Genomic DNA, 57,671 nt, shown 5'->3' on the forward strand with positions numbered 1-57,671 from the left:
TGACTTAGAAGTCGCTACAGACTCAGAGAAAGAAGCTCTGCTTGAGTGGAGAAAATACAGAGTATTGCTGACTCGTGTAGATGTGAACCAGGCTCCTGATGTTGAATGGCCGGAAGTGCCGAAGTGAGGGCTATGTGATTTTTGACAGCGGCAGGAAAAAGTTACGGGTTGAAAATTATTAGACTATCTCATCGATAGCGGTAAATAATGTGGTTTTTTTGATGTGTAAAAACAGGAAAACCACTTCTAATTGTGGCTCGTACATCAAAAAATATTCTACCTGTATATTCTTTTTATATTCTTTCTGTATCTTTTTTCAACACGTCACTTTACGTAACACATTGATAAATCTGGCTGGGGTACCAGGATTTGAACCTGGGAATGCCGGAATCAGAATCCGGTGCCTTACCGCTTGGCGATACCCCAATGGAATGGTGGCTACGACGGGAATCGAACCTGTGACCCCAGCATTATGAGTGCTGTGCTCTAACCAGCTGAGCTACGTAGCCTTTTAGTGAACGGCATTCAGCTAATGGCTGGGGTACCAGGATTCGAACCTGGGTATGCCAGGATCAAAACCTGGTGCCTTACCGCTTGGCGATACCCCAACTGAAATTAGTTACTACACAACATGTCATCAGAACTATGGCTGGGGTACCAGGATTCGAACCTGGGTATGCCAGGATCAAAACCTGGTGCCTTACCGCTTGGCGATACCCCATCTGAATAATGACAACTTGATGAATGGAATGGTGCGGGAGGCGAGACTTGAACTCGCACACCTTGCGGCGCCAGAACCTAAATCTGGTGCGTCTACCAATTTCGCCACTCCCGCAAAAGATGGTGGCTACGACGGGAATCGAACCTGTGACCCCAGCATTATGAGTGCTGTGCTCTAACCAGCTGAGCTACGTAGCCATCTTTTTTTGCATTACCTTCATCGGTGTTGCGGGGCGCATTATGCGTATATCAGCTAAATGCGTCAACTGCTTTTTTCTTGAAATCTGCTTAAGGTCGCTTGTTTGTTTGGCATATAAGCATTTTGCTGACAAAATCAACAAAAAATGACTATGATCCTTCGAGTAAGTGTTGTAATAGAACACCATTAAGCATAGCACGCTTAGTCAGAGCAAAGGCACCAATAGCAGAACAGTGAACTAATTCAGAAACAACAATCGGCAAATTTTCACGAAATTCTTTTAAAACTTGGGTGTTAATACAACTTTGAATTGCAGGTATGAGTATTTTCTGAGCTTCAGTAATTTCCCCTGCCAGTACAACCTTCTGAGGGTTAAATAAATTAATCGCGATAGAGATGGCTTTGCCAAGATAGTGACCGACATTTTTTATCACTTCAGAGGCTAACGGGTCATTTTGATTAGCGGCCTGACAGATGGCTCTGATATTGCAGTTATTTAATGTTAGCTGGCTTGGGAAACCTTGTTTTAGTTGATGCTGAACCCGTGCTTCAATTGCTGAGTTAGATGCAATAGTTTCCAGGCAACCAAAATTGTCACAATGACAACGCTCACCGAGAGGATCAATTTGAATATGACCAATTTCCCCTAAATTCCCTCTATTATTAAGTAATATCTGACTGTTTATAATGACCCCAGCACCAGTACCTCGATGGATACGTACCAGTAAAGAGTCTTCACAATCACGAGTAGCGCCGAAATAGTGTTCAGCCAGTGCTAAACTGCGGATGTCATGACCAACAAAGCAGGTGATATTGAAATGTTTTTTCAGATTATCGACCAGAGTCCAGTTAGTCACTTTAATATGAGGCATATAACGAACGGTACCTCTATTTGGGTCAACTAGTCCTGGCAGGATAACTGAAATAGCGATTAATTCGCGGACTTTGCGTTGGTTTTGTTGAATAAAATTTTCTATTGCGCTGATAAGCAGATTTTCGACTTTCTGCTGAGTGGTTTCAGGTAGTGGATAATGTTCTTCAACCAGCGCTTTGCCGCTCATATCATAAAGGGCAAGAGTGGCATCATGACGGCCAAGGCGTACACCGATAGTATGGAAATTGCGATTTTCTGTAACGATTGAAATTGCGCGGCGGCCTCCGGTAGAAGCTTGCTGCTCGACTTCTTTAATCAGGCCACGCTCAAGTAACTGACGGGTAATTTTAGTCACACTAGCTGGGGCAAGTTGACTTTGTTCTGCGATCTGAATACGGGATATTGGCCCTTGCTGATCAATCAACCGGTATACCACAGCGCCGTTGAGTTGCTTTACAAGGTCAATATTCCCAATTTGCTTTTGTGTGCTGCTATGACTCATCGGTTATTTTGTCCATTAAAGATTAGTTTCTTTTCCGTTAACAATGGTTTTGCAGATTTTAAAGTCATGACTGAAAACCGTGAGGTTAGCAATCTTACCGGTTTCAATGGTACCAATATATTTATCAACACCAATTGCGCGGGCAGGGTAGAGTGTTGCCATCCTCAGAGCTTCATCCAGATCAATACCAACGTGTTCAACACTATTTTTAACGGCGTCTATCATAGTAATAGATGAACCGCTTAAAGTGCCGTTTGCATCGACACATAATCCGTCCCGATAATATATGGTTTTGCCGGCAAAGGTGAAGTGCCTCATTTTATTGGTGGAAATATCCAGCCCGGCAGGAAGTATGGCATCTGTGACCAGAATTAATTTATCTTTTTTCAGGTGCTTAGCATTACGGATGTTTGGCCATAAGACATGCAAACCATCGGGAATAATACTTGCGTAAATTTCTGGTGTATCAAAGATAGCACCAATCAGGCCAGGTTGACGGCCAGAAATATATGGCATTGCATTATAGAGATGGGTTGAGATGGTAATTCCATTCTGGAATCCTTGCCGGGCTTCTTCATAACTGGCATTTGAATGACCAGCAGAAATCACAATACCTGCTTCTACCAATTGTCGAATATATTTTTGCTCAACCATTTCCGGAGCAAGGGTCAGTTTGGTGATGACATCAGCGTTATCGCACAAGAAATTTATCATTTCAGGTGTAGGCTTACGGATGAGTTCTGGATTGTGAGTCCCTTTTTTTATCGGATTAAGGTAAGGACCTTCTAGATGTAGACCCAATGCTTGATACTTATTTTTAGCCAGATAAGAGTGCATGGCTTCGACAGCGGCGATCATCAGTTCATCGGTGCTTGTAATTAGTGTTGGCAAATAGCTGGTACAGCCTGAGCGTTCATTGGCTTTTTGCATGATATCCAATGTCTTTTCTGAAATATCTTCTAGCCGGTCATTGAACTGAACACCCCCGCAACCATTAACTTGTAGGTCAATAAAACCGGGGGAAAGGATTGCGCCATGCAGATCGCATTTTTCAATATTTTCGGGTAACTCTTCTGTTGGGCAAACTTGTTTAATTAAGTCGCCTGCAATTATAACTGCATGATTATCTAGTCTATTATGACCAGTATATATAATGCAGTTGGTTAAAGCATACATCTTAGCCTCCTATGGCATCGGGAGATGATTAACGATTGAGAATGTAAATTGAGATTGCTATGTCATCAGCCTAAATGGGTTTTAGGCTGATGGGGATTTTTATTTTTTGCTGGCAAATTTGCCGATAATGTCTGCTTCCAATTGATGGAAATATTTGACTGTTTTTACTTTCAATTCCATGGTCGCTGGTTCGTCACAGACAATGATGGATTTAGGATGCATTTGTAGGCAGCTTACCGTCCACATATGGTTAATATTGCCTTCAATTGCAGCCTGAATTGCCTGTGCTTTATTCAGACCCGTTGCCAGGATCATAATTTCTTCTGCATCCATTAGCGTGCCTACCCCTACCGTCAGGGCATATTTAGGTACCTGATTAATATCATTACCAAAGAAACGGGAGTTGGCAGTGCGGGTTTCTACTGTGAGTGTTTTGATGCGAGTACGTGAAGTCAAGGATGATGCGGGCTCATTGAAAGCAATATGACCGTCATTACCGACGCCTCCCATAAACAGATGAATTTGGCCGTAAGACTTAATTTTGTCTTCATAACGTTGGCATTCTGCATCAACATCAGGTGCATTGCCGTTGAGTAAATTTATATTTTCTTTTTGTATATCAATGTGATCAAAGAAATTTTGATGCATAAAACTGTGATAGCTTTGTGGGTGAGCTTCAGAGAGACCTACATATTCATCCATATTGAATGTGACGACATATTTAAAACTGACTTGTCCTGCTTTGTGCAGGGCAACCAATTCCTTGTAAGTTGCCAGGGGAGTGCTGCCAGTTGGCAGTCCCAAGATAAAAGGGTGCTCTGCGGTTGGGTTAAATGCATTGATTTTGCTAACGATATAGTGTGCAGCCCATTTACCAACATCACTTGCATTCGTTAGGGGGACTAGTCTCATAAATACCTCTTAGAAATTATCGTGATTAAATATTTAGCGTTATACATTATTCAGTTAGTTAATCTTCTATGTACAAGATATTAAACCATTTTTAGTAACAGAGACACTACGCGGAGTAAGATATTTTTTATGATAAAATAAGATTTGTGTATTAGCGAGCATTTTGACCATATTTATGGATAATATAGTGACTATCATCACATGTTGTTATTAATTAATTTGCGACGAAAAATAAATCTCCTACACTGAAAATTGTAGAATAAATATTCTTATTGATTAATTTTATAAGCGGTAAAAAAACTCCAATAATTGAAGATAATAAGGGGGAGTAATGTGAATATTCTGAATTATTTGCAAAGGGTGGGGCGGGCATTAATGGTGCCGGTTGCTACATTACCTGCTGCTGCAATACTAATGGGGATAGGTTATTGGATCGACCCGCTAGGCTGGGGCGCTGATAATGCATTGGCGGCTTTGTTGATTAAATCGGGTGAAGCCATTATTAAGAATATGCCATCGTTGTTTGCTATTGGTGTAGCTTATGGTATGTCCAAAGACAAGGATGGTGCGGCAGCCCTGACAGGTTTTGTCGGTTTTTTAGTGTTAACGACACTTTGTTCTCCGGCAGCGGTATCTCTGATCTTGGGTATTCCGATTGACGATGTACCAAAAGCCTTTAGTAAAATTGATAACCAATTTGTTGGTATTTTGGTTGGTGTTATATCTGCTGAGTTGTATAACCGCTTTAGTAGTGTTGAACTGCCGAAAGCGTTGTCATTCTTCAGTGGTCGCCGTTTGGTCCCTATCCTTACCTCTTTCCTAATGATTTTGGTTGCTTTTATCCTGATGTATGTATGGCCGGTGGTTTATAATGCATTGGTAACTTTTGGCGAAAGCATTAAAGATCTCGGTGCTACAGGTGCTGGTATCTATGCCTTCTTCAACCGTTTGCTTATTCCTGTTGGCCTGCATCATGCACTGAACTCTGTATTCTGGTTTGACGTTGCTGGTATTAACGATATTCCTAACTTCCTTGGTGGTCAGAAATCCATTATAGATGGCACTGCAATTGTTGGTATCACAGGTCGTTATCAGGCTGGTTTCTTCCCCGTTATGATGTTTGGTTTGCCTGGTGCTGCATTAGCGATGTATCACTGTGCACGTCCTGAAAATAGAGTCAAAGTTGCTGGTATTATGATAGCGGGTTCATTTGCTGCGTTTTTCACGGGTATTACTGAACCTTTGGAATTTGCTTTCATGTTTGTTGCCCCAGTGCTTTATGTATTGCATGCGATCTTGACAGGTATTTCTGTATTTATCGCAGCGACAATGCAGTGGATTGCTGGTTTTGGTTTCAGTGCTGGCTTGGTAGATATGGTGCTCTCTTCCCGTAACCCACTAGCGACACATTGGTACATGTTGATCCCGCAAGGTTTGGTCTTCTTCTGTCTGTACTATGCTGTATTTAGATTTACTATTAAGAAATTCAACCTGATGACTCCAGGTCGTGAACTGGCCGCCGACGGTGAAACAGATGGCTATGATGTTGATGTGAACGAAAATGGTAAAACAACTGGCGATATCCATAGTGAAGCTCATCAATATGTTGCAGCAATTGGTGGTTCAGATAATCTGGCGGGTATTGATGCTTGTATTACTCGTTTGCGTTTATCTGTAAAAAATGCTGATCAAGTTAATGATAGTTTGGTCAAACACCTTGGTGCTTCCGGTATTATTCGTCTGAATAAACAAAGTGTACAAATTATTGTTGGTACTCGAGCAGAATTGATTGCCAGTGCCATGCGTGATGTTTTAGCAAAGGGTCCGATAGCGGCTGTGACTGAAAGTCATCAATCTGAGACAATCTCAAAAAAGAAAAAGGTTGAAAATAAAGGTGAAGTTCTTCTGACTCTGATTGCGCCAATTAGTGGGCAGTTAATTGATTTAAAAGAAGTTCCTGATGAGGCTTTCTCCAATAAAATTGTCGGCGATGGGATCGCTATCAAACCAACATCGAATATTGTGCTTGCACCAGCGTCCGGTACGATTGTGAAAATTTTCGATACCAATCATGCTTTCTGTATTGAAACTGAGGAAGGTGTGGAATTAATTGTGCATTTGGGTATTGATACGGTTTCTCTTAATGGTAAAGGATTTAAACGATTAATGAATGAAGGTACAGCAGTGAAAGTTGGAGAGCCTGTACTGAGTTTGGATCTTGATTATCTGAATGCTAATGCCAAATCTATGATTAGCCCTGTTATTGTCAGTAATATTGATGATTATATCGGTGTTAATATTCTGGCAAGAGGTCCGGTAGAAGCTGGACAGACAAAGTTGTTTGATATACTGAGATAAACAACAAATAGATTTTTAAGCGTTATTAAAAAATTTTTGATAAAGTGAATAATGGGAAGGGGAGTACCTTCCCATTAAAATTGTTATAAATCCCGTGACAAGAATAAAAATAAGTTGAAAAAAACTTTCTCTGCGGATGAATAGCAGAATTCTGTCAGATAGATCACAAAAAATTAATCTTGGTATTTTTCCGGTGAAATAAAATAGACCTGAAATGTAATTGTTGATATGTGCCACGAAATGGATAGTTTGGCATAGTAAATAAATGGCAGAGTGTGATGATAAACCTTTTATCCCTGTTTTTTCTCAGGACTATATGGGGATTGATCTCATTAATTCCCGTATAGAAACGATTAATAATGTTATTACTGTTGGTAAACGTCATCTATTTAGCTCAAGTTTTACGCTGATTCTTCCTCGCTCAGTGGATGTGGATATCAAAATTAGTTTCGATAAATCCGTACAAATACAATCAGATGAAAAACGAAAGGAGTTGATGAAAGCGGAAAAGAAGAAGTCTGGATATAAACCAGATCATAGTGGATGGACGAAAAAAACAGGGAAATATGTCTCTAATAAAGGGATTAAAGTTGAAGGTAGTATTACCGCTACGTTAGGCAAAGATGAAACTAAATGGTCACGCGAGTTGGAACAAAAATTCAAGGAGTAGACTAATAAAATCAAAGTATTGAGTGATATTGATCGTGGTATAGGTAAGATTAATTATGTCTTACAAAATGGTGGTAGCAACGAATATCCTCTCCTTGGATGCAAATTAACTTATCCTGTTATTTTGATTAAAGGTAAAGGTTGCATCAAACGAATGCTTTCTCAGAAGGTTATTCCTCAATATGAGTTTGAGGTAAAAGGTTCACCATTATTTGGCTTCAAAATTACCCTGGATTTACTTCAGGCATTTGCTGCTGTTTATAAAGTCGATACCGATTAGCTAAAGTGAGAAAAGAGGCAGCAGCTCAAGAAGTTAGTGTAAAACAGGATGGAAGCGGCGCCTATGCAAAAGCGGAACTTAATATCATTTTTGACTTTACTATTCAATTTTGCCCTGAATCACGATTTTGCATGAATAAACGGTTGTTTCTCATCACTGCTTGTTGGATTATAGGCGGTTATGTGACGAGTTTTTGGCATTATTGAGGTAAAAACAAATGAGTGAGGCAGATGCCCGCCCGACGAACTTTATTCGTCAGATTATTGACGAAGATTTGGCAATTGGTAAGCATACATCCGTACATACCCGTTTCCCGCCTGAGCCAAATGGTTATCTGCATATTGGTCATGCGAAATCTATCTGTCTGAACTTTGGCATTGCAAAGGATTATCAGGGCCAGTGTAATCTGCGTTTTGACGATACTAACCCGGTTAAAGAAGATGTTGAGTACGTCGATTCTATTAAAAATGACGTTCAGTGGTTAGGTTTTGAGTGGAGTGGTGATATTCGTTACTCTTCCAATTATTTTGATACGTTGTATCAGTATGCGATTGAATTGATCAATAAAGGTTTGGCTTATGTTGATGAATTGAGTCCGGAAGAGATCCGTGAATATCGTGGCACGTTGAAAGAGCCAGGTAAAAACAGTCTGTATCGTGACCGCAGTATTGAAGAAAACTTGGCTCTGTTTGAAAAAATGCGCGCCGGTGAATTTGGCGAAGGCAAAGCCTGTTTACGTGCCAAAATTGACATGGCATCCCCCTTTATTGTGATGCGTGATCCGGTTCTGTATCGTATTAAATTTGCAGAGCATCATCAGTCTGGTAACAAATGGTGCATCTATCCGATGTATGATTTTACTCACTGTATTTCTGATGCGCTGGAAGGTGTTACACATTCGCTGTGTACGCTGGAATTTCAGGATAACCGTCGCTTGTACGATTGGGTTCTGGATAACATCACGATTGATTGTCATCCGCGTCAGTATGAATTCTCGCGTCTGAATCTTGAATACACCGTTATGTCCAAGCGTAAGTTGAATCTGCTGGTGGCTGACAAGATTGTTGAAGGTTGGGATGACCCACGTATGCCGACTATCTCAGGCTTGCGTCGTCGTGGTTATACGGCTTCTTCCATCCGTGAATTCTGCCGTCGTATTGGTGTTACCAAGCAGGATAATAATGTGGAAATGGCTGCATTGGAATCCTGTATCCGTGATGATCTGAACGAAAATGCACCTCGCGCCATGGCTGTTCTCGATCCAGTTAAATTGGTGATCGAAAATAGGTCAGAAGGGGTGCAGATGTTGAGTATGCCTAACCATCCGAATAAACCAGAGATGGGCAGCCGTGAAGTGCCATTTAGCCGTGAGATCTACATTGATCGGGCAGATTTCCGTGAAGAGGCGAATCGTCAATATAAGCGTCTGGTATTAGGTAAAGAAGTTCGTTTGCGTAACGCCTATATCATCAAAGCGGAACGTGTTGAAAAAGATACCGACGGTAATATCACGACAATTTATTGCAGTTACGATGAGCAGACTTTGAATAAAGATCCAGCCGATGGTCGCAAAGTGAAAGGTGTAATTCATTGGGTTAGTGCTACTCATGCTGTTCCTGCTGAATTCCGTCTTTATGATCGTCTGTTCAGTGTACCAAACCCTGGTGCAGAGGATGATTTTCTGGCAACTATTAACCCTGAATCGCTGGTAATTCGTCAGGGATTTGTTGAGCTAAGTGTGGCTAATGCTAAGCCAGAAGAGACTTATCAGTTTGAGCGTGAAGGTTATTTCTGTGCTGATAGCTGTCATTCTAGTGCAGAACATCCGGTATTTAACCGTACTGTTGGCTTACGTGATACTTGGGCAAAAATTTCTCAGGATTAATTAAATTCTGGTGTATTTAAAAGGCGTGACAATTTAATTGTTGCGCTTTTTTATTTTATAAATTTTATCTTATTCTTGATTTTATAGTTTTTTATTCATCATTATAATAGGTTAAATAAGTTGATGTTAATGAATTTTTGCTAAATATTAGCATTGATAAATAATTATATATTTATTTTTTCTGGAAAATATTTATATTGAAAAAGCTATTTTTTAATATAGTTATTATATTATTAAGTTTTTGGTGTTGTATTGTTTTCTTTATTTTAATATCAATTTTATATATAATTTTAACTGTATTTTATTAATGTGTTCTTTGTCATGTTATGCAAAAAAACATTTTTCATCATTGATAATTCGTAATGCGAAAAATAATCTGTATATATGTTGATTAGATGATTCTAAATTTCTTTTTTAATCGGGTTTTTTATTTCACGGATTTTTTTTCGTGATTGGTTTTAGTCAAAAAGGAATTAATTCTATGGTCAAGCATGGTGTCTAAATTGGATTACGCTATGTATGATAATCACATGGATATTTCCAGATTGTGATAGTGGTTTCAACAATATTTTCCGGATGAAAGAGAGATTCAATTCAACATCATCATGCCATTTACTATCTTCTAATATGGTCCCTTGTCGCTGCTTTAGCGTTTCTGGGCGGTGGCTTACCTTACACAACTTTTGCGTTTGAAAGAGGTAACAATGAAGAAATTTAAATTGCGTACACTAGCAGCATTAACTGCAACTGTTGGACTTATGGGTTCTGCATATGCCACGGATGCAGCGCAGCAGTTGGTTGATTCACTGAGTCAATTAAAAGTTAATTATAAGGTTATTGATAATCAGGCAGGAAGTCATGGTATTAATTGTGCTGTACTGGGGGCAGATTGGGCCGCTTGTAACCGAGTAGATATTACTTTAACAAATGGTAATCAGGCGATTAACTCTTCTGACTGGGCGATTTATTTCCATAGTATTCGCCAGGTTCTGAACGTAGATAATGAGCAGTTCAAAATCACGCGCATCACTGGTGACTTACATAAACTGGAACCCACTGAGAAATTCACCGGTATTAAAGCTAATCAGCAGATAAAACTGCCTATTACTGGAGAATACTGGCAAATTTATAGCACTGATTTTCTGCCCCGTTGGTATGCAACGTCAGGTGATGCGAAACCTAAAGTACTTGTTAATACGGATACGGAAGATCTGAGTGAATTTTTATCTGCTTTCACTGATGATCAGTGGAAACGTACAAAAACAGATAACAATATTCTGATGACACCTGAGAATCGTTATGCCAAGAATTTACAGGTCCAAAAAATTGGATCAGAAAATCTGCGTGGGCAAATTATTCCGACACCAAGAGAGATTCAAATTTATGCGCAGGATGCCGATTTATCGAGTGGTGTCAGGCTGGAACTAGGTGGTTTGAATGATGAGGCGGTTATTCTTGTTAGAAAACGTTTTACTGATCAGGGAATTAAACTAGAGAATGGTGGCTATCTGGTTGCGACGCAGATTGTCTCTTCAGATTTTACTGACGATTGGAAGGTTAAAGGTGCTTACCGACTGAATGTTACCCAGAATGGCGCTCAGATTGTTGCTTTTGACCAATCTGGTGTGTTTTACGGTCTTCAGTCTCTGTTGTCATTGATTCCTACAGATGATAGCAGGAGGATTGCGACTCTGGCGGTAAAAGATGCTCCACGTTTTGAGTATCGTGGTGCTCTCCTAGATGTGGGACGTAATTTCCACAGTAAGCAGGCTGTTTTGCGTTTACTTGACCAAATGGCAAGTTACAAGCTGAATAAATTCCATTTCCATCTGTCTGATGATGAAGGCTGGCGTCTTGAAATCCCAGGATTGCCAGAGTTGACAGAAGTGGGTAGTCAGCGTTGTCATGATTTGAGTGAAACCAAATGCTTGTTGCCACAACTGGGTTCTGGCCCTGATAACAACAACATGGGGAGCGGATTCTTCAGTCGTCAGGACTACATTGATATTCTGAAATATGCCAAAGCCCGTTATATTGAAGTTATTCCTGAAATTGATATGCCGGCTCATGCCCGTGCCGCAGTAGTTTCTATGGAAGCTCGCTATAACAAGTTGATGGCTCAGGGGAATGTGAAAGGGGCGAATGAATATCGCTTGCTGGACCCAACTGATACGACCAGAGCAACATCCGTTCAACTCTATGATCGTCGTAGTTATTTAAACCCATGTATGGATTCTTCAAAACGATTTGTTGAGAAAGTTATTAGTGAAGTTGCTGCTATGCATGGAGCAGCTGGCTTACCATTGGAAACTTGGCATTTCGGCGGTGATGAAGCGAAGAATATCCGTTTGGGAGAGGGTTTTCAGGATAAAAATGGTCCTATAGAACCGGGTAAGGGGATCATCGATAAGAGCATAGAAGATAAGCCATGGGCTAAATCTCAAGTTTGCCAGAAGATGGTAGAACAAGGCATTGTGAAAGATGTTGAGCATCTTGCTAGTTATTTCGCAATTGAAGTAAGTAAGATTGTGAATGCCAATGGTATCGACAGGATGCAGGCGTGGCAGGATGGATTAAAGCATGCTACTAGCGTTAAAGATTTTGCAACCAAACGCGTTGGTGTAAATTTCTGGGATGCTCTCTACTGGGGTGGTTTTGATTCAGTCAATGATTGGGCGAATAAAGGATATGAAGTTATCGTATCCAACCCAGATTATGTCTATTTGGATATGCCATATGAAGTGCATCCGCAGGAGCGGGGATATTATTGGGCCACCCGTTTTAATGATGAAGCCAAGATTTTTAGTTTTGCGCCAAATAATATGCCGCAAAATGCTGAAACTTCCGTTGACCGTGATGGTAATGTCTTTAGTGCGAAAAGTGATAAACCATGGCCGGGCGCTTATGGGCTTTCAGGTCAGGGATGGAGTGAAACAGTCCGAACTGATGAGCAGATGGAATATATGCTTTTTCCGCGTTTGTTACCGCTGGCAGAGCGGGCGTGGCACCGCGCTGGTTGGGAACAAGATTATGTTCCAGGCAAGGAATATAAGAAAGGTGAAACATATAGAGTCGATATTGATGCACTTAACCGTGACTGGACACGGTTCGCTAACCTGATAGGGCAACGTGAACTTGTCAAACTGGATAGAGCAGGTATTGCTTACCGCTTACCGGTTCCAGGGGCCAAAGTAAAATACGGTGTTCTGAGGGCCAATATTGCTCTACCGGGGCTGGTAATCCAGTATTCAACTGATGGCGGTAATAGTTGGAAAATTTATGACAATCATAAACGCCCGAAGGTGAAAGGTGATGTGTTGATCCGTTCTGTTAGCCCAGATGGTAAACGTTACAGCCGGATTGATAATGTAAAGGCATGATTATGTGATATCAAGTAAGAAGGGAACCCTGATGGGTTCCTTTCTATGATAAAAGTTAGCGGATCAGGAGTGAATTACTTCTCGTCATGTGCACTACTATCTTCGCGGCAATTACCAGCAGAACAGTGACCATATAGGTAAAGGCTGTGGTTTGAGAGTTTAATCCCATAACGTTCAGCAATATTCTTCTGGCGTTTTTCGATATATTTGTCACTGAATTCAATGACTCTACCACAATCCAAGCAGATTAAATGGTCGTGATGTTGTTGTTGAGTGAGTTCAAAAACCGATTTGCCACCTTCGAAATTATGACGGGTGACAATTCCGGCGTCGTCAAACTGATTCAACACGCGATAGACAGTAGCAAGGCCAATCTCTTCACTGTTATCAATCAGTTTCTTGTAGAGATCTTCCGCACTGACGTGGTGGTATTCAGGATCTTGTAATACTTCCAGTATTTTCAGACGAGGAAGTGTTACTTTAAGTCCAGCATCTTTTAATGCCTTATTGTTGTCGGTCATGCGGATTCAGTCCTGTTACTCAGTAAAGTGAAAGTAGCGATACTTCAAAAAGTACCAGTTAGTTATCAGATTATGATTATAGGCATGGCTAATGAAAATGAAAACCACGTTAACCATAGCTATCATTACACATTTTGCCAGAATAATCATTTGTAAAACGCTGGAATAGCTTTACCGTCTATTCTATTCGGTTATTTTATTTGCCATTCTTCATCATAAAAAGCGAATCTGGGCAGTGTTGTGTTCTGGCAAAAGCGATAGCTTTTGATAGAACTGCACGCGGCTCGCAGGGTGAGAAAAGCAATGTGCCCCAATACGCGTGTACACTCCAAATTTTGCACGCTGTCCGTGTTCACCATTGATAAGAATGGCTAGCACCAATAAACGCCTACTGGGGTAGGCGATTATTCTCCAAGAATTTCTGACAAACTCATCTCTTCGCGGATCTGTTTGGTCCAGGAATTGACTCGTTCATCTGTTAACTCTGGTTGGCGGTCTTCATCGATAGCAAGTCCGATGAAGTGGTTATCATCAGCCAGACCTTTTGATTCTTCGAAGTGATAACCTTCGGTTGGCCAGTGACCGACGATGATGGCTCCGCGAGGTTCAATAATGTCACGGATAGTTCCCATGGCATCACAGAAATACTCTGCGTAATCCTCTTGATCACCACAACCAAAAAGGGCGACCAATTTCCCATCAAAATTGATCTCTTCCAGAGTCGGGAAGAAATCATCCCAGTCACACTGTGCTTCACCGTAGTACCAGGTAGGGATGCCTAGCAGCAGAATATCGAACTGTTCGATATCTTCTTTGCTGCTTTTGGCAATATCATGGACTTCAGCAACGTCAGAACCCAGAATTTTCTGGATCTTTTTGGCAATATTTTCTGTATTGCCAGTATCGCTGCCAAAGAATATACCTATAATTGCCATAAAATGATATAACCTCTTGTTTTATTTGTGTATTTCTGTTTGAGATATACGTATATAAAATGTCGAAATCAGCAGAAAGTTTCTGATTGCATTAATAAAAAAATAAAGCCCTATTTTGACCAAACAGCAAGGACAATTCTGTCAAATTTGTGTGGTGCTGTGCTTTCAATGCTATGATGCAGTGATGTCACTTTCTGCTAACTGGGCTAGCAGAATTTGCTCAATGAGTTCACTGCGGCTGATATTGCGTTGTTGTGCAAGAAAGTTCAGTGCATCTACTGCGTCAGCATTTATTTTCAGCTCCACACGACGCAAGCCCCGTACCTTATCACGGCGAAGCTGATTACGTTTATTGACTCTAAGCTGTTCATCCCTGGAAAGTGGGTTGGTTTTTGGGCGCCCCGGTCTGCGTTCATTTGCGAACAAATCCAGAGTGGTGCGGTCCATTTGTTCTTTTGCCATAAATTCAATTAATAAAGGGCGTATACCATAAAATATAGCACGCCATGATACCCCAGCTTCCAATGTATCGCTACTGCCTGACAAAGATAAAAAGTAGCGTAATTGTTTATCCGCAAAAGATTGTCAGTGAGTACCTGCTTTAGCGGTATTGGTATTTTCTACGGTACTCTATCGGTGTTAACCCATTAAGTTTCTTAAATAACTCTCTAAAATAGCGAGTATCTTCATAGCCAACTTCATGACTAATCTCTTCTATGGTTTTATTTGATTTTTCTAACCGGCATTTCGCCAGAGATAACCGGATTTGCTGGATATATTGAATAGGTGTCTGGCCGGTCGCTGTTTTAAAACGTCGCTTCATTTGCCTTTCGCACAGGTGAATTTTGTTTGCTAAATCACCAACAGATAATATGTCTGATGGGGCGGAATGCATCCAATCCTGTAGCTTGTGGATTAGCGTGTCTGAATGCTGGCGGTAGGGTACAAAACTTGCCAGAATATGTGGAGGGGCACCTTCTATATCACCAAATATAAGTTGGCTACAGGTTTCTCTGGTATTTTGACCATATATCTGTTCGACAATGTGCATCATTACATCATTGTATTCATAGGTGCCAGAAGTACAGAAGATATTGTTATCGCTGGTGACTTTTATTTCCGAGTGTAACTGCACTTGCGGAAACATATCCTTAAATAAGTTGGTAAGCAACCAGTGTGTAGTGGCTTTGCGATTATTGAGCAAATTAGCTTTAGCCAGTACAAAGGAGCCAGAGCAGATAGAAACAATAGGAATATTTTTTTCTTCCATCATTTGAAGCCAATCTAAGGTTTCTTGGGTACAAGAATCCAAATCGTTGTGGGGGATTCCAATTGACCCAACGAGCACAATATCTGTTTGTTTAATTTCTCCGATAAGTTTATTGGGTTTTAATCGTACCCCTCCCGGCCCAACAGCATCTTGATTATCCGGTGTGACGATATTTATTTCTGGCTCTGGTGCTCCTGCTAAATGAGCGGCAGTGGTTAGGATTTCTATTGGGCCAGTAATAGAAGTCAGAGATCCTCCTGAAAATGCTAAAGCGCTTAAAGAAACTGGATTCCTGTCCATAAGAATTCTCCGACTTAAAAATTAAGATGTATAAAGATATTTGATTTACCTAATATATCAATAACTGACTATTACAATTACAATTTAAATAATTTAGTTACATTCTGTTATTTTTTTGAACAAATAATATAGAAATAGATACAATTTGGGCCAAAATTCATTCATTTCCTGTTGAAAATTGAACTGGATTGCTACAATTTAACTTTTGCCGACTTGTTGATTCCACAAATGAGCGTATAAACCGCCTTGCTGAAGCAGTTGGTCATGTGAATCAAATTCGACGATTTGTCCCTGATCTAACACACAGATTTTATCGGCATGGCGAATCGTATTGAGTCTGTGAGCTATGCTAATGACCGTTCTATTGCGGCATATTTCATCCATATTTACCATAATTGCCGCTTCGGATTCATAGTCTAGTGCGGAGGTCGCTTCATCAAGGATAAGAATAGTTGGGTTGACGAGAAGCGCTCTTGCCAATGCGATTCTCTGTCTTTGGCCGCCAGAGAGATTTGAACCCTTTTCCCCGACCGGATGTGCAAAACCGTGAGGAAGAGATTGAATAAATTCAATAGCACCGGATAACTCAGCTGCTCGATAGACTTCTTCATCGGTCGCGTTGGGTTTACATAGCCGGATGTTATCGGTGATGCTACCGGAAAACAAAATACTTTCCTGGAGTACAACACTCATATTGCGGCGTAAAGAGACGGGATCAGCAATGGCTAAATCCATACCATCAACCAGAACTTGCCCATGTTGAGGTACATACAGTCTTTGTAACAAACGGGTAAGCGTACTTTTACCTGAACCAGATGGCCCTGTTATGCCAATAAATTCGCCGGATTTTATGGATAACGAGAGGTTTGCCAGCACTTCTGGCGTGTCGTCATGATAGCGGAAGCGAATGTTTCTGAATTCAATCTGGCCTTCCAGCTCAGGTACAGAAGCCAGCCCCTGTTTACTGTTTTCCATTGGCTCATCAAGAATATCACCCACACGTTTCAGGGCGATTAATGTATGTTGAAAATCCTGCCAAACTTGTGCGAGCCGGAGGATAGGTTGGGTGACATGTCCGGCAAGCATATTAAAAGCAATGAGCTGTCCAGGAGTCAGTTCACCACGTAAGACTTCTGTCACTCCCCACCATAAGAGGATGGCTGCGGTAAATTTTTGGACAAAATCGATTCCCTGTCCGGCGATTAGACCACTTTTCTGTGCTGCGAAGCTTTTCGTTAACTGTTGGCTGAGAATGCGTTGCCACTGATGTAAAAAACGGTTTTCAGTGGCGGTTGTTTTAATGGTTTCAATCCCTGTGACGGCTTCAGTCAGAAAACTTGTTGCATTGGCATCACTTTCATATTCTGCTTCTACCTTGCGACGAATAACCGGTCCGGCAATTATCCAGAGTACGAAATAAACGAAGAGTGAACCAATGACAATCCAGGTCAGTATCCAGGCATAATAAAACATGATGCCAATAAACATGATGACAAAGATGAGATCCAGTAACAGCATCAAAGTAGAACCGGTCAAGAACTGGCGGATTTGTGACATTTCTCTGACTCTGGCAATGATCTGCCCTGTTTGTCGTTGTTTAAAATATTGCAACGGTAAACCTGTCAGATGACGATATAATCGCCCGGATAGTTCAGAATTTATCTGGCTTGCCATATGCCCAAATACAGTATTGCGCATAAAGCTATAAAAAGGTTCTGCAAGGGCAATGGCGAGCATAGCCATACCTAATACATGAAGGCTGGATAAACTTCGTCCTACCAACACCTTATCAATGATGTTCTCAAACAGAATTGGGCTGATCAGCGCAAAGAGTTGAAGAACAATAGCAAATAAAAACAGATCTCTTATTTGATTTTTCTGCCGGAAAATTGAGGGATAAAACCAACTCAAGCTGAATTTGATATGCTTTTTAATTAATTCCTGATCTGCGATCAAAAGAATTTTATATAAATTTTCTTTGGTATCATCGGGTAAAGAGAGTAACCGTATTTGCTCAGTAGCAGGATCGAGAACTGTCATATTGGCGTTATTGATTTCAATAAGCACCCACCACTGTTGTTCCAGTTCGATCAATGCGGGTAAGGGCAAAGTTGGTCCGGTATTGGCCGTTAAGCGTTCAATTTTACTGTGCAGTCCGATGGTGTCGGCGGCTTCACGTAGTTGTAAATCACTCAGATAGAGAGAATCAAAACCAAGGCTGTGTTGAAGTTGATCGACTGTGGCTGATTTATGAAATTGTTTCCCCACATAGACGATGCAATCCAGCGCCTGATTATTATGGGCGTAATCGTTGGAACTGGTAGTAGAAGATAGCAATACGTTCACGATTATTTCTCCCTCAATGCTTCAGACTGATACTCTCTGATAGGACTCAGGAGATAATCGATAACGCGGCGTTGATCAGTTTTAATTTCGGCGACAATTGACATACCTGGGGTAATTTCAACACTGGTATTGTCTATGGCAATATGACTACTTTTAAGGCTTACCTGCGCCGGAAAGACCAGCCCTAATTGTTCATCAGTGGTTGAATCTCTGGATATGTTCAATAGTTCGCCGTCAATAGTGCCATAACGTGTGTAGGGGAAGGCATCTACCTTAACGGTGACTTGTTGTCCTGGATAAACAAACCCAGCATCTTTGTTTAAAATTTGCACTTCCGCCAGTTGTACATTGTCATCAGGTACAATTACCATTAAGTTTTGTGCCGGTTGCAGTACCGCACCCAAGGTATGCACACTGAGTTGTTGCACGGTTCCTGTGACGGGGGAGCGAATGACTTCGAGTTGTTCCCGTACCTGAGCTTTTGAAAGTTCTTGTTCTAAAACGACCAATTGAACTTCGGCCTGTTTTCTTTTATCAAACCATTCGCGTTCTTTTTGTGTTTTCAGGCTGTTTAGCCGTTTTTCAAGGTTAATATATTGTGATTGCAGAACATTAAGTTCAGCACTTTGCTGGGCAATCAGGCGTTCTGTTTCCAGGAACTCTTTTTCCTGTTCAAGATATTCAACTTTACTGATCACTTGTTTTTCACTCAAGGTTTGGCGTGCCTTTAAACGCTGGCTGATATTCTGCCTAAGCTTAGTGAGTGCATTAATGTCACTTTTTCGTGCTTGTTGAGAAGCGAGATTTACGTTCATCTCTGCTTTTAGATTTGTTATGCCAGCTTCATATTCTCTTTTCTCACGGGAATAGTTTTCAACAACTTGTGCTTGCTGAGATATCGGCAATGTTTGAAACAGTCCCTGTTCTGCTGGTTCTTGTTCCTCAGTCAAAGCTTGATAACGAATCTTTTCATGGACTTGATATTCAATCTGCTTGAGTAATCTGGCGATATCTTGGTTAACGCCAAGTGTATCTAATGTCAGGAGCGGTGTATCTTTAATCACCCGCTGTCCGTTCTGAACATGGATAGCTGTCACTCGGCTTTGTTCATACGCTTGAATTATCTGAGATCGACCGGAGACAATCAGGCGGCCAGTTGCTGTTGCCTGAACATCCAATTTACCCAGATATGCCCAGAGTAGCGCGATGATGACGCCTACACTAAGCATGATTGCGGTGTAGCGGGCAAAAGGTGAAGGTGGACGCTGAGATAGTGCTAAATGTGTTGGCAAGAAATCATAGTGCTGTGGGCGAAAGCCCAACCGCGTTTTAATTTTATCCTTAAAAGCCTTAATCATGACAAGATACCTCCTGTTTCAATTCCTGTTGCAGTTGCCAGAGTTTGCGGTACTGCTTGCCGTGCTTAAGTAGTTGCTCATGCGAGCCTTGTTCAATAATTTCCCCCTGATTAAGAACAATGATGCGATCACAATTACGCACCGTTGAAAGCCGGTGTGCGATAGTGATGACAGTTCTGCCTTGTGCAATTTCTGCCATATTTGATTGAATGAGTGATTGTGACTCATCATCAAGCGCACTGGTTGCTTCATCAAGAATGAGAATTTTGGGGCCTGCAAGTATGGTTCGGGCAATGGCAAGTCTCTGACGCTGACCGCCGGATAAGGATTGCCCACCTTCTGCTATGATCGTGTCATATCCCATCGGCAGTCTGAGGATGAATTCATGAGCGCCCGCTAGTTTGGCAACTTTAATCACTGATTCCAGGCTGGAATCGGGTTTTGACTGAGCAATATTTTCATATACTGTTTTGTTAAATAAGAAATTTTCTTGCAGAACCACTCCAACTTGTTGCCTGAGTGTTTCGATACCTATATTTTGCAATGGAATGCCATCTAAGGTGATCGCGCCTGTTTCCGGTGAGTAAAGGCGGAGTAATAAACGTGCCAGCGTACTTTTGCCTGAACCGGAAGTGCCTACGATACCAATGGTTTCTCCGGCTCTTATATCAAGATTGAATCCTTTAATGGTGGGAGGAATGTCGGGTTGATAACGAAAGACAACATTGTTAAATGAGACAGCCCCTTGCAGAGTGATGTGCTGTTGGCCGGATTGCTGCTCGGTTGGTAGGTTTAACATATCGCCTAATTTATCTACGGCTACCCGTGTTCTGATAAATTGCCCCCAAAGCTCTACCAGCCGGGCTAATGGTTGGGAAGTATGGTTTACCATCATATTAAAAGCGATTAACTGACCAATGGTCATTTGTAGTGATAAAACTTCTGATGCACCTAACCAGAGAATCGCGGCATTAGTGACTTTTTGCAGTAGCATAACAATATGGTTTGAACGATTACCAAGTTGCTGAACTGCGTAACTGGTATTAATCATCTTCTCAGTTTGGCTATCCCAGCGGCGAACAAACCTCGGCTCTACTGCCAGGCTTTTAAGGGTTTCGGAACCGGAAACCGTTTCTGTCAGGAAAGAAGTATTGATTGCCGCATGAGTGAATTGTTCTTCAACGGCTTTTTCCATACGAGGTGTCAACCACCATGCCAGAATGGCATAAAAAGGAATTGTGGCGATAAAAACCCAAGTCAGCGTGCTGGATAACAGGCTCATCACGTAGATGAAAACAAACATAAACAGCACATCGACGGATAAGGTGAACATTGAACCGGTCAGAAATTCCCTGACAGTATCCAGTTCGCGCACCCGTGTGACAATTGCTCCTACCTGACGGGATTTAAAAAAGAGCAAAGGTAGCCCGAACAGATGCCGGACCAGCTTTAATCCTAGTTTGATATCGATACGGTTTGCGGTATGAGCGTATTGGTATTCGCGCAATCCCCTTAACATCACCTCTATGATTCCGGCGATAATTAAGCCAAAGATTAATACATCAAGGGTCGATAACGCCCGATGGATTAATACCTTATCCATAACCACTTGAATGACTAAGGGAGAAATGAGTGCAAGAACTTGTAGTACAAAAGAAAATAGCAATATTTCACCCAGGTTTTTCTTTTGTGCCAGAAACTCTGGAATAAACCAACTAATATCAAATTTTGATTGTTTTTGTTTTATCTTAATCCATTTTCCATTCCATTCTTCCGTCAGTTTTTTAGCAGGCCATATTTCTGGGGTTTCTTTATTCACCTTCTGAATGAGTGAGCTTTCTTTATCCGATTTGGCTAAAACAAAAGGTAGGCCATTATTATCAAACAAGATTGCTGGTAATGGTATGTCATCGTGTTTTTTTCTTACAGACGTCTTATTTGCAAGAGATAAGTTAAATTTTTTCTCTATATCTCTTATATAAGATTGGTAACAACTCGCGTCTTTTAGATTATCAATATCAATGGTATTGTTTTTTCCATTACATATCATCAATATTAACTTTAATGATGATATGGTTAATTTTTCAATCTCATTCATGAAAAAACATCTTTAGAATTTGCATAGAGTATTAATAAAAACAGAGCATTATGTTGCCTGTTTGTTATGTTTTCATTTAATTGTCACTTTATTATCTTATATTTGTTGCTGGTAACGGTGTGTGGGTAAATAGGACTATATATGGGGGGTAAAAAGACTTTCTGATATATAAATATTGTCTTTGAATTTTTGCTCTATATTATTTTATTTGATTCACTCATATAAAAGCATTTATAGCTAGATAAATTCATAATATCTTTGTATTTAATGCTTTCACTGTTGTACGTATTGTACAATCTTATTAATAAGTTGTTTGTTTTTTGGTAAATAAATATGTCTGAAAAATTTGTACAAACTGTCTCTAGCGTCAATTATAACAAGGGCATTTTCTCTCTTTATTTTGTTGGTCAGGAATCCAATCGTATGGCGAATGGAGTAATGGCGGAAAATGACAATGAACTTGAATTAAAACAAGTTATTCATATGCCAGCATCGGGATTTATGTATATGGTTTCGATGGTTAAAAATATGTTGGAAGATCCACGCATGGAGGCTGAATTTGATAAATTGATAGCGGCGGGGTTTTTACCGGCGCCGCAATTGCCGGAAGAACAGATTACATCAGAAGCTGAAGTTATGGTGGAAGAACCTGCTAATGCGAAGAAACGCGCAGCTAAAAACGAAAAATAACATCTGATGGTTGAATAACGCATGGCGATTATACATCAGCCAGTGAAATTGAATACCGCAGAAATACAGGCAATGATCGGAGGAGTGATGCTATTGAGCCAGCATTCTCCTCTTCATCGCAGATATTTGGTGTCTGAATGGCAGCAGCGTATTTTGCCTGCATTTGAACTCAATCAGTTTTGCTACTATGAAGATGAACATGGGCGCCCTATTGCTTTCTGTAATTGGGCTTTTTTGTCTGAACAAAATCGGGAAGAGCTGCTTGCGGGAGAAAGAGAGCTTACTCATACGGATTGGCGTTCAGGTCCATATATCTTTTTTCCCGAAATGATTGCGCCTTTTGGTCATGGGCGTGAAGTTGCCAGAGATTTACGCCGCCGTGTCTTTTTGCCATGGAAAGGCCAGAAGGCTTGTACTGTCCGCGGAAAACTTGATGCTCAAAATAACCGTTGTATCCGTCAGGTACAGTGGTTCTTTGTTTAATTTCAGTATTATTTAATAATAAAAAGTGGCTCATTGAAAAGTGGGTCATTTCTCTATGCAGGTTTAACTGTCTTGGTTGGGGGTGTTCAATCAGAATTTTCTTACAGGGTATAGTCGATTCGTGTCCTTTTCGGCTCAAAGAGTGGAATGGAAAATTCTCTATTAAGAAGTCGAAATTAGATGAAACCAAAATGCCGATACATACAATGCGGTTTACATCATTACCCCAGACAATGAACAGTTTTGTTCCGGTGGTAGGTAGTAATAATTTTATTGGTCATTATTATTTCCTACTAAAATAGTAGGAAATAATAATCTGATTTACTTATATTGTTTTAATGGTTATAATACTCAATGTTTTAATGATAATGGAATGAAATAATTGATTTTAATTAATGGAGATTATGTTTTAGTTTATTCGTTACTTTATTACATCTCCTGCTTTTCCTATATTTTCGTGGAAAAATACATCCGCGTTAAATATCTTTTTTAATTTTTCCTTTATCTCAATCAATAGGTTTTTTAAAGGTGTTTATAGATGTTTCAGTTTGAAATTTTTCTGAATTTGATGTTTTTCTTGTTATGCACGATTTATTAATAAACCATTTTTGGGATAAAGGTATATCTAAGAAATTCGTGTAAACAATCTCTAATATTAATGATAATAACGGGTGTCTTTTCTCTTTGTTTAATTAAACAGGGATAAAACTTTATAGAGAATAGAATGATAATAATCATGAATTAAACAAGTTGTTTAAAGTATATCTGATTGATTTTTAATTAATATTTTGACTATTAAAAGGTCTGAGGGTTTGCACTATTTTATAAGAAATTGAATATTTAAAACAACCGCTACATTCGTTAGGTGCAGTGGTTTTTGGCTTAACTTCAACGATAAATTAAAGGACTAATTGATGGGGAAATCATCAAATAGAAGTACAGAGTACTTCTTTACTGGGAAATATTACGACGATAATAACGGCAACAGTATTACTGCTATTGGTGTTGGTGGTGAAGTTTATGCTTATGGCGGAGATGATGATGTTATTGTTGGTTCATTAAAGGTCGATGTATACCATACGAATGGTGAACTTTCGGTAAAAGGAGCTTCAGGTTATACCGGTATTCGTAAAACGGGAAATGGCGGCCTGTCATTTGCCGGGGCAGCCGGTGCGGCTTTTATTGATCACATAGGTGAAACGGGAAATTTATATTATTCGGGTGTTGCTGGTTATAACAAATTGGCTCGTAAAGGTTTATCTGGTGATACCAGTTTTAAAGGTGCTGGTGGATATAATCAGTTATGGCATGAAACTGATCAGGGAAATGTCTATTTTGTCGGCGCAGGAGCTGCTAACGAAATTGACCGTACCTGGTTTAACCATTATCAAGGCACTCAAGGGGATGTGACATTTAATGGCGCCGGTGCTGCAAATAGTATCGATTCGCGAGTAGAAAGTGGTGATATAACTTTGAATGGTATTGGCGCTGATAATCATATTGTGCGTAAAGGCAGAGAAGGCAACATTACCTTAAATGGAGCGGGGGCATCAAACCGAATTGAGCGTATACGCCATAGTGAAGATGTGTATGAACAGACACAGGGTAATATTACTTTTGAAGGTGCGGGGGGTTATAACAAACTCTATTCTGATGTTGCTCAGGGTAATATCCATTTTACTGGTGCAGGGGCTTATAACGAAATTACCCGAACCGGTGTGAAAAATGAAATAGAATTTGCTCAGGCTAAAGATATTATCATGACATCGGCAACAGTGGAGGGGCGCTGGATTGAGCAATCTCAGCAAGTTACAGCGATTAAATCCACCATAGAGCCAGATACTTATCTTTTTGCATTTGCTGATGAAGTTAATACCAAAGTTGTTGCTGTGCGGCTTCAGAATAATCCTGATACCGGTGAGCTCCGTTATTACTCCACTTCTTGGTATAAGAAAGGTCACCATCTTAAGAACTTGGCAGCGGAAAATATCTCTGTAAACAACGGATTTTTTCCGATTAAATACGAAGGGGCTATCACTCTCTCTAATATTAACCTTATATATCGACAAAAAACCACGATACAGAGTGTTGAGGAAGCATTATTAACAGATAAATGGGTGACTTATGCTGGTGGTATGAATGTTAAAGCAGAAGATGTCACACTGAATGATGCCAAAATGGGCGGATATGCAATTGGTTCAGATGGTTTTAAAGTCGATGTTTCCGCTGTTAAATCGAACGTTCAACCGAATACTTATGTATATGCGGCATTTCTGGAACCCTATACCAAAGTGGTTGCGGTTAAGCTGAAAAATGATCCTGAAACAGGAAAGCTGAAATATATTGCGAGAGCTTGGTATAAAAAGGGTAACCATACAGATCGTTTAGTAAATGAAACGTTTTCCTATCCTCATGGCTACAAATCAATAGGTGCTGGCTATACCTTAAGTCAGCTTCATTATGATCTAAATGTAAAACACGATGTCACTGATTCTTTGACTAATCTTGAAGGTTATTCTGAGCAAGATCTTATCAAATTATCAAGAACTGGTGGTAATAGTGCTGGTGATATTTATTTCAACGGTGTAGGTGGTGGAAACATTATTATATCCAATGTGACGCACGGTAATATTAATTTCACCGGAGCGGGTGCGGCTAACATTATTCTGCACAATTCAACATTTGGTAATACGCATTTTGAAGGCGCTGGTGCCGCCAACGTGATCGTAAAAAGTGGTGAAGAGGGTGATCTGACATTCCGTGGTGCTGGCTTAGGAAATGTGCTTGTTCACCAAAGCCAGAATGGAGAAATGGATATTGACGCTGGTGGTGCAGCAAATGTTCTCGTGCGGGTCGGGGATGGGCGATATCTGGCTCATCTTCTGGCTTATGGCAATATTTCAATTCACAAAGGCAACGGTAACAGCCGAGTACTGATGTTGGGGGGATACAACACTCATACCCAAATAGGTGATGGTAGCGCGGATTGGTCCGGGGTGGGCGGTTTTAACGTTATCACCCAGGCAGGAAAAGGCAATATTTCCTCAGTATTTTTGGGCGGCGCTAACGTACTGACTAAGCTCGGCGCGGGTGATCTGGTTTCCGGTATGCTCGGCGGTGCCAACATTATCACGCATCTCAGTGATGAGACTGAAACGTCGAACACCACAGCAATAGCGTTGGGCGGAGCCAATATCCTGACTAAAAAAGGGAAAGGTAATGCACTGGCGATAATGGTTGGTGGTACAAACGTTCTCACACATGTTGGTGACGGTAATACAACGGGCATTATGCTAGGTGGTGCAAATATCTTGACCAAAGTCGGACAGGGTGACACGACCGGCATCTTGTTCGGCATTGGCAACGTATTTACCCATGTTGGTGGTGGCTTGACATTGGGCGTAATGGCAGCGGCAGGCAATATCTTCACCAAAGTCGGGGATGGGGCATCTATCGCCGCCATGGTTGGCGTGGGCAACCTCTTTACCCATGTTGGCAAGGGTGATGCGTGGGCGTTGATGGGCGGTGCAGTAAACATCTTTACCAAAGTGGGTGATGGTAATGCGCTGGCACTGATGATAGCGGCTGGCAACGTGTTCACCCATATTGGGGATGGCACAAGTGTTGCCCTGATGCTGGCAAAAGGCAATATCGCGACCAAAGTGGGTAACGGCATAACTCTGTCAGTGATGATTGGCAAAGCCAATGTGTTTACTCATGTGGGTGATGGCAATACCTTTGCTGCCATGATCGGAGGTGCCAATATGCTGACTAAAGTTGGTAATGACATGACTGCCGCCTTAATGATGGGTAAAGCCAATATCTATTCGCATGTGGGTAATGGTACCAGTATTGGCTTGTTCGCCGGTGAACTGAACGTGATGACCAAAGTCGGTGAAGGGACAACACTGGCGGCAATGTTTGGCAAAGCCAACATCATGACCCATGCAGGTAATGGTTTAACCGGTGTCTTAGCGCTGGGTGAAGCGAATATTGTCACTAAAGTGGGTGATGATTTTATGGGAATCGTTGCTGCGGCGAAAGCGAATATCATTACGCATGTCGGCGACGCAACAACTGCTGGCGTACTGCTTGGCAAGGGCAATATTCTGACCAAAGTGGGGAATGGTACGACAGTTGGCCTGCTTGTTTCCGATGTGGGTAACGTGATGACCCATGTTGGAAAGGGGACGACGGTGGGGTTTGCCAAAGGTAAAGCCAATATTATTACCAAAGTTGGAGATGGCACTGGGATTAATGCTGTCTGGGGAGAGGCTAATATCCTGACACAAGTGGGAAATGGCGACCGTTACAACTTCGCGAAAGGTAAAGCAAACATTATTACCAAAGTGGGAGATAAGCAGGAAGTCACGGTCGTTCAGGGTGCTGCTAATATCATTACTCATGTCGGTAATGGTGATGATTACACTGGAGCTTGGGGCGAAGCCAACGTGATCACTAAAGTGGGAGAAGGCCGCAATGTGGTGCTGGCTAAAGGCAAGGCTAATATTGTTACTCAGGTAGGTAAGGGCGACAGTTTTAACGCCTTATGGAGTGAAGGCAATATCGTCACCAAAGTGGGCGACGGTATGCAGGTGACGGCGGCAAAAGGGAAAGCTAACGTTACCACGACAGTAGGCAATGGCTTAAATGTAACCGCTGCTCATGGTGACGCTAACATTAACACCCATGTAGGTAATGGTGTTTCGGTTAACGTGGCGTGGGGGAAATATAACGTCAATACCAAAGTTGGGGATGGCCTTAATATTGCAGTTATGAAAGGCAAAGGTAATGCCAATATCCATGTTGGAGATGGTCTGGGTATTAATGCCTCTTATGCACGTAATAACGTAGCGGTTAAGATCGGTAACGGTGATTTTTACAGTTTTTCTGTGGCAGAAAGCAATAAACTCCCTTCCCTTTTTGAGAATATCAAACAAACGGCATTGGGTGTGGGGGGCAGTCAGGCAATCAACTATCTGGTTCAGGGTGATGAAGTTAACACGTCTGGGACACATAAAGGCAGAGGCGCGATTAATTTAGCGGAAGTTTCTGCTATTGATGGCTTTCAGATGGATGAAATTGCGCCGGTAAGTTCAGATTTAAACCATCGTCTCAATGGGACTGTAACAGCCGTGGAGACGCCTGATGTGAGTTCAATAGAAAGTGCTTTGAATCGAAAAACACGATCTATATCAGATCAGAATGAAAATCTGATCGTCAATGGTGACTTTGAACAGGGTGAGTTGGGTTGGCAATCAACCAATGATATAGAGGCATATAGCCCGGCGAGTGCTTATGGTCTTGATAATACTGGTGATGATGAACGAGTCAGTAAATTTGATGTTGATAAAAACACCGTAATTTGGCAGGAATTACAAAATTTGTCTGAAGGCGAAGTGATTTCACTGACTTTTGATTTTGTGAGTCATTCAGAAATGATGGGCAATGATCTGAATAACAACGGAATGACTGTGTTGTGGAATGGTAAGCCTGTATTCTCAGTTTCTGGGCAGCGAACTATATGGCACACCCAAAAACTCGATTTAATGGCAGAAGCGGGTACTAATCGGATTGAATTTAAAGGTACAGGCCAGGATGATGGATTTAGTTACATCTTAGACAATATCGTTGTGAAATCTGAGACGTCACTGATTGTCAATGATGACTTTAAGCAAAGTAAGTTGGATTGGCAAAATGATATTGCGGCATATAGCCCAGTGAATGCTGATGGCCCGAATAATACCGGTTATGGCGAACGAGTCTGTGAACTTGATGTTGATGGAAACACTACTATTTACCAAGACCTGCAAAATTTATGCGAAGGAGAAGTGATTTCGCTGAGTTTTGATTTTGCCAATCGTCCCGATGCGTATTCAGCCGACAATGGTATGGATATTTTCTGGAACGGCAAACTTGTATTCTCGACTTTTGGGGACGCCGCGGGATGGCAAAATAAAACACTAGAGCTGATAGCAAAGGCAGGCAGTAATCGAATTGAGTTTAAAGGAACCGGTTTGAATGATGGCATAGGCTATATTGTGGATAACATTATTGCGAAATCTGAGAATCCACGAGAAACCAATGTTGTTACCGAACATGTGAAACAAGATAAAGCGGTGCAAAATGCGTTAAGCGATAAAGAAAAAGCGGAAAAAGATCGCCAACTACTGGAACAGGAAAAAGAGAAACAACTGGCAGCCATTGCAAAATCGCAATCCCAATTAGAATTAATGGATCAGGCAGCGCTTAACCAAAGTGGGCTGATACAGCGTAATGCGATAGAAGCAGAAGCACAGGCGGAGACTGACAAACTGATTTCCATGACGCAAGGTTTGGATGTACTTGATAACTATGCCAATTATAGAGGCCAATCAGGTAACCCGTGGCGCAATCAGTTTGCTACCAGATTCTTGAACCATGTCCAGGATGAGTTGAATGACACCAAATTTATTACCCAGAAAAAATTAGCTAATGCTCAACAGCTTATTACGGATAACCAACAACAAATAAAAGAAGCGGTTACGAAATCAGAGATTGGGGTAGCACAAAGTGAGCAGCATCGTACCAGTGTAAAACAAGATATTGCAGAGGCTCAGGAAAAGGCGGAATTAAGGAAAATAGAGGCGTTATTGCAACAACAGCAAGCCAAAGACGCGGAAAATGACGCAAATATCGCCTATCAGAAGGCAGAATATCGGGGTAAACGTGATATTGCTGCGGCTGCAAGTAAGATTGCTCAAGTACAGGCAGATGCTAAAGGGGCAAAACAGAGTGATTCCAGACCTGATCGTACCGGTGCCGGAGGTAGTGGTTTGTCTGGCAAAGCCTACGAATCGACAGGAGCAGGGGAAACAAGTAGTTATATTGATCCCGAATTAATACCGGAAGCTGAAAAAAAATTCTACAAGGGATTGACCGAAGAAGAGCTACAAAGGTTGGCTGATGCTAAACAAGCGGTTGATCGACTACAGATAAATGCCGGTATTCGCGCAGAAAATACCAGCGTTTTAACGACTTCAAAATTTGCCAAAGTGCAATCTGACAACATGGTGATGCCAACTTCGAACACATCAGGTGAGTTTGTCAGAAAACCTCAAAAGATCTCAGGTATTAATCTGGCATCGTTGGGGGATGATCTTAAGGTGGAGCAGCATAATTCCGCTATATTTGACAATGCAAAATTTAATTTATTGAAAGAGGGAAATAAGCTATTTATCAACCCTCATGTACGAACATTAGGGCGGAAAAGGCAACTGAGTAAAGCGCTGACGGCTGTGCGGGATATTTTCTATAAAACGATGAGCCATTTTGATGAAGAGCATGTGATGCAGTTTGAACAGGCACTTTCTCATTGGCAACAGCGTAACCCAAAGGAATTTGCTCTGCGTATCAGTCAAGTGAACTTAATACGTTTTAGGATGGGCCGGATGATGGAGCATTTGCAGGCCCAGCGCGCCGAATCCGTCGGTGTCCTTGGGATCACGGTAGAGCCTCAACATGCTGAACAACTTAATCAACGAGTCATATTTGATGGAACCGGACGTATTGTCGGTTTGCAAGGTAGTGTCACCCAAGACGAAATCAATCAACTTGTTAAATGGAAAATTACACCTTTAACTCGAAAGAACTCGACTGCTGAACGGGAGGCACCTAAGACCGAAAGTGAAAGCCTCATTGTTTTCATGAGCCGATTGGAAGCCGCGAATATCCCGGAAGCGGGGCCTTTGATTGAACGCGCCAGGGAGCTCTGGCTCACCGGGCAAGTCACATCTCAAGAAACCATCCGGTTATTTCATGATGCTGCCAGCCAATTACAGTCATACCCTGAATTACATGGTTTGGTATTGTCATTACAAGCTGACGCTCACAGAGAAAAATCGACTACCCAATATATTGACAACTTATTTGGCCGTCGTTTTGATTCTGAATTGGCCCATACGTTGGTGAAAACTGCGTCACCGGAGGTGATAGCCACCTCCAGACGGATAGGTCAGTTTTTGGTGCAGGAGTTTGAGTTGTATATGCAAAGTATTTCTGGCTCAACCGTAGGTGACGGACAGATTGCTATCAAGATGCAAGCTTTTGCCGAAAAAATTAAAAAGGATATTCGTCCTTGGTTCAGTCGGGTGCCTGAACTGACCACATTCCTGCAAAAACCGACCTTTGATAATTTTAAGATCATGATGACCAAGGTAGATAACGGCTTTGAAATGATCAAAATTCCGTTTCTGGCGGTAAAAATGTCGAACACTGATGGTATGGGGTTACATTTATCTCAATGGAAGGCAGAAGCGGATATTTTCTATCGGGATGAGATCTATAAGGCGCGCTCCACCAGTAGTAAGTTAACGAATATGGCTGATGTTACCTACAAAGTGAAGTTATCTGAACAGCAAACTAATGATTATGGCATTGCACTGCCCTACCAGCCATCCGGTGATCAATATGAAGATTTCCTATATGGCAGAAAGGTTGCAGCGGGCAGAGTGCTGACACCTGGACAGGAAACAACGCTTGAGCGTAATGCTCTGGCACAAGGGCATTCCGTGGTGACGGGAGCCTCTGGATCAACCAATATCATGGTTCATCTCAATAACTATATTGCTAGTCAAGATCCCACTTTCTCGCAAGAGCAGGCATACCTTAATACTTTGGTGTTCTTGGTATTTGATGGAGGTCATTCCGTTAATGAGAGTTTGGTAGTCTACAAAGCGTTGCAGGAGACCGGTGATGAGCGCAAGCAGGTACTGCAAAATTATACGGCCAGTTATATGGACCTGATGGATATTGCTGGAGGTAAAGGAAAACCGTGGATAAATCAGGCATTAGATAGTGCTTTTGAGAAAACTCAGCATCTTTATCGAGAAAATACTCCAGAGAGAGAACAGGGCAGCTCTTCGGTGGAAGCATTGCAGGCGTTATCGGGCAAAAATAAAACATCAGAGTTAGTCTCCGATTATCAACATAAAAATCGGGATACGGTAAAGAACTCGCTGCAAAAGAGTGGTGATCATAAGACGCGCTTTGATAGTCAGCTCATCATTCAGATGGAAAATGACCCGATTGTAGAAAAGGCAGCACTCAATCTGGCGGGTAAACACCCGGATTCCAGCGTGGTTGTTAAACTCGATTCTGACGGCAAATATCATGTCATTTACGGTGATCCTGACAGCTTATCAGGTAAGTTACGTTGGCAGATTGTCGGTCATGGCCGTGATGAATCGGAGCACAATAACATGCGCTTAAGTGGTCACAGTGCCGATGAATTGGCAATAAAACTGAAACAGTTCAGTCAGAACTTTGAGCCGGCAGGTAAACCTGATCGTATCAGCATTGTGGGTTGTTCACTAATTAGTGATGATAAGCGGAATGGCTTTGCCTATCGTTTTATTACCGCCTTAGATAAACAGGGCATCCGTAGTGATGTTTCAGCGCGTCGTAGTGAAGTGGCCGTTGATGCAACGGGCCGTAAATTTACCCGCGATAAAAATAATCAGTGGGTTAACAAATTGGATGATAACAAACTGGTATTGCGCTGGAATGAACAGGGTGAACTGATGACGACGACAGAAAAATTGCGTCGTGGTGTGGCTGAAAGCGATATCAACCTCGCTAGGGTGGGGTACACAGACGCTGATTCAGTCACCAAAGGGGCAATTGCGGATAATCATCATATTTTCACCGCGCCAGGGAAGCGCAAAAACAGAATAGAGATCAGTTCCAACCCTCAATCGGATAAGCCGCTGAGTTACACCGGTAATATACAGGTAAATGTGGGTGACGGTGAGTTTACTGCGGTCAACTGGGGAACATCAAACGTGGGTATCAAAGTGGGTACCGGCGGTTTTAAATCGCTGGCCTTCGGTGATAACAATGTGATGGTGCACATCGGTGATGGTGACAGTAAGCACAGCGTTAATCTTGGCGGCTATCAAGCACTTGAAGGGGCGCAGATGTTTATTGGTAATCGTAACGTCAGCTTTAACAGGGGACGCAGTAATGACCTGATTGTCATGATGGATAAATCCATCCCTACGCCACCGTTAGTTAATCCATTTGATGGTGCGGTTCGTATTACTGGTGTACTGAAGTCTATCGCTCGTTCCGGCGAAGAGGGAAACTGGTTGACGGCGCAAGAGCGGCAGTGGACGCTATCTGGTGCGAAGAAATTTGTGCAAGACATATCTGGTTTAGACCAAACCAGCAGTGTTGACTACAAAACGTTAGTTGATCTGGATTCGCAGCATGAACGCAGTAGCCGTGGTTTGAAAAGTGACACGGAAGCAGCATTGAATAAGAAATACCACCAATGGTTAAGTAGCAACGGCAACAATACTGAAACGGGCAAAATAAGCCGTGCGGGTAAATTCCGTCAGGCCAATGAAAAATTAGCCTTCAATTTTGCGGTAGGTGGTCAGGGAGCGGATATTCAGGTCACAACAGGTAGCTGGAACTTTATGTTCGGTGACCATATTCAATCGATTCTGGATACCAACTTGGGTTCACTGTTTGGTTTAATGACTCAGCAATCCTCGACAACGGGTATGGCAAGGACAACATTTACCTACACGCCACAAGACTTACCGCGTCAGCTTAAGAACAAACTGCTTGGTCGGTTAGCCAGCGTGAATGCAGATACCACTTTAGCGGATATTTTTGCTGTGGATTACACCCCGGAGGGACAAATTGTTTCCCGTACTGGCGAACCCGTTGATGGTAAGGCTATTTTGCAAGAGATGCTGGAAGTTATTAACAAGTTTGGTGGTGATCAACTACGTGCTTTCACTGATCCAGATAAATTGATTGATAATTTGAAACAGAACGCCGATATGAGTGCAGATAGTGTTGAATCATTTTTTGTCAGCCATGGGTTGAAAGAGAAAGCGCCTGATGAAAATCGGGAAAAGAGTGTGCCGGCTGCTATCAACAGTGGGAATCTTCAGACTAATAACCAACCAGAGCATGCACTTGGCTTTAACTCGCTGAACTTACCTAACTTGTTCACGACGATATTCAGCAAAGACAAACAACAAGAGATGCAGTCATTAGTGACCAATCTGAAAGAGAATCTAACCGCAGATCTACTTAATATAGAGCAGAAAACGTTTGATTTCTTGCGTAACAGCGGTCATCTGCAAGGGGATAGCGATATCCATGTCTCGTTGGGGAACTATAACTTCAACTGGGGCGGTGACGGTAAAGATCTCGGTGCTTATCTGGGCGATAACAACAACTTCTGGGGAGGTCGTGGTGATGATGTTTATTACTCAATCGGCACCTCCAACATCTTTACCGGTGGTGAAGGTAATGATCTTGGCGTCCTGATGGGACGTGAAAACTGGATGTTTGGCGGTAAGGGTGATGATACCGCCGTGGTCGCCGGGCGCATTAACCAGGTCTTTATGGGCGAAGGTAATGATCAATCCTTTGTCTTTGGTGAAGGTGGTTTTATTGATGCCGGTAACGGACAGGACTATGTCGTCACCTCCGGTAACTATAACCGGGTGGATACTGGTGAAGATCAGGACTATACGGTGACCATCGGCAATAACAACCGGGTTGAGCTAGGTAAAGGCAATGACTTTGCCAGAGTATTTGGTAATGGCAACCGAATTGATGGCAACATGGGTGACGATGTCATTAAACTGATGGGCTACCATGCGGTGATCAATGGTGGAGGAGGTGATGATCATCTGATAGCAGCCACCATTTCGAAATTCAGCCAGTTTGACGGTGGTGATGGTCAAGATCTACTGGTTCTGGGGGGGTATCAGAACCGCTTCCAGGGTGGGGCAGGCGTAGACAGCTTTGTGGTCAGCGGTAAGGTGATTGACAGTCAGGTTGATGATATCAATGCAGAAGATATGATTGCCTTTAACGGAATTGATTGGCAAAACCTATGGTTCCAGCGCAGTGGATACGATTTAGTGTTATCAGTGAACCGTCGTACTCAGGATAAAACGGCCCGAGGACTCTTTGAATCGGTGGGTTCAGTCACCTTTAATGATTACTTTAATGGTAATCGTGCCAAGATGGTGATTCATATGGAGAATAAAGACTCTTCAGGGCAGCGTGAATTCACGGCCCTTTCTGATAATGCGGTTGATTCATTAATTCAGGCAATGAGCGGTTTTGCTCCGACAGCCGGTGATAATGGTTTTATTGAGAGTCTGGGTAGTAAGGCGAAAGCTGTCATTACAACAGCGTGGATGGATACCGTGATGGGAAAAGGAAAATTTGCCTGATTAATTTCGCTATAAGTAAGTAAAAAAGTTGTCGTAAAAGTAGATAGCATACTTAAAGGATAACCGTGTAATAGGTTGTTATTGAGTATGCTATTGAATCTCCCGTTCATTGAATATACCTGATTGGGTATAAATTAAAGCAGGATTGACTGCAATATTTGACGAGTTTGACGTTGAACTGAGGGAACGGAGTGACCGATAATTTTACACGTTTCTCTCGATGAGATTTGTTATTGCTCTCCTTATGGATATCCGTTGGTAAAAGCTGTGAAAAATGATAACCATAAATCTAAAGGGTAGGGAAAATATTACAAGATATTTATTTTAATATTCCCCCTAAATTCCCCCCAAGAAAACCAAACTATTATATGAAAATAACACCAACCTATTTAATATAATATATTTTGCTGATTGAAACCGTACTGTGATTAAATAAATATAAATTTATTTTTTCCGCTTTTTCTTCTTTTTCTTCACCTTGCTTTTCTTTTCAGTTTCAGTTTTAGTTTCGGTTTCCGGATGTCGCTGACGTATGGCTCCAAACTGTCCAGCCAGTTTAAGCACCGCTTTTTTATTGATAAACCAAAAAGACAGACAGGCTGTCTGGACAACAACTAGGCTCCAAAACAGGCGGATAATATCTTCTGTGAAGGTTAAATAGATAACAACGACACAGAGTAAATTGATAAAGACAGAGGTTAATAAACTGATAGCCAGTGTTTGAATAACCTGGCTAATTCCCCGCGTATAGATAAAGGGACTTAGGCAGAGTATCATACCTATAGGGCCAAAAATCGCAATGGTTATTAAAATACCGTGGTTACTACGGATAGCATCAACAAATCCGAATAAATCAAATGGAATGGTAAACATGGACTTTATCCTTGCATAGGTTTCAGCATCGAACTGGGTTTATATCTTAATATCCGGGCAAAAATTATATTGGGAAACTGCCTGATACCCATATTGTAAAGGGCAACGCTTTTATTAAAGAATTCACGTCTGTCTGCAATCTGATTTTCCAGCAGAGTAATCTGCGCTTGCAAATGTTGAAAAGTCGGTTGACTGATTAGGGTCGGATAATTCTCTGCCAGCATCAGCAATAACGACAACTGATGTTCTAATGCATTACCTATCTTCACTTTTTCATCGATTATTTTTGTACCGAGATAATTTTTCCTGACTGCTGATAGTTGCAGAAAGAATGATTTTTCATGGATCATTGCCTGTTCCGCGATTGTGATAAGCTGTGGAATTAAATCAGCCTGCTTTTTCAGTAAAACATCAATATTAGCGAATGCTTTATCCCGGTATTTTTTTAGCATAACAATTTTATTAAAAATCCCCAGGAGATAACGAACCGTGACAAGCAGAATAATGGCTAGAATAAGAAAAGAGAGAATATATTTATCCATTACTATATCTCTAAAATAACCATTGCAATAACGGAGATTCACGATAAAAAACCGTTAAATGATGAGAGTGATATTTATAGGGAACAGTCAGAATAAAGGCAATTAATATTGCTGCACTAATGACGGTAATCGCAAGATTACGGCGCATTGGTGCAACTTCATTCCAGGTTTCTAAATATCTCGTCGAAGTAATCCCCAGTAATTGATGAGGAGCGGTCTGAGTAATAACAACCTGATCGTCTTTTTCAACCGCTGTACCAATAATGAGATATTCTTCATCTGGAAATAACAGGTATTCTTGGTAAGATATGGAATTGGTTTCATAATTCTGATAAGGAGAAAAATTCACAAATGTCAGCGTCTCTGGTGTTGCCTCAATACGGACTGATCCTGAATCATCGGTTAAAGTGAACTGACTGATTTTTTCTTCCGAATGGCGCAGAGAATAACGTTTGCTGCCTTCAGAATCCCTGCTGACATCATATTCATAATAACGATAACCATAGCATAACTTTTTACTCAGTGGACTTTTGAATTGTTTTCCATTTGTTATTTTTCCTTCTATTTCCACCAGACCCATAGCGATTGAACGGATTTTTGATGTGGGTAAAATCTGTTGAAATTTAAGGAAGTTATTTTTCGGTGTTGTTTTCAGTCGGCTAGATATAAACAGTAGGACAAATAAACCAAATAAGGCATAGGGTGAAACAAAAAAGGCAATTAAGAAAATGACAAAAACCGACGAGCCTAAAATCACTTTCCAGGTTACCTTGCTGGCGGATTCACCAGACTGTCGGGCTTGTTTGTAACGTCTTGCGGCACTTTTTCCGAATGAAATGATGATTATCGGGATCATTATGGCAAGGATAAAAAGAAAGGTGCAAAAAAATATATAGAAAAATGACTTAAAAGGATCATCGAAATAGCAAACTGTGCTGGTAACGATCAATGCGGATAAAGGAATGGAAAGCCAGTGGAGGCGTTTAAATCCCACCACTTCTTTTAAAAGGAAGTAAATGAGATAGATTAATATGCAGGAGAAAGCAAAAATAAAAAAGGCCATGGTTCAAATTACCTATCACAGGATTTATCATCTGACTTATTTAAACTTGATGCCGTCATAGGCTTTTTCTTCCTGACGGATTTCTAATAAGGGTAGTTCCTGATAATGGAACATGCGGGCAAAAATCAGATCAGGAAATAGATAAATTGCCGTATTATACTCCGTTACTGCATCATTGAACATTTCACGACGATGAGCAGTTTTATTTTCTAGATCTGCCACTGCTGTTTGCAACTGTGAAAACTGGGAACCTGAAATCAGTGTCGGATAATTTTCGGCGATGGCGAGTACAGAGCGGAATGCGTTGGTCATTTCATTGGAAGCTTTGATTTTATCTGTGAGGGTATCGGCATTAAAATATCCCTGTCGTGCATCACTTAACCGAGTGAAAATATCACGTTCATGTTCCATGGACTTTTCCAGTAATGTCATAAGCTGCGGGATCTGTTCAGCACGCTGTTTTAAAATAACATCGATATTGGCAAATGTATTGTCTGTCTGTTTTTTCAAGGCAACCAGACGGTTATAAATTGTGATCCCCCAGCCGATAAGTCCTATAGCAATGACGGAGATAATAATGGTGGTTATTGTCATTTTTTTCACAAAGGTTCAGATATATATTATCCAGTTTAATTCATGGTGGATTGAATTATCAAGTGCAACGCTATGTTTATCTAACGTAACTCGTCAAAAATGACTTTTGACTGTTTAATTCCCAAAGTATTTTCGTGGCTTGCCGTTCAGTAATTATTGATATCGGGGATATGGAAGGATAATTTACCACGGGGTATGTGCCTTGGTAGTGACTAATCAATTGATAATTGAGGGAGAAGGGAATATTGGATAGCTGTTTTTGACATTTCCCAGAGACCCATTATCAGAAAAATATCAGGAATATCCCTATGGAGTGCTTCATTACCAAGTAGTCGGTCAACGCGTTTAATTTTATGTTTGACGTAAACATGTCCTGGTAAAAAAACGCCCAATACTGGTTAACGTAAGAGAAGCACCATTAATCAAAGCTATGGTGGCATCGATTAATGCATTCTGACGATATTTATGAAACGGCGCTAAGGAATCTTTGAAAAAGTTATGACAGACTTTACGTGCAGGCATAGCAGTGACCTTATTGACTTGGTGGAACAATCAGTAGATCACACAACGCTATGTCTGTCTATTTTCTGGGGATTCCTCAGCGCATAGCGGGTGGTTTTATGTTTAAGAAGCTGATGCTACTTAAACTGGCTAAAGCCACAATAACATTCCCCGCCTAATATATTAGGTGGGGAAATAAAGCCCGAGGGCAAAGCATTTATATCAAAGAGCTTGCTGAACTTTTGGAACGAGTCAGCCAGAAATCTAATATTGTCAATGAAATACCGATAACCAATCCTATCGATAACACAATCATGGCTGCGGGGGGACCTCCCTTTGCCAGTCCTATCATCGCTAATGGTACCAAGCTCAAAATGCCCAGATTATTGAACGTTTCTGCAAAGGCCAGAACCATACCTTTATTAGCACTTGCTCTTGTCACCAAAACCACTGTACTTGAAGGTGCTCCAGCACCAAGCGCAATTCCCCAAAATATCAAACACCCCAATGAGCCGAAGAGTGTAATTGGAACGAGCATAAAAACTGAGATCACACCAGTTAGTAGCAGACTGACAACGACTAAAGTCGCTTCTTCTCGACCGCAAAGCTTGCGAAGCCCACCAGCTGAGATATTCCCTATCCCCAGACCGGTGCCAAAGGCTATAACAGTCAAACCGATTTCGGTTGGGCCAAATCCGTACCGTTGACGTAAAACTTCTCCCGACAGAAGAAAAGCAGAGACACCGGCACCATTCCAGGCCCCTTTTGCAATGAGTGGCCTGACAATCGACCATTGCCGAAACCAGATTAATTGCCGGCTTATAAGCTCTTTTGACGCAATGTGCGTCGGAAGACAGTAAAACCCTGCGATAAATGTGACGGTGCAGCCAAGCGAGCTAAATAAAAATGGTGCTTGCCAACTAATGAGGTCAGTAAGTATTCCCGCTAAGGCTGGGCCAAATGCAATACCGAAAGTCATGCCAAGCATAACGACTCCCATTGCTCCAGCCTGGCAGTTATAAGGAACGATATCGGCGATCAAGGCAAATACTGTCGGTATGATGACCGCTGATGCTATACCGCCAAAAATCCGCAGTGCGACTGCGATTTCAAGCGTGGGTGCAAAAATGATAGCAAGACCATCTACGGCAAAAAACAATAAGGAACCTAGAAGTAATCTGCTCCGATTAACTCGATCTGAAAAATATCCGAGTACGGGGGCTGCCAGAGCATAGGAAAATGCATAACCAGACACTAGCCAGGATGCTCCGACGGTGGTCGTCTCAAAGGCTATTGCCAGAGGGGTAAGCATAGACGATAACATGAATTCGGTCGCACCGACGAGGAATATGGTGACTGAAAGGATAAATAAAAACGTATAGTTTGTATTCTGTCCTAAAGGTGATGGATATTGAGTTTTTCTGTTCATAAAATCAATTTAACTCCGTATGCATATAGGTTTATTTTATATATTTCTTGTGATAAAGCGTGATGAACCGGTAATGCAGAAAAGCTATTGTGAAAACGCAGAGGGAAGGGCGTGTTAAGCCAGTTTAGATAGGATAGTGGAAGTATTAGGTACTACGAAAGCTGATAGGGAAAGTGAGGGTAATAAAATTGTTAGTTAGTATACCGGACAAAAAAGCTAGCAAGAAATTACTTTGTGAGATTGGGTATTTGATGCTCTCTATCTGATTAGTTGGGTGTTAAATAAATTGTCACACCTAATATCTATAGAGAGCAAGCTGTAGTGGTCTAATAAAGCCCCTGAGTATGTTGTTCATATGTATTATGAAGAATTTTATTTAGAAATTCTTCAAAGCTTGTTTCAAGGACCAAGCCTTTGCCATACTTATAAGAGTATAAGCCTTCGCTGACATTTTTATCAAGGCTACTGTCAATGAAAAGCGCGTAGGAAAACCTGTCTACACCACTCTGTTCTCTCGGTTTTTGTTCAACTACACGGTGCGCCACTGCTGCTACAGGTATTGTGGCGTTTCGAGTTAAAATTTCCATTGCACAACCAAAGTTTACAATGAAAGTATCAGGGCGAGGGATGATTGGTAGCCATTCACCTTCTCTTAGTATTTCTAAGCCTGGCTCTAGTGAGCGTAATATTGTTACCCAACCGGAATCTTTATGTATATTGAGACCTCGTGAACGTATTGTCGGACGGAAGTGATTGAAAGTAAGATGGTAAGTACCAAGCCCTGATAGGCACCCTCCTGTGGCTTTATCCCACAATTTGGCAGGAATATCTAGTTGAGAAAGGGTAGCACGTAGTACCTCTAATCCGAACTCTTTCATCTGAATTGCTTGAGTAGCTAGAGAGAGTGGGAATACATTCTTCCAGAATTGATGTTCTAAAAAAAATTGTTCGACTTGATCTGCATTGCGTAGAAAATATCCTTCTCTCTCTGCAAGTTTATCGGCAGTCCAACTTTTGAAATCCCGATATGCATCATATGAATTCCCGGTTTTAGGTAGGTAGAAGTTTGTTGCAAACAGGTCTCCAGAAGATAGATTTAACGTATCTGGTGCTTTAATAAAGAAAAAACCATCTTTTACTGCACGGTTAAATCCATCGGTAGTGTCAAATAGAAGTCTTCCATTTTGTAGTTTAGCGGATGCCCATTCATATCTATTATTTATATTCATACTATAATGCCTCAGATTTATTGTGTGGAAAATATCTACAAAGCACCATCATTATCATCGTATGTCCGACTAACTTCCTGGACAGCAAATTCTTCGACAGATTGAACTCTGATTGGGCCTTGGGGGCCATATTTGTAGATATTACCGGCCAGATTGCTGTCTAAAAACATCGCATATGACATCCTATCGCGCTGTCCATTCCGTTCTGTACGAACAACACCATGTACATTGGCACGAACATTCATCATTAAATTTTCTGTCAGCACTTCTATCGAACTACCAAAGTTAATTATCAGGTAGTCTGGAACAGGATCGATAGCTAAAAGCTCATCATCTATATAGGCCAAAAGGCCCCGTTCAGTTGATCTTAGGACTGTCACCCATCCGGAATCCCGATGAAACTTCGAGCCTCGGGTTGCTTTATCTGATCGGAAGTGATTAAACGCTAACATTTGGTGCCCTTGACCTTCTGAAAGGCCACTTGTAACTAATTCCCAGTCACTACGCGGAATACCAACATGATTTAATACTGAGTGTAGTATACATATACCTACGTGTGCCATTTGGCGACCCAGTGTAGCTACCTCAGGTGGAATTAGATTCCAGTTTTTCTGCTCGATGTAGAAATTTTCCCATTGATCATATTTTCTGTCGAAATAACCTTCGTAACCGTTGGAAAAAGTGCATGATTTGAATCCCGTATAAGGAAGGAGGTGACCTGCTGTGGCGGGTTCAAAGAAGTGGTATGCAAATCGATCTCCGTATTCAAAATCCATATATGATGGAACTTTTAGGAGGAAAAAACCATGCTGAAGGGCTCGGTTAAAACCGTCTCTGTCAGCAAAAATAAGATTATCCCCTTCTAGATGGGATCGTGCCATGTTTACTGATTGATAAGTTTTTGTAACCGCTCTCTCGGATGGCATTGATGGTAGTTTCACCGGAGTTCGCATTGTTGATGATGTTTTCATAATCATGGCCCTTAGGTGTGCTGAAAGAACTTTTGTTTTATTTGTGAATATTCTCGACTTTCGGATGAAATTCGTAAGCCATTTCATCCGCTTTCCTCTTCTGAAAATCGAGAAATGATTCTATAGGTGTAAGAATGCCATTGTTATCATATTGATAGAGATCTTGATCCCATCTCGGTCCAATATAGGTGCCAAAAGTAAATCTATCTTCTTCGCTTGATTGTCGTGCTTTCATACCCCGAACACGATGGTAACTAGCGGTTACTGGTTGGGATGATTTGGACATCAGAATTTCGAATGAATGACCAATGACTACGGTGAAATGTCCATCCAGTGGATCAAAAGGAAGCCATTTGTCACCTTCTAGAGATTCCAAACCGGGCTCAGTGGTGTAAAGAGTGGTAATGAAGCCACTATCTTTATGAGCTGTCAGGCCAACAGGATACTGGATATGTGACCTAAAGTGGTTAAATATACAATATTGAAGCGCATTATTTTTATACATTCCACCTGTTATAGTATCGATATCATCGGGGTAGACTCCAGCCATAATGAATAATTCCGAAAGTGTTATTCGGCTAATATCATTAATAGCCCAGAGAAGGTTAGAGACTGTTTCTGGAAGATATTCATGCCAAAGTGTGCACTCTATTTGAAGCAGTTCATCTTGATCATTACCAGTCTGGGAATACCCGAGAAGTGATTTCCTAAGATCTTTTGTACGATATCCTCGATAATCGTCGGTTAATTCACCGTTAGGTTCTAGGTAGTAATTTTTCGCAAGTGTAATACCTGCATTGAAATTCAATCTATCTGGATGTTTCAAATAGAAAGCACCAAATTGGCATGCTTGATTAAAACCATCTTTATTAGAGAAGTGCAATTTATTATCGATAATTTCTGCTGGCGGTAGTATGTGAGTCATTTTTTACCTCTACACTATTTATGTTTAGTAATGGTAATTTCGTTATTCTCTTGGACTGATTTGAATAATTCCAGGAGATGTGGGGCGCGGCATTGAACTATGGGATGCGAGTGTCAAGTCGGTGCCAACTATTGAAACGCTGTAACCCCGGAATAACTCCACAAGTATCAATGCTTGTTCTCTGACAGAAAATAAACGCCCAGGGCATTTTCTGGGGCTTAGATTGGTATTCACCATATTAAAGGAATTAATTTCATGGCGACTTCTGGAAAGTATAGAGGTTGTTTTCTCGTTCTCTTCTTTCATTATGTGTTTGATGTTTCTGATATCGAATTGATCGGGATAAGGAAAAACATTAGCATCTCTATTTGCTCGACGACGATCCAACCAAAGCATTGTATTTGCGGGAATTGTTATATCAGCACCTTGGTGGTGAATGACAAACGGTCTTCTGACTCGTCTCCAAAGTGCAGTTGGGTTGCTACCACCTAGGCGTAATGCTTCCAGAACTAGTAGTGACGCTAGCTCTACTGGATTATCTTCGGTGTCGATTGAAACCTTCAGAAGATCTTGAGCAATTGGGTTATCTCCAAGATATGCTAAGGCCCAAAGAAGGCTTAAACTTGTGGTGTCGTAGGTAGCTATGATGATAGTGCCTATTTCTTTTAGCTCTGAGGTACTTAAAGAGCGGATCGATTCTAACGAAAAAGGACGTTTCCACTGAGTGAACTGAGCTCTCACCATATTAGATATAGGAGCTGTCGACAATGAAGCGAAATTCTCTTCAAGCATGTCTCTCGTCATATTAACTACAAGATCTGCGTCCTTGATAGAATCGGTATTGACTTTACTAATAACTTCGGATGCGATATCAAAAAAGTTTCGTGCGGCATATCCATATTTTTTTGATGATAAATAACATGTTAAAGGTTTTTCATTAAAATCAAGAATACCAGGAAGGCCACTATCTATATGAGCAACCATATATAGAGTAAAGTTGTCTAGCGGTAATTTTTTATCTTTTATTTGTATGAGGTAATCATTTGCTGCTGTTTGGATATGCATATCAAGACCAGATATGAATCTGACATTACCAAGAGCACGTTCGACAATAGCCCGTTTTTGGTGGTGAATTGGGTTTTCAGAGTGTAATGAACCCATAAAAGATCCGAATAAGTCAGCGTTCATATTGATAGATGGTTCAAGCTCATCATCATTTACCAATGGAATGTTAGTATTCTGGTAAAGAGCAAGATTATCTCCGAGCCAAAAGGTACATAATCCGCCATTTTCGTCAGCTAAGTCGGCTATACCTGATTTTTCAAAATAGGAGGAGGCATCTTCACCATTTTCAATCGTAGCAGTATGAAATGCATTTCCGTGTCCTGACAGAATATCAGTACCTGGATGATGTGCTATAAGGCCTGGAAATGGGGCTTGAGAAATTGGATTCAACATAATGTATCTCCATTTTTTTATTTTTAGGTTTGGAATATTGAGCTTACGTGTATTGTTTGTGGTGCTTATCCCTGGTTATTATTGTTTTCTGAGAGTGTATTAATTTGCTTCTTCGTTATGCCGAAATCTGAATAATTATCTTGCCAAGTCTGTTTATTAAAATTTTTAAGGAATTCTTCAACAGAGGTAATTGGGATTGCCTTCTGACCATCCTCGCTGATTTGGAAAATATCACAAGAAGCTGATGGGTTTATAAATGCAGCAAACGAATATCTGTCTTCAAGCTTGGGATTGAATTCGCATTGTTTTACCCTGTGTAAGACCGCATTAACTTTTATTGGTAGGTTTTTTGTAAGAAGTTCAAGTGTTCCCCCAAAATTGATAAGAAAATATCCTTCTATAGGCTCTATGGACATCCATTGATCGTTGATCAGCGCTTCAAGGCCAGGTTGCTCGCAGAATAAAACTGTAATGAATCCTGTATCTTTATGTGCCGGTGCCCCTGGCTTTTGTCGATTTGGGCGATAATGGTTGACTGCAAACCATTTGATTCCCCCACCTTTAGTTGCTGAGTCTGTTACTTTATTCCATAGCTGAGGAGCAACACCGATATCAGATAGAATCTCCTGTAATACTATTCTGGCGAGATCATGCATTTTTCCGCACATAGAATTAACATCAGTCGGGAATGTAGATTTGCGTTGAAGCTCATCAGCAAGAATGTGCTCTGTTTGAAAATGCTCACGATCAAAATAAATGTTAGATCTGTATCGAAAGCCTCGGTAACCTATTGAGGGCTTAGAAGGGGTTATAGGATCAAGATAAAATTCCCGAGCCAGTTTCTTACCTGGAGCCAAATCGAATCCATCTGGAATCTGTAAAGCTAAACAGCCATCACGTAGTGCAGTCACCATATTACCTGAGCTGAAAACAATACGATTTTCATCAATTCTGGCTTTGCTTGGTACAAAAACACTAAGAGTCATTGTTTAATCCTCTTGGTTGTAGTGTCCCTAAATAGATTTCTTCATCGTTGGCATTTATCAAATCCCGGGAATTGCACACTTGATGTAATCCTTTTTGAGAAGAATAACTGTAAATGCCTGCTTCGGCACCAGGTTCACAGAAACTGGATGTGAAGTGACCAAAGCTTGAACGGTCAATTGTCTGATGCTTTACACGATGCATGATGGCTCTAATGGGTTTAGCAGAATCCCGGGTAAGAACTTCCATTGAAAGGCCAAAGTTGATAATAAAATATGCCGGGTCAGGGTTAACTGCTTCCCACTGATTGTTGCGGTTGATTTCAAGACCTAGAGATGTTGAGCGTAGAATCGTCATGAAACCATCGTCTTTATGAGATGCTAAACCTATTCCTTCAAGCTGTGGTCGATAATGGTTAAATGTAAGATGATACGAACCGAGAGAATCTGAGCAACCACCTGTTGCAATAGACCAATCAATTTCTGGAATATTAGTTAACTTTAAAATAGAACGAAGAACGATATGCCCGAGTGTTGTAAGCTCTTCACCTGCCTGTTCGATTTCTGGTGGGTAATTTCCTTTCCAAAAGCGATGTTCTAGAAGGAATTGCTCGATCTGATTAGTTCGTGTATGAAATCCAAGGAGTGGATCTCCGAATCTTTCGGCAGTAATTGTTCTAAATTCCCCATAAGGTATGATATTATCCCCTTTATAAAAATTCCTAGAGAACATGTCACAAGCAGAAAGTTGAAACGAAAATGGTATTTTTAAAAAAAATATACCATCGTTCAACGCTTGATCCTGCTGACTGCTCGATTCGAAAATAAGAGAATTATTCTCAACATACGCTTTTTGTAGTTTTGCGATAATTTTAACTGGCCTATTATCAACACGTTTATTATACACATCTTGGTAGATAGCCCTTCGTTTAAGACTCCAGGGTTTCAAATCGCTTGAATTAGTCATATCTATCGCCTTTTGAGATTAATAGAGACTACTGTAAGAGCCTCAAGTTCTGGAAGAAAGCCAGGAAACTTCCCATCAGTTATTTCAGCCAAAGAACTGAATGCTCCTGGATAGATCATGACGGAGTTTCCATTTTTTACTAAGCATGCAAATACTGCGAATTCCTCAAGGAAATATTCAGATGATTGTTTTATTCTATATAATTTCTCAGCTTCATTGAGAGTATCCCATTTATGTCGATGAAATTTTTTACCAAACTCTTCTACTGAAAAACGAAATTTTTTGGAGGATTCGAAATATTCAGTTATTATCTTCTTAAATAATTTATAATCGGATGTTTTTTGGGTTTTTGCACAAGTTATATATTCAAACTTTGTGGCATGACTGAATGTATCTAGTATATTTTGATTTTCTTTCATAAAATTCTGACCTATTTGTATAGCACGAGATAAAGCTTCTTCTTGAGAAAAGCCTTGCATCGTTTCAAGAGTAATTCTATGGATACTGTCACCGATTAAGATTTTACATGTGGAAAATCTTCGGGAAGCCCATTTTACCAAGGCATGAAACCTGTTAGGTTGGAAGTTACGGTTTTCTAAACTGACCCCCAAAAAACATTCTGTTTCTGATTCGAAGGTATTTCTTCGACTTTGGGGTGAGACGAAAGCAATTTTCGCTCGATATTGATCATTTCTTAGAAAAGGGATGACATTGTAGTTATCTATTATAGTCATAAATAGTAACCTCGTTATATATATTTTACATAATTAACGTTTTTATCTATGCAATTAATATATGGCATGAAAAGAATTAAAATGCAAATGATAACAATAAAAAATACGATATATTTCATTGGTGGGAAAATATTATCATAAAAATCTTAAAAATCATTTTGTTATGTTTTGTTGCTTTTTTTATTAGTTGGAAAATATGATTATTTATATTGTTATAATTTATAAGTCTTGAATTCACATAATAAGTGCAACATTGTTAATCCGGAAGTAAACATGTTCGTATTCCTTTAAATAATTCATTCGGTGTTTTCCCTCCCCGTGTTTTTCGGGGACGATGATTTAATCGGTTTACCACAAAATTTATTTCCTGATCAGAGGCTTCATTAAAATAAGTTCCTTTTGGAAAATATTGTCTGATTAGTCTATTGATATTCTCATTTATCCCTCTTTCCCAAGGCGAGTAAGGGTGAGCAAAATAAATTTGGGTTTCTAATTTTTTACTCATGATTGCATGCTCTGAGAACTCCAAACCGTTATCGAATGTGATGGTTTTAACCCTTTGTTTCAACAGGTATAATACTTTCACTACCGCTTTTGCGACTTCTGATGCCCGCTTGCTATTAAGTTTAACAATTATGGTATATACCGAATGAACTTCAAGATGCTTGAGTCGTCAGACGTAAAAACATTTAAATTCAACAACATAGTCGTTTTTCAAACATGCACTTTGAAGTATCTTGAGTATATACCCAATAGATTTCAAGTTGCAGCGCGACGGCAAGGGAGCGAATCCCCGGGAGCATAGATAACTCTGTGACCGGGGCAGGGCGGGATTCTACTTTGTATAAAAATCAATCGTCACACTGATATTGATAATTTCGCATATTCAATATGATTTTATTGATAGGTTTTGATATCTCTTTTGTGTGTTTATTGAGCATGTGAAGAGTTATTTTTACCCATAATAAACATATTAAAAATGTGAGATCCGGCCCTGGTGACCGGGGTGAGCGAGTGCAGCCAACAAAATAGCTGTTTTCACACATTTCCCAGAGACCCATTATCAAAGCCGCTCCGATTCTTATTATTCTTGTGTGTAATACCACCTACGAGTTAATTGGCGATCAATAATAAAATAGATTTAACTTAAAAATATACAAAAACACTCGAATTTATGAATATTAGACTAATTTTATTGTATTTAATATTTATACCCAAAAGATTTCAAGCCGCAGCGCGGCGGCAAGTAAACGCAGCCAATAAAGCAGCGATTTTAAAGATGAAGGGTATATACACTTTTGGGGACCGTGGCTTAATAACAGTGAACAACAGCATTATTGAGAATAAATTTGGAATAAATAGCGATATTAATTTTACGGATCAAGTAATGATTGGATAAACCATGTCAAACTAATTTGACTTTAAGCTGAAATTAGCATCATTCATTTTGCTGTTATATAGAATTTAAAGATACATTTGAATAAGTAATTAATTATGTGATTTTATTTCCTAATAATAATAAACAAATAATTTATTTTTAATTTAAAACTATTTATTTATGGTATTAAAAATAACTGACATATGTATTGGTTGTATTATTTTTTTATTACGAAAAAATATATATAAAAATTAGTTTTAATCTGAAATTATTTCATCTCGGTGTTAAATATAATTAGCGTTTACATTAGTTGTATAATTTGATTATTATAAAATAATATGTAATGAAGCTGGTTTATATTTTTGCATGTTAAGATATACCTCAATATGCTATTAACTTGATGATAAATATGGTTTTTTGTTGGGATGGAGGGTGGCTGATTTGCAGATGGTTATCAAAGTAAACCCATTGTTAATTAAAAGTCAGGAGAGTGAATTCATCTTTCTAGTATCTGGTTTTTCCTGAAATAATTTACATCAGATATTAATATCAAATGGACAAAATACAGCAAGGATTTAGCTCTCATGTCAGTAGATATATCCAATAGATCCATTTTTATTTTAGTTATGGAATTCAGCGTCAGCCAATAAAATTGTCGCAAATCAAAGACGCTTATCTAAAAAACAGGAACAAAAATGGAATATCTTTTTCCGGTTCTCGTTCATCAGATGAACTATTTATTCCGTTATTAGGAAAATTATCGTTGCATAATTGTTAATTATGCGGCTATTAACCGGAATATGACATCCAGCGCCTGAGAGAAAATATTGCCTGAGCATCCTTCGATGTTTGGTTTGCTCGTTGTTATTTCTCTTAAAAGTAAAAGAAAAACATTTGTGATGGTTGCTGGGAATAACAGTTTTCAAATATTTAACAGATTTGTTGAGGTAGTAAGTAAATGAAAGAGAGTATCGCTAAAAAGGGAAGTTCCCTTGAAGCTGAACGCACGTTGTTGCTGGAAACCTGGAACGCGACTGAAACACCGTATCCTAACCAGTTGTGCCTTCATCAGTTGTTTGAACAACAGGCAGCGAAAACCCCGGCAGCTACGGCACTGATAGCGGGACAGCAGATCCTCAGTTACGCGGAACTGAATGCTGGTGCTAATCGGTTAGCACATCAACTGATTGAACAGGGGATTCATCCGGATGACCATGTTGCAATTTTGTTAGAACGATCCATTGATCTGGTGGTGGCCCAGTTGGCTATCCTTAAGGCTGGTGCTGTTTACATGCCTATAGACCCCAGCGTACCGGACGAACGAAAAAATTGGCTGATAAGCGATTGCTCGGCCAAGTTGTTGCTTACCGATATGCAGTTTGATATTCCGGCTGACCTTGCTGTTCCACTATTTCGTCTCTCCGATAAGACAAACGCAGACAAGAAGGGAGATTATCTCAATCCTGACTTACCGAGTTCCAGTACCCAAGCTGCGTATATCATGTACACCTCCGGTTCGACTGGCATGCCAAAAGGCGTGGTAGTGCCTCATCGGGCCGTTGTCCGACTGGTCATTAATAATGGCTATGCTGAAATTAGGCCGGATGATCGGATTGCTTTTGCTGCTAACCCCGCTTTCGATGCCAGTACGTTTGAAGTTTGGGCACCGTTGCTTAATGGTGCTGCGCTGGTGGTTATCGACCACCTCACCTTACTGACCCCACCAGATTTAGTGCAAGTATTACAACAACATCACATTACTATCCTGTGGCTGAGTGTTGGGTTGTTTAACCGGCTGGCAATAGAACTGGCCCCGGTGTTGCCTCAGCTTAAAATTCTGTTAGTCGGGGGAGATGTCCTTGATCCGCATATCATTGCTCAGGTGCTGCGTAATAGTCCGCCACAACAATTCTTGAATGCCTATGGTCCGACTGAAGGCACTACCTTTACCACGACATATCGTATTGAATCGTTCCCTTTGAGAACCAGCAACATTTCCATTGGTCAACCAATCGCTAATACGCGGGTTTATCTGTTGGACACTGATGGTCAGCCAGTACCGCTGGGGATGGTCGGTGAAATTTATGTTGGCGGAGACGGGGTTGCCTGCGGTTATCTCAATCGACCTGAATTGACGGCGGAACGTTTCCTGATAGATCCATTTAGTGATTCACCGGGTGCGAGAATGTACCGCACCGGGGATTTGGCTCGTTATCTGCCGGACGGCAATCTGGAATTCCTTGGGCGTAACGATCAACAGGTTAAAATCCGCGGCTTCCGGATTGAACCGGGGGAAATTGAGGATCGGTTGGTAGAATATCCTACGGTACGTGAAGCGGTTGTGCTGGCGCTGGGTGATGGTCAGGACAAACATCTGGTTGCCTATGTGTTGGCGCAAGCGGAGGACGGATTGGCCGCCCACTTGCGTGACCACCTAAGTGTCCGGTTGCCTGATTACATGGTACCGGTTGCTTTTGTGCGTTTGGATGAATTCCCGTTAACCCCAAATGGCAAATTGGATCGCCGGGCGTTGCCAGCACCGGGAGAGGAAGCCTTTGCCCGTCAAGTTTATGCCGCGCCACAAGGGGAGATGGAAACTGTACTAGCAACTCTCTGGCGTGAATTACTGGGGATTGAGCAGATTAGCCGCCATGACAGTTTCTTTGCACTGGGCGGCCACTCACTGCTAGGTGTGCGAATGATTGAACGTTTGCGTCAGCTTGGGTTGACGCTGGCGGCACGTGACCTGTTCCAGTCGCCGGTTCTGTTGGAACTTGCTCAAACATTGGGACAGCATCAGTCTGTGGTGTTGCCGCCGAATGTCATTACGCCGACGACTACGACGCTGACACCAGAGATGTTACCGCTGATTGATCTGACTCAGCCTGACATTGACCACATCGTCGGACAAGTGCCGGGCGGGATTGCTAATATTCAGGATATCTATGCATTGTCGCCATTGCAGGACGGTATCCTGTTCCACCATCTGTTGGCAAATGAAGGCGACCCTTATCTGTTGGTCTATCCGATGACCTTTGCTGATCGGACTCTACTGGATCGTTATCTGGTAGCGGTTCAACAGGTGGTTAACCGTCATGATATTCTGCGGACTGCTTTCATCTGGCAAGGATTATCCGTTCCGGCTCAGGTGGTTTGGCGTCAAGCACAGTTATCAGTGACCGAATTGGTGTTGGACCCAACTGACGGCTCGGTCAGTGAGCAATTGGCTCAACGTTTTGACCCACGACAACACCGTCTTGACCTGAGTCAAGCTCCGCTGTTGCGTTTTATTGTCGCTCGGGAAACTGATGGCCGTTGGGTAGCCCTGCAATTGCAGCATCACCTCATTGGTGATCATACAACGATGGAAGTGATGAACCGGGAAGTTCAGGCGTACTTTGCTGATCAGGGGGATAGTCTGCTTGATCCAGTCCCTTTTCGTAATTTGGTAGCTCAGGCTCGACTGGGAGGAAGTCAGGAAGAGTATTCTCGTTTCTTTACTGACATGTTGGCGGAGGTGGATGAGCCGACACTACCGTTTGGACTAACCGAAGTGCATCGTGATGGTTCGCAGGTGACACAATCGCATCAGCCGCTATCACCGATACTGAATGATCGCTTGCGTGGTCAGGCTCGGCGTCTTGGTGTCAGTCTGGCGGCCTTATGCCATCTGGCTTGGGCGCAGGTCCTGTCGCGTACCAGTGGTCAGGATAAAGTCGTCTTTGGTACCGTGCTGTTTGGCCGCATGGCAGCGGGGGAAGGGGCTGACAGTGGCATGGGGCTGTTTATCAATACCCTGCCGTTGCGGCTGGATATGGATGATACCCCGGTGCAAGAGAGTGTCAAAGTGGCACATACCCGGCTGGCCGGATTGCTGGATCATGAGTTCGCCTCATTGGCGCTGGCCCAGCGTTGCAGTGGTGTGCAGAGTGGAACACCACTTTTTAGTGCCCTGCTAAACTACCGGCATAATGAACAGCCGATAACCCCGCATGAAATCATGAACGGAATTGAATTCCTTGGGGAACAGGAGCGCACCAACTACCCGTTTGTGTTGTCGGTAGAGGACGGTGGCTCTACTTTGGGGCTGACCGCTCAGGTGGTGCAACCGTTTGATCCAGCACGGATATGCGGTTATATGCAACAGGCGCTGGAAAGTCTGGCTGATACGCTTGAACAGGCGCCGGAAACCCCAGTTCGGACACTGAACGTCTTGCCTGAAACTGAACGCATATTATTGCTGAATACCTGGAACGCCACTGAAATCGCTTATCCTAAGCAGTTATGCCTTCATCAATTGTTTGAACAACAGGCAGCGAAAACCCCGGATGCCACAGCACTGATAGCCGGAGATCAAACCTTCAGCTATGCGGAATTGAACACCCGTGCTAACCGACTGGCCCATCAACTGATCGAACAGGGGATACACCCGGATAACCACATTGCAATCCTGTTAGAGCGCTCGGTTGAACTGATAGTGGCACAATTGGCTATTCTCAAGGTTGGTGCTGTTTACGTGCCGATAGATCTCAACGTGCCGGATGATCGGAAAAATGGGTTGATTAGTGACTGCTCAGCGAAGTTGTTGATCACGGGTGGGCAGGTAACTATCCCAACTGACCTGGCTATTCCTGTGCTGCGTTTCACGGGTGAGACCAATACCATCAGGGAAAAAGAGGGCATCAATCCTGACTTACCTCGTTCCAGTACCGGATCAGCGTATATCATGTATACCTCCGGCTCGACCGGCACACCAAAAGGAGTGATAGTGTCTCATCGGGCGGTAGTCCGGCTGGTCATTAATAATGGGTATGTTGAAATCGGACAGGATGATCGGGTGGTCTTCGCTGCTAACCCCGCGTTTGATGCCAGCACCTTCGAAGTCTGGAGCCCTTTGCTCAATGGTGGAACATTAGTGGTTATCGATCATGCCACGCTGTTGACGCCGAAGGCGTTTGTACAGGCGTTACAGGATTATCGAATCACTATTCTGTGGCTGAGTGTCGGGCTGTTTAATCGGCTGGCCGCGGATTTGTCGCCGGTTCTTCCTCAGATCAAGAGCCTGATTGTCGGCGGAGATGTGCTCGATCCGTCGGTGATCAACCAGATTCTGCGCAATAATCCGCCACAACAGTTACTGAATGGCTATGGACCGACAGAAGGCACGACCTTTACCACGACATACCGTATCACTGCGTTAGCGCCGGGAGCAACGAAGATCCCGATTGGTCGCCCGATTGCCAACACGCGAGTTTATCTGTTGGATGCGGACAATCACCCGGTGCCGTTGGGGGTGATCGGTGAGATTTATGTGGGCGGAGAAGGGGTAGCCAGCGGTTATCTTAATCGCCCGGATTTGACTGCCGAGCGTTTCCTTGCTGATCCGTTTAGTGATGAGGCAGAGGCGCGGATGTACAAGACCGGGGATTTGGCGCGCTACCTGCCGGATGGTAATCTGGAATTTCTGGGTCGTAACGATCAACAGGTTAAAATCCGGGGTTTCCGGGTGGAGCCGGGAGAAATCGAAACCCGGTTGATGGAATATCCTGCGGTGCGTGAGGCAGCGGTGCTGGCACGGGGTGACGGGCAAGACAAACGTCTGGTTGCTTATGTGGCGGCGGAGCCGGATGAAGGATTATCTAATAGCTTGCGTACTCATTTGAGGACTATTTTACCGGATTATATGATACCGGTGGCTTTCGTGCGTCTGGATACGCTTCCGTTAACGCCTAACGGTAAACTGAACCGACAGGCATTACCGAGGTTGGGTGAAGAAGCGTTTGCCCGTCAGGTTTACGAAGCGCCACAAGGGGAAATGGAGATTGCCCTGGCGGCTATCTGGCGTGAATTGCTGGGGATTGACCCGATAAGCCGGCATGATAATTTCTTTGCACTGGGCGGCCATTCATTGCTGGCGGTGCGGGTAATGAACCGGGTGTCGACTTTAGGTATTGAACTGTCGCTGACCACCTTATTTGAATCCCCCTCGTTGACGGCTTTTGCTCAGGTGATGAATACCCGGCTTGGTGAACAAAGCAGGATACTCCCGGCTATCATGCCGATATCCCGTGAGGGTGAGTTGCCTCTGTCATTCGCCCAACAACGTCTATGGTTCCTGGCGCAGCTTGAGGGGGTGAGTGATACCTATCATATTCCTGTGGCACTGCGTTTGAGTGGTCAGCTTGATATTGGAGCTTGGCAGCGGGCGCTTGATACGCTGTTTACCCGCCATGAAGCATTACGTTCCGTATTCGTTTCCGTTGACGGTCAACCTCAGGTTGAACTGTTGCCGGCTGAGTCGGGTTTACTAATGAAAAAATACGATCTGCGTAAAGCCCCGGACGTGGACGAACAGCTTAAGCATGTATGCACACATGAAGCTGAGGCTCCGTTTGATCTCGTTCAAGGGCCATTAATCCGCTCTGCTTTGATACAACGGGCTGATGATGATTATGTATTTTTACTGACCCAGCATCACATTGTTTCAGACGGCTGGTCTGTTAATGTGCTGATACGTGAACTGAACGCGCTTTACACTGCTTTTCTGGTAGGACAACGTGATCCGTTACCTCCATTGGTGCTCCAGTATCCTGATTATGCTGCATGGCAGCGTCAATGGCTGTCGGCTGAGCGGGTACAAGTTCAATCTGACTATTGGCGTATTGCGCTGGCTGATGCACCGGTCCTGTTGGATTTGCCTACTGACCGACCACGCCCGCCTCAACAGTCATTTGTCGGTAACGTCTTGCCTATCAATCTGGGTGCAGAATTAACAACATCGCTTAAGCGCCTGAGTGAACAGCAAGGGGGCACGTTATTCATGACTCTGTTGTTAGCTTGGGCCACGGTCTTGTCACGTCTGTCCGGTCAGGAAGATCTGATAATAGGTACTCCGAGCGCGGGTCGCAGCCGTCAGGAGGTGGAATCCCTGATCGGTTTCTTTGTCAATACGCTGGCCTTGCGTATCGATTTATCGGGCGCTCCGAATGTGGCGGAATTGCTGGCGCGTGTGCGGAAAATCGCGCTGGCGGCGCAGGATCATCAGGATCTGCCTTTCGAGCAAGTTGTTGAAATCGTACAACCACCACGCAGACCAGAACATACTCCGCTGTTCCAGGTGATGTTTGCCTGGCAGGACGGTGAAACAGAAGAATGGCAATTACCAGGATTGGAAGTGGCACCAATCGGACAGGGATATGATATCGCTAAATTCGATTTGCAACTGGAATTGATGGAGAAGGATGGAGAGGTTGTTGGGACGTTAAATTATTCTTCTGCCTTGTTCGACCTGGAAACGATTGAAAGGCAGGTTGGCTATTTGCAGGCCATGTTGCGAGCAATGGTGAACAATCCTCAACAACCTGTCACAGTTGTCGATATCTTGTCACCCAATGAGCGGACATTATTGTTGGAAAGCTGGAATGCGACCGAAGAGTCATATCCTGAGCAGTTGTGTGTTCACCAATTATTTGAACAACAGGCAGAGAAGGCCCCAGATGCCATAGCAGTGAAGTATGAAAACCAGACGCTGAGCTATGCGGAACTTAATACCCGTGCTAATCGGCTGGCTCATCAGCTTATTGTACTCGGAGTGAAACCGGATCATCGGGTAGCGATTTGTGCGGCACGTTCACTCGCCCGGGTGGTCGGGTTGCTGGCTGTATTGAAAGCGGGTGGCGCTTATGTGCCGTTGGACCCAGCTTATCCGGGCGAACGTCTGTCACATATTTTGGCTGATGCTGCGCCGGCTATTTTGCTGGCAGACAACGCTGGATGTACAGCGTTGGGTGAAGAGATGCTTTCGGGGCTGACTGTACTTGATCCAAATTTGCTGTCTGACCAGCCGGACTGTAACCCGCAGGTACCGGCATTGACCTCCCATCATCTGGCGTATGTGATTTACACCTCTGGTTCTACCGGCACGCCAAAAGGGGTAATGGTTGAACATCAAGGGTTGGTCAATCTTATCCAGGATAAAATTGACCAGTTTGATATTCGCAGTTATAGCAGAATGTTGCAGTTCGCCTCATTTGGCTTTGATGCCAGTGTCTGGGAGGTCATGATGACGCTGTGTGGTGGTGCCAGCCTGATTATTCCTGATGATACTGTTCGTCAGGACCCGCATAGTCTCTGGTGTTACCTAGAAGATCAGGCGGTGACACACGCTTGCCTGACCCCGGCTTTGCTCCGGGATGGCGCTGATTTACCGGTGATGACCATAAAACCGACGTTGATACTGGGTGGTGAAGCGCCCAGTGCGGCGCTGCTTCAAGCACTATGTGGTCGGGCAATAGTGTTCAATGCCTATGGTCCGACAGAGATAACGGTTTGCGCCACAGTTTGGCGTTGCCCTTTAAACTATCTAGATGAGACTATTCCTATTGGGCGTCCGACAGCCAATATGCGTGTTTATTTATTGGATGACCACAATCAGCTAGTGCCATTAGGGGCAGTAGGTGAGTTATATATTGGGGGTGTGGGTGTTGCGCGGGGTTATCTCAATCGTCCTGAATTGACTGATGAACATTTCCTGACTGATCCGTTCAGTCATAAAGCGGGTGCACGGATGTACCGAACCGGGGATTTGGCCCGTTACTTGCCGGATGGCAATTTAGTGTTTGTTGGCCGTAATGACCAGCAGGTTAAAATCCGTGGCTTCCGCATTGAACCGGGAGAAATTGAGGTCCGATTGACCGAATATCCAGCGGTGAGTGAAGCTCTGGTATTAGCATTGGGTGATGGGCAGGATAAGCGCTTGATTGCCTATGTAGTGGCAGACGCAGATGACGGACTGGCTAACAAACTGCGTGAACATCTGAG

The 57,671-nt window shown here is 42.1% G+C and carries 32 protein-coding genes, 6 tRNA genes and 2 pseudogenes (1 of these 40 running past the window's edge); 10 read left to right on the forward strand and 30 right to left on the reverse strand.

The window, feature by feature from the left end; all coding sequences use genetic code 11:
- Positions 1–127: tail fiber assembly protein (locus C5469_RS17850; protein ID WP_166309538.1), on the forward strand; the 127-nt coding region annotated here is incomplete at its 5' end.
- A 224-nt stretch (positions 128–351) separates the two neighbouring features.
- Here C5469_RS17850 and C5469_RS17855 read toward each other — a convergent pair.
- The 9 genes from C5469_RS17855 to nagB form a co-directional block, all read right to left on the reverse strand.
- A tRNA-Gln gene (locus C5469_RS17855) sits at positions 352–426 on the reverse strand.
- A 6-nt stretch (positions 427–432) separates the two neighbouring features.
- Positions 433–509 (reverse strand) — tRNA-Met (locus C5469_RS17860).
- 24 nt (positions 510–533) lie between these two features.
- A tRNA-Gln gene (locus C5469_RS17865) sits at positions 534–608 on the reverse strand.
- Positions 609–646: 38 nt separating this feature from the next.
- Positions 647–721, reverse strand: a tRNA-Gln gene (locus tag C5469_RS17870).
- Between the two features lie 29 nt (positions 722–750).
- Positions 751–835 (reverse strand) — tRNA-Leu (locus C5469_RS17875).
- A gap of 6 nt (positions 836–841) precedes the next feature.
- A tRNA-Met gene (locus C5469_RS17880) sits at positions 842–918 on the reverse strand.
- A gap of 150 nt (positions 919–1,068) precedes the next feature.
- Entirely contained in the window at positions 1,069–2,295 is a 1,227-nt protein-coding gene (nagC, locus tag C5469_RS17885; protein WP_166309540.1) for a DNA-binding transcriptional regulator NagC, read from the reverse strand.
- Positions 2,296–2,310: 15 nt separating this feature from the next.
- Positions 2,311–3,471, reverse strand: coding sequence for an N-acetylglucosamine-6-phosphate deacetylase (nagA, locus tag C5469_RS17890; RefSeq protein ID WP_166309542.1), 1,161 nt, complete (start codon positions 3,469–3,471; stop codon positions 2,311–2,313).
- Positions 3,472–3,570: 99 nt separating this feature from the next.
- Positions 3,571–4,383, reverse strand: coding sequence for a glucosamine-6-phosphate deaminase (nagB, locus tag C5469_RS17895; RefSeq protein ID WP_166309544.1), 813 nt, complete (start codon positions 4,381–4,383; stop codon positions 3,571–3,573).
- A 333-nt stretch (positions 4,384–4,716) separates the two neighbouring features.
- Between nagB and nagE the strand changes: the two genes are divergently transcribed.
- The 5 genes from nagE (at position 4,717) to C5469_RS17920 (ending at position 12,955) form a co-directional block, all read left to right on the forward strand.
- Positions 4,717–6,741: an N-acetylglucosamine-specific PTS transporter subunit IIBC gene (nagE, locus tag C5469_RS17900; protein WP_166309546.1), complete on the forward strand. Its 2,025-nt coding sequence runs from the start codon at positions 4,717–4,719 to the stop codon at positions 6,739–6,741.
- A gap of 265 nt (positions 6,742–7,006) precedes the next feature.
- Positions 7,007–7,411, forward strand: coding sequence for a hypothetical protein (locus C5469_RS17905; protein ID WP_166309548.1), 405 nt, complete (start codon positions 7,007–7,009; stop codon positions 7,409–7,411).
- A gap of 18 nt (positions 7,412–7,429) precedes the next feature.
- A complete protein-coding gene (locus C5469_RS17910; RefSeq protein ID WP_166309550.1) occupies positions 7,430–7,690 on the forward strand; it encodes a hypothetical protein in 261 nt (86 codons plus the stop codon).
- 217 nt (positions 7,691–7,907) lie between these two features.
- Entirely contained in the window at positions 7,908–9,575 is a 1,668-nt protein-coding gene (glnS, locus tag C5469_RS17915) for a glutamine--tRNA ligase (RefSeq protein WP_166309552.1), read from the forward strand.
- A 704-nt stretch (positions 9,576–10,279) separates the two neighbouring features.
- The gene (locus tag C5469_RS17920; protein WP_166309554.1) at positions 10,280–12,955 is read left to right on the forward strand and encodes a beta-N-acetylhexosaminidase; all 2,676 of its coding nucleotides are present in this window, start codon (positions 10,280–10,282) and stop codon (positions 12,953–12,955) included.
- A gap of 74 nt (positions 12,956–13,029) precedes the next feature.
- Here the strand turns inward: C5469_RS17920 and fur are convergent, their stop codons facing one another.
- The 7 genes from fur to C5469_RS17955 form a co-directional block, all read right to left on the reverse strand.
- Positions 13,030–13,476 carry a ferric iron uptake transcriptional regulator gene (gene fur / locus C5469_RS17925; RefSeq protein WP_166309556.1) on the reverse strand — a complete coding sequence of 149 codons (447 nt, stop codon included), beginning with the start codon at positions 13,474–13,476 and terminating at the stop codon, positions 13,030–13,032.
- Between the two features lie 404 nt (positions 13,477–13,880).
- The gene (gene fldA / locus C5469_RS17930; protein WP_054476740.1) at positions 13,881–14,411 is read right to left on the reverse strand and encodes a flavodoxin FldA; all 531 of its coding nucleotides are present in this window, start codon (positions 14,409–14,411) and stop codon (positions 13,881–13,883) included.
- Positions 14,412–14,582: 171 nt separating this feature from the next.
- Complete coding sequence (ybfE, locus tag C5469_RS17935; RefSeq protein ID WP_166309558.1) at positions 14,583–14,873, reverse strand: LexA regulated protein; 291 nt, start codon at positions 14,871–14,873, stop codon at positions 14,583–14,585.
- Between the two features lie 139 nt (positions 14,874–15,012).
- The gene (locus C5469_RS17940; protein WP_166309560.1) at positions 15,013–15,981 is read right to left on the reverse strand and encodes a GlxA family transcriptional regulator; all 969 of its coding nucleotides are present in this window, start codon (positions 15,979–15,981) and stop codon (positions 15,013–15,015) included.
- 198 nt (positions 15,982–16,179) lie between these two features.
- Positions 16,180–18,327: a type I secretion system permease/ATPase gene (locus tag C5469_RS17945; protein WP_339414577.1), complete on the reverse strand. Its 2,148-nt coding sequence runs from the start codon at positions 18,325–18,327 to the stop codon at positions 16,180–16,182.
- A 2-nt stretch (positions 18,328–18,329) separates the two neighbouring features.
- Positions 18,330–19,685, reverse strand: coding sequence for an HlyD family type I secretion periplasmic adaptor subunit (locus tag C5469_RS17950; RefSeq protein ID WP_166309562.1), 1,356 nt, complete (start codon positions 19,683–19,685; stop codon positions 18,330–18,332).
- Positions 19,678–21,783 (reverse strand): peptidase domain-containing ABC transporter, encoded by a 2,106-nt coding sequence (locus C5469_RS17955; protein WP_166309564.1) that lies wholly within the window; start codon positions 21,781–21,783, stop codon positions 19,678–19,680. Before C5469_RS17955 ends, C5469_RS17950 begins: the two co-directional genes overlap by 8 nt.
- 333 nt (positions 21,784–22,116) lie before the next feature.
- Here C5469_RS17955 and rtxH point away from each other — a divergent pair, with 333 nt between their 5' ends.
- From rtxH to rtxA, 3 genes are all read left to right on the forward strand, one after another.
- A complete protein-coding gene (gene rtxH, locus C5469_RS17960; protein ID WP_166309566.1) occupies positions 22,117–22,473 on the forward strand; it encodes a protein RtxH in 357 nt (118 codons plus the stop codon).
- Between the two features lie 21 nt (positions 22,474–22,494).
- On the forward strand, positions 22,495–22,956 hold the full coding sequence (rtxC, locus tag C5469_RS17965; protein ID WP_166309568.1) for an RTX toxin-activating lysine-acyltransferase RtxC: 462 nt from the start codon (positions 22,495–22,497) through the stop codon (positions 22,954–22,956).
- Positions 22,957–23,870: 914 nt separating this feature from the next.
- Positions 23,871–35,204, forward strand: a complete 11,334-nt coding sequence (gene rtxA, locus C5469_RS17970) for an MARTX multifunctional-autoprocessing repeats-in-toxin holotoxin RtxA (RefSeq protein WP_166309570.1) — start codon at positions 23,871–23,873, stop codon at positions 35,202–35,204.
- Between the two features lie 444 nt (positions 35,205–35,648).
- Here the strand turns inward: rtxA and C5469_RS17975 are convergent, their stop codons facing one another.
- The 14 genes and pseudogenes from C5469_RS17975 to C5469_RS18040 form a co-directional block, all read right to left on the reverse strand.
- A complete protein-coding gene (locus C5469_RS17975) occupies positions 35,649–36,077 on the reverse strand; it encodes a hypothetical protein (protein WP_166309572.1) in 429 nt (142 codons plus the stop codon).
- A gap of 5 nt (positions 36,078–36,082) precedes the next feature.
- Positions 36,083–36,619, reverse strand: coding sequence for a LemA family protein (locus tag C5469_RS17980; protein WP_054476758.1), 537 nt, complete (start codon positions 36,617–36,619; stop codon positions 36,083–36,085).
- A 10-nt stretch (positions 36,620–36,629) separates the two neighbouring features.
- Complete coding sequence (locus tag C5469_RS17985; protein WP_166309574.1) at positions 36,630–37,682, reverse strand: hypothetical protein; 1,053 nt, start codon at positions 37,680–37,682, stop codon at positions 36,630–36,632.
- Between the two features lie 36 nt (positions 37,683–37,718).
- Positions 37,719–38,276, reverse strand: coding sequence for a LemA family protein (locus C5469_RS17990; protein WP_166309576.1), 558 nt, complete (start codon positions 38,274–38,276; stop codon positions 37,719–37,721).
- 287 nt (positions 38,277–38,563) lie between these two features.
- A pseudogene (locus tag C5469_RS17995) lies at positions 38,564–38,798 on the reverse strand (IS4 family transposase); the annotation flags it as partial.
- A 196-nt stretch (positions 38,799–38,994) separates the two neighbouring features.
- On the reverse strand, positions 38,995–40,206 hold the full coding sequence (locus C5469_RS18000; protein WP_166309578.1) for an MFS transporter: 1,212 nt from the start codon (positions 40,204–40,206) through the stop codon (positions 38,995–38,997).
- A gap of 326 nt (positions 40,207–40,532) precedes the next feature.
- Positions 40,533–41,435, reverse strand: a complete 903-nt coding sequence (locus C5469_RS18005; RefSeq protein WP_166309580.1) for an isopenicillin N synthase family oxygenase — start codon at positions 41,433–41,435, stop codon at positions 40,533–40,535.
- A gap of 35 nt (positions 41,436–41,470) precedes the next feature.
- The gene (locus C5469_RS18010; protein ID WP_242689521.1) at positions 41,471–42,316 is read right to left on the reverse strand and encodes a 2OG-Fe(II) oxygenase family protein; all 846 of its coding nucleotides are present in this window, start codon (positions 42,314–42,316) and stop codon (positions 41,471–41,473) included.
- Positions 42,317–42,443: 127 nt separating this feature from the next.
- Positions 42,444–43,331, reverse strand: a complete 888-nt coding sequence (locus tag C5469_RS18015) for a 2OG-Fe(II) oxygenase family protein (RefSeq protein ID WP_166309582.1) — start codon at positions 43,329–43,331, stop codon at positions 42,444–42,446.
- A 42-nt stretch (positions 43,332–43,373) separates the two neighbouring features.
- Positions 43,374–44,789 carry a cytochrome P450 gene (locus tag C5469_RS18020; protein WP_166309584.1) on the reverse strand — a complete coding sequence of 472 codons (1,416 nt, stop codon included), beginning with the start codon at positions 44,787–44,789 and terminating at the stop codon, positions 43,374–43,376.
- 65 nt (positions 44,790–44,854) lie between these two features.
- Complete coding sequence (locus tag C5469_RS18025; RefSeq protein WP_166309586.1) at positions 44,855–45,775, reverse strand: isopenicillin N synthase family oxygenase; 921 nt, start codon at positions 45,773–45,775, stop codon at positions 44,855–44,857.
- The gene (locus C5469_RS18030) at positions 45,765–46,739 is read right to left on the reverse strand and encodes a 2OG-Fe(II) oxygenase family protein (RefSeq protein WP_166309588.1); all 975 of its coding nucleotides are present in this window, start codon (positions 46,737–46,739) and stop codon (positions 45,765–45,767) included. The genes C5469_RS18025 and C5469_RS18030 overlap by 11 nt, the downstream gene beginning before the upstream one ends.
- 2 nt (positions 46,740–46,741) lie before the next feature.
- Positions 46,742–47,473: a tRNA-dependent cyclodipeptide synthase gene (locus tag C5469_RS18035; protein ID WP_166309591.1), complete on the reverse strand. Its 732-nt coding sequence runs from the start codon at positions 47,471–47,473 to the stop codon at positions 46,742–46,744.
- Positions 47,474–47,729: 256 nt separating this feature from the next.
- Positions 47,730–48,122 (reverse strand): annotated as a pseudogene (locus C5469_RS18040) (IS30 family transposase); the annotation flags it as partial.
- A gap of 1,699 nt (positions 48,123–49,821) precedes the next feature.
- On the opposite strand from C5469_RS18040, the gene C5469_RS18045 reads away from it, so the two are divergent.
- Positions 49,822–57,671, forward strand: partial view of a non-ribosomal peptide synthetase gene (locus C5469_RS18045; protein ID WP_422615867.1) — the 5' portion only. It continues 7,609 nt past the right edge of the window; 7,850 of the gene's 15,459 nt are visible here — the first part of the coding sequence; the start codon lies at positions 49,822–49,824; its stop codon lies off the right edge, out of view.

Origin of the sequence: Photorhabdus cinerea (genome assembly GCF_011189575.1) — a bacterium.
In the GTDB taxonomy this organism is placed as follows: domain Bacteria; phylum Pseudomonadota; class Gammaproteobacteria; order Enterobacterales; family Enterobacteriaceae; genus Photorhabdus; species Photorhabdus cinerea.

Bases quoted from the DNA above. Each gene is read 5' to 3' on its own strand.
- C5469_RS17980 (WP_054476758.1), bottom strand. From the start codon at position 36,619: ATGGATAAATATATTCTCTCTTTTCTTATTCTAGCCATTATTCTGCTT.
- C5469_RS18020 (WP_166309584.1), bottom strand. From the start codon at position 44,789: ATGTTGAATCCAATTTCTCAAGCCCCATTTCCAGGCCTTATAGCACAT.
- C5469_RS18005 (WP_166309580.1), bottom strand. From the start codon at position 41,435: ATGAATATAAATAATAGATATGAATGGGCATCCGCTAAACTACAAAAT.
- C5469_RS18030 (WP_166309588.1), bottom strand. From the start codon at position 46,739: ATGACTAATTCAAGCGATTTGAAACCCTGGAGTCTTAAACGAAGGGCT.
- C5469_RS17905 (WP_166309548.1), top strand. From the start codon at position 7,007: ATGGCAGAGTGTGATGATAAACCTTTTATCCCTGTTTTTTCTCAGGAC.
- ybfE (WP_166309558.1), bottom strand. From the start codon at position 14,873: ATGGCAAAAGAACAAATGGACCGCACCACTCTGGATTTGTTCGCAAAT.
- C5469_RS17920 (WP_166309554.1), top strand. From the start codon at position 10,280: ATGAAGAAATTTAAATTGCGTACACTAGCAGCATTAACTGCAACTGTT.
- C5469_RS18000 (WP_166309578.1), bottom strand. From the start codon at position 40,206: ATGAACAGAAAAACTCAATATCCATCACCTTTAGGACAGAATACAAAC.
- C5469_RS18035 (WP_166309591.1), bottom strand. From the start codon at position 47,473: ATGACTATAATAGATAACTACAATGTCATCCCTTTTCTAAGAAATGAT.
- C5469_RS18010 (WP_242689521.1), bottom strand. From the start codon at position 42,316: ATGGCACGATCCCATCTAGAAGGGGATAATCTTATTTTTGCTGACAGA.
- C5469_RS17955 (WP_166309564.1), bottom strand. From the start codon at position 21,783: ATGAATGAGATTGAAAAATTAACCATATCATCATTAAAGTTAATATTG.
- C5469_RS17950 (WP_166309562.1), bottom strand. From the start codon at position 19,685: ATGATTAAGGCTTTTAAGGATAAAATTAAAACGCGGTTGGGCTTTCGC.
- nagA (WP_166309542.1), bottom strand. From the start codon at position 3,471: ATGTATGCTTTAACCAACTGCATTATATATACTGGTCATAATAGACTA.
- fldA (WP_054476740.1), bottom strand. From the start codon at position 14,411: ATGGCAATTATAGGTATATTCTTTGGCAGCGATACTGGCAATACAGAA.
- rtxH (WP_166309566.1), top strand. From the start codon at position 22,117: ATGTCTGAAAAATTTGTACAAACTGTCTCTAGCGTCAATTATAACAAG.
- C5469_RS18015 (WP_166309582.1), bottom strand. From the start codon at position 43,331: ATGACTCACATACTACCGCCAGCAGAAATTATCGATAATAAATTGCAC.
- glnS (WP_166309552.1), top strand. From the start codon at position 7,908: ATGAGTGAGGCAGATGCCCGCCCGACGAACTTTATTCGTCAGATTATT.
- C5469_RS18025 (WP_166309586.1), bottom strand. From the start codon at position 45,775: ATGACTCTTAGTGTTTTTGTACCAAGCAAAGCCAGAATTGATGAAAAT.
- nagB (WP_166309544.1), bottom strand. From the start codon at position 4,383: ATGAGACTAGTCCCCCTAACGAATGCAAGTGATGTTGGTAAATGGGCT.
- nagC (WP_166309540.1), bottom strand. From the start codon at position 2,295: ATGAGTCATAGCAGCACACAAAAGCAAATTGGGAATATTGACCTTGTA.
- C5469_RS17985 (WP_166309574.1), bottom strand. From the start codon at position 37,682: ATGGCCTTTTTTATTTTTGCTTTCTCCTGCATATTAATCTATCTCATT.
- C5469_RS17990 (WP_166309576.1), bottom strand. From the start codon at position 38,276: ATGACAATAACCACCATTATTATCTCCGTCATTGCTATAGGACTTATC.
- rtxC (WP_166309568.1), top strand. From the start codon at position 22,495: ATGGCGATTATACATCAGCCAGTGAAATTGAATACCGCAGAAATACAG.
- rtxA (WP_166309570.1), top strand. From the start codon at position 23,871: ATGGGGAAATCATCAAATAGAAGTACAGAGTACTTCTTTACTGGGAAA.
- fur (WP_166309556.1), bottom strand. From the start codon at position 13,476: ATGACCGACAACAATAAGGCATTAAAAGATGCTGGACTTAAAGTAACA.
- C5469_RS17940 (WP_166309560.1), bottom strand. From the start codon at position 15,981: ATGGACAGGAATCCAGTTTCTTTAAGCGCTTTAGCATTTTCAGGAGGA.
- C5469_RS17975 (WP_166309572.1), bottom strand. From the start codon at position 36,077: ATGTTTACCATTCCATTTGATTTATTCGGATTTGTTGATGCTATCCGT.